The following is a 57479-nucleotide window of genomic DNA, read 5'->3' as shown; positions in this document are numbered from 1 at the left end:
TTCCTTAACTTGCTTGACCATGGCTTCAAACTGGTCTTCTTCAGCTGTTTTCTTGAAGTAGTAAACATGGCCAATTGGGAACATTTGACTGGCTAATTGAGCCAATTCAGCAATGTCTTCACCATAGAAAATAACAGTATCAAGAACATCTGGTGAAATGCTCAAAATCATCTGATTATGAAGTTGAACAGACTGATCTCCAAGTTCTTTCATATCTGCCAGAACTGCGATTTTCTTACCACCTTCATTTGCTGGAATAGCTGAAAATGTTTCGAGGATGAGCTTCATAGCAGTCGGATTGGCATTGTATACATCTGACAAGATATCCGCTCCGTTGGCAGCCTTTTTCCACTCGGTACGATTGCGGGTCAATTCTAGGTTTTGGAAGGCTTGATGGATTTGCTTCTCAGTCACTCCTTCTTGAAGAGCTACATAAGATGCAATCATGGCATTGGTCGCATTGTACTTACCAGTTACTGGCAAGTCGAGAGCCTGCTCCAAGAAATTGGCCTTGAAAGTCAAGCTATCCTTACGCTCAATCAAATCTGTAATTTTTAGTTCTGCACCTGGACCAAAACGAACTACTTTTTGGTCAGCTGGTAGATAATCCTCAACAATGGGATCAGCTGGTACCAAGAGCAAGGCACCCTTTCCCATCCCATCAGCGATTTGCAATTTCCCTTTGGCAATCTCTGAACGGTCCTTGAAGAAGGCCAAATGAGCTTCTCCTACCAAGGTCACAATAGCTGTCTTTGGATGAGCTAGTTCAGATAAGAGATGGATATCTCCTAGGTGATCCTGCCCCATTTCTAAGACCAGCTTTTCAGTATTATCTGGCATATGGAGAACCGTATAAGGGAGGCCAATCTCGTTATTATAGTTCCCTTGCGTTTTGTAGGTTTTGTAGTTTGTAGAAAGCAAATGGGCCAACATATCCTTGGTCGTTGTCTTCCCATTTGAACCTGTAACAGCAAAGACATCGACACCAGTCTTTTGAAGGTAATAGGCCGCAAGAGCTTGAAAGGCTGTCAAAACATCCTCTACTAAAATGTAAGGATGACCTGCTACTGCCTTCTCTGACAGGGTTACAGCAGCACCGTTTTCAAAAGCCGTCTCTATAAAGTCATGACCATCACGCGCCCCCTTTAGTGGCACAAATAAATCTCCAGGCCCAATCAAACGACTATCAAACTCAGCCTTGACTAGCGGGCTATCCGCATATCCTGTCACATCATTTTTTGCATCGACGGCACGCGCAACTTCGTGAATCGTAAGTTTCATGTTTACTCCTTTAAAAAGGGGCAAGTAGTCCTTCCCCGCCCTTATGTCTGTCTTTACAATAGGTGCGCTTCACGCTTGTCAAAACTTTCCTTAGCAAGATCAACTAAACGTTCAATTAATTCTGGATAAGAAATTCCCATATTGTCCCAAAGTAAGGGATACATAGACCATTGAGTAAATCCTGGCATGGTGTTAAGCTCGTTTAGGAAAACTTCTCCCTTATCTGTATAGAAAAAGTCACAACGTGAGAGACCAAGTCCACCAATAGCACGGAAGGCAGTTTCGGCATTCTTGCGCATTACCGATACCACATCATCGCTAATCTTAGCTGGAATATCCATCGTAATCTTATTATCGATGTATTTTGCTTCATAGTCATAGAAGGCTACATCTTTGACAACTTCACCTGGAAGCGTGCTCTTGACATCGTAGTTTCCTAAGAGACCAACTTCGATTTCACGTGCATTGACTCCTTGCTCTACCAAGACACGGCTATCATACTTGAAGGCAAGTTCTAGAGCTTGATGGAGTTCCTCTTTAGTTTCAGACTTAGAAATACCAACACTAGAACCCATATTGGATGGTTTGGTAAAAACTGGGTAGGTTAATTTTTCTTCGACTTCTGCAATCTTAGAGGCCAAGTCATCCCCTTCAACAATCGCTACGTAAGGAACTTGAGCAATCCCAGCAGACTCCAAAACACGTTTGGTAGTAATCTTATCCATGGCAAGGCTTGAAGATAAGATATTGCAACCGACATAGGGCATTTTCAAGACTTCTAAGAAACCTTGAACGGAACCATCTTCTCCCATAGGTCCATGAAGAACTGGAAAGACAACGGCTCCTTCTTCGTAGATAGCACTTGGAGCAATTTTCTTGTCCCAATCAATAGTCGCATTGGTCATGAGACGTTCATCTTGTCCAGGAGTTTGGGTAAATTCTTGGGTTTTGATGAAATCACCGGACTGACTGATAAAGAAGGTTTTGACTGCGAAACGATCATAGTTAACCGCACGCATCACACTCTCAGCCGACAATACAGACACTTCACGTTCTGCACTGCGTCCACCATATAATAAAATTATTGTTTGTTTCATATGATTGTCCTATTTCTACTAGAATACTCGCTTTTTAGTATATCACATTTGTTTATTTTTTTAAACTTGAATAGCACAAAAGAGACTGGATTAAAAATAAATCCAGTCTCTTGATTTCTTAAAGTCTTATCTGCTAACTAATTGCCTGTTCTATATTCTTACAGACTAAAGTTCTGTACGATTTTCAATAGCTCTTAGGAGCGTTACTTCATCTGCATATTCGATATCAGCTCCGACTGCTAGACCTCGTGCTAGACGAGTAACCTTAATCCCTGCAGGTTTAAGAAGTCGAGAGATATACATGGAGGTCGCCTCACCATCTGCTGTTGCATTGGTGGCCACGATAACCTCTGAAACTTCGCTATCCATGAGGCGAGTCATGAGACTTTTGAGGTTGATGTCATCTGGGCTAATTCCATTCATAGGGGAAATGAGGCCATGTAAAACATGGTAAAGTCCGTGGTATTCCTGGATATTTTCCATAGCAGCAACATCGCGACTATCCTCAAGGACCAGAATCGTTGACTGATCTCGGCTAGGATCAGTACAGATAGAGCAAGGATCCTCGTCTGTCAAACGTCCACAAATAGAGCAATAAGTCAATTCTCGCTTGGCTGCAAGGAGATTTTTTGCAAATTCATTGACATCGTCATCCGGCATCCCAATGGTATAAAAGGCCAGTCGGGTCGCTGTCTTAATCCCGATACCTGGAAGTTTAGAATAACTGTCAATCAGCTTAGCTATAGGTGTTGGGTAAAGCATGGCTTCCTTTCTAGTTCATTGGATGGTGTTGGTTGTATAGATTGATAATATCGCGAGCAATTGCTGGCCCAACATTTTTGGTTAAATTGGTATTATGAGGAAAGACTACTGCAACTGCAATTTGAGGATTTTCTGTTGGAGCATAGGCCACAGCATTGGTATTATTAGCTTCTTGACCACCAGCTACATAGCTTTCAGCTGTACCGGTCTTACCACTGATAGAAACAGTGGCGCCATCTAAAAACGCCCGTCCTGTCGTAAGGGGACTAGTTCCATGCGATACTTGGTAAAATCCTTGGTGCAAGATTGCCATATCTGATTCAGAAATATTGACCTTGTTGATTTCCTTGGTATCTATTGCTTGGATCAATTCCCCAAGGCCACCCTTATCATTGTTGTCGTATATTCCCTCGACAATATGCGGAGCTAGACGAACACCATTGTTAGCAATAGTTGCAACGTACTGGGCTAATTGCATCGGTGTGTAGTTATCAAACTGGCCAAAAGCATTAGTTAAATAATTAGCCAAGTCAAATTTTTGGGGGATAAATCCTGTCGATTCATCTGGCAAGTCAATCTCAGTAGAAACTCCTAGTCCATACTCTCCAAAGGTAGCACGAAGTTTACCCATAGCAGACTCAAGTTGATTGGTTTTGACTGTCATATCTGGTTGATAGGTCTGCCCCATCATTCCTAACGCAGTTTGCACCATGTAGGCGTTAGATGAATATTCTAGAGCCTCAACGGCTGTAACTGGAAAAGAACCGTAATAAGGGGTATACCACGAATTGATAGCTGCGGATCCTTGAAAAACGATTGGTTGGTCTGTCAAGGTCTGGTTCCCTTTTAAAACTCCATTTTCCCAACCAGAACTGATGGTTGCTGCCTTAACGACAGACCCTGGTACAAAAACATTGGTCACTGTCCCTAGTGAGTCTGGTGTCAATTCACCAGTCTCCAGATTATGCTTCATCCCTGACATTGCCAATACAGCACCTGTCTTAGGATTAAGGGCTACTGCATAAACGCCTTCTGAGTATTTAGCACCACCATTTGCAAGTTCAGAATTGAAATAACTCTTCAAGAGGCTATCAACACTATCTTGGAAGGTCAAATCAATGGTTAATTTGATGTTTTTACCCTTGCTACCTTCTTCGATATTCTCTACGCTCTCCATGTCTCCGTGCTTGTCCAAATGGATTTCCTTGATCGTCCGTTTACCTTGCAAGACTTCTTCGTATTGTTTTTCAAGGTAAGAAGTCCCGACACGGTCATTGAGCGAGTAACCTTTTTTCAAATACGCATCCACTTCTTCTGCTGGAAGTCCGGATTTTTCACTAGAAACAGTTCCAACAATAGATGAAAGTGAGGTTTCTAAAACCTTTCGATCCCATGAAGTAGAGATAGAAATACCTGGCAATTTCTTAGAAGCAGATGCAATCAGAGCTACCTGCGTATCCGTCAAAGGATCGGTTTGGATATTCCCTGTCGCAAAATTTTCTACTGAATTGAGTTGGCTAAAGAGGTAGATTGCCTTCTTTTCATCATCAGAATAATTCAGCTGATTCGCTGCAATACTCTCAGCAGCATTATTATAGAGTTCAGACTCAGAAAGTTGATTGCCATCTGAATCATACCGTTTATCTTTTGGAAGAGCTTCGACTGTCTTCTTATAAACTTCAGTATCAGCCAAATAGTAGTCAGCCATTTGACGGTCAGTCAACTCTGGAGAAGTAACTGTTACGTAGTCCAACAATTTTTTAGAAATGTCTTTTAGATCAGCTGCAGTCATCTTGTTGCTTCGTGTGAAGGAAACAACTTGCTTAACGGTATTTTGAACCAAAGGCTTTCCTGCCGCGTCATAGATTTCTCCACGAGCAGAACCCATAGTTACACGAGTTTGACTAGCAGAAGCTAGTTTGTTTTCGTAAAAATCCTTATGAAGAACTTGCATATAAAGCAAACGACCAATAATTGCTAAAAAGAGCAAAATGACGATTGCAAACAACAAATTAAGCCGTATCGGTATCGAGTGGCTATTGAATTTTCTCATACAAATCAATCTCATTTCTAATCATAATAAACAATCAAAATCTTTATATTTCTTTTACCTTTTCTTATCCCTATTTTAACGGGGTTTTAAGAAAATAACCTAACCATACACTACTTTATACGCTCCTACAAAGTACGCAAAAAGGGGAGCAAAATTTAAAAGTTTTTAATGAGTTCAGCAGGCAAGAAACTAGCACGGTAAAACGTGCTTTTTTAAATTGTCTGGTGCTATTATACCATATTCTAACCTTGTTTTTCCAATTCGTACATATCTACTGAATGAAGCACTAAATCCCGATACTTCCAGGTTGATACTAAGTAATCTAGTAACTCTTTATCTTCTACTTTAAAATCTAATAGGAGCAATAACTTAACTTTGTATTCATTCCTTAGTATCGGTACACTATAAGCCACTTCTACCCAATGTTCAAAACCTAGTTTAGTTTCTTCAATGCTCATAAGTTCAATATTTAAAATCTTCATATTTCTTCCTCCTACTTTATTATTCGTAAAAGAAAAATAAAAAGCACTTAGAATTTCTAAAAACTTTCTTCTTTTGTCATATCAATGATTTCTTTTAAGGTTGGTTTGTTTTTCCTAATTCTATCCCATGCTCTCATTTTTAAGAAAGTAGGTAGATATATACCGTTTATTTTTGGCATTTCTTTAGATAGATTGTATTCTTTTCTGATTTTATCTTTGTTGCTTTCAATAATTTTATTACGAGGCAAACAGTAGAAAATACCCTCTCCAAAATAACTTAAGTCTTCGTCTGAGATTTCAATTAATTCTTCAAGTCCGACAAAAATACTTCTGTTATATTCGTCTTCTTTTTTAGAGAATGCTCTTTTAATAAAATCTCTACTAAATCCCATTTTCTAGCACCGCCAATCCATAAACAAGTAAGCCCATTATACCATTTTTGATAAGACTTTTGTTCTTTAGTCTTTTAACTATATCATTAGTAGTCATTCATCTTTTCCTTTTCTGATTTTCTTCTAGATAGCTTTCTATATTTTCATCAAGTAGCATTATCTCATTAAATTCAAAAAATTCTGCTGGTATTGACAAATCTAAGTCATCAATATCAAATAAAATACTTTCAATATCAAGTGTTAGGTCAAGCTCTAAAATGTCTAATTGAATTGTTTCTAACTCTTGTAAATTATCCTCAATCATTTTAATTTCTCCTTACTCAAATACTAATAAAGCACCCTCTCGATAACTTCTAGCAAAATCTATTATAATTTCATTTTTAATATCTCTATACTTATCTTTATCAATGTTAAGCAATTTATATAGTTCGCTTAGCTTTATGACCTCTTTTTGTGGTCTAGTGAATAGATTAGAGAAAACTTCTCTTTTTTCTTCTTTCAGACTGTCCTTATATCTATCAACAATGTTTACTATTTCTATTGCTTTTTCCTTAAATGCTCCATTAGTCTTTTCCATGTTAGCTAATTTTAAAAGAGTTTGATAGCTTTTTAGAAAGTAATATGTTCTTTTAATTGTTTCAAATTCATTTATTTTCATTTTCATTATTAGCGACTTATCTTTAATGAAATTATTTGAATTTCTCGGGGTTCGCTCTAGGTTCAATCACGCGCACCCCAAAAAATTAACTCGTAAATAATCAACAAAAAGAGGCGTTTGCCTCTCTTGTTTATTCTGGGTTCTTTGTTTAATAATAATCAGCAAGCCCTCTATACTTCTTATTATTATCAAGTGACTTCAATAAATTAACGCTATCAGCTCCTACTAAATCCAAAGTACCGTGAGCAGTCATAGAGTCCATAGTAATTGGAGTGTCAGAAAGTAAGCGATCTGCATAGTCTAATAGCTCTAATTCATATTCTGCTACCTTATTAGCTAGACTTTCAAAATCCTCTGACTCTTTCAGTTGTCTAATGCGATCACGTTTATAACGTTCTTCAAAAGTTTCAGTTTGTTTATTAGTGTTTTTTTGTGTCATGTTTTTTCTCCTTTTAATTGCCTATTTGATCATCTAAGTTAGGTTTTCTTAGTAATCTGGATAAATACAATTTGCTAAAATGGAAACTCGGTATCTTCATGTTCTTCTACTTTTACTTGTTCAAGTAAGGTAAGCCCCTCTTTTTTCCAATTCTCCAAAATTGCTTTTAAGTATTTAAAGCTTGGTCGGTCGGCTTTTGAAGTAATTTCAATAGCATAGTTAAGCATATCGATACTCATTCCGTCAAGACTTACATAGTCAAGTAACTGCTCAAGTTGTCTATCAGTAATATGGATACCAATATTTTTTAGAGTTTCGTATAAACTAGAACCAATAACTGTCTTATTATAATTATTATTATTATTATTATCTATCTCTTTCTCTATCTCTTTCTCTATCTCTATCTCTATCTCTGTTGGACATGAGTTGGAAATTGTCAAAGATGATTGGACTTCTTCCAATATAGAGGTATCTTTATTTTGTTCCCGTTCGTAACGCTTATATTTAGCCCAATTCGTTTCGCTTTTAACCATTGCTTTAGCTTGGGGGAACTCTGCGTTTTGTTCCTCGTCAATCTGAATAAGTCCACATTGAGTAAAGTAAGTTAAAGTCATGTCTATATCTTCTTCAGATACATCTAATTTTAAAGCTAGTTCTTCCTTTAAAGTTTCAAAATATCCCTCATAGTATAAGATACAGTCACTATCTAGACTTTCAAGCATTAGTCTAATATATAAAACCGTCATAGTATAACCACTTGGTTGGGTTTTTAGCCTTTTGATGAAAATATTATCAAAAAATTTTTTATCAATTTTTAGCCAAAAATAAACTTTTGTTTTAGCCATTATCAACCCCCAAGAATTTTAATAGATCAGTAACTTTATAGTATACTTTCCTAGTATCTTCAAGTGGTGGTTGATATCGTCTTAACCCTGCATTCTCCCACCTTTGCAAAGTCTTATATTTTATGTCTAATTCGTCCATGGCTTCCTGTGCTGACATTAAACCAGTCAAGCGTGGTTTGAGTAAATCACGCGCTCCTAGATAGCTTTCTACAATGTTTAATACGCCATGAGCTAGCTCGTATTCGCTCTCTTTACTAAGACTAAACATATTCGCCCACCCCTTTCAGTAATTGCTTATAGCTCTCTAAATCAGCATTTAAAAGGACAGTTAGGCGCTTCTGCTCCTCTTGTACTTGGTTATAGAATGCCTTTGCTCCGTCCAGTAATTCCTCTTTGTTAGCAGGGATAAAATATCCTCTGAAAGCCCCATGACGTACACCAACGATAGGGACGCCGTAGCGCGTGACTAGACGGCTAACAATGTCCTGTACGGTTCTTTCTGCTAACTTAGTGATTAAGCTGATTTCTGCCCTTGTTATGGAGTTCTCAGAACCTACTTTGATTAGTCTTAGAACTCGCTTGTCATTCCGTGTTAAATTCATTCAATACCTCCCCATACGTCAACCCCTGCAAGCTGAATATAACGCCCGTAACAAGGGTTTAAATCTTTGCTAGGTGTTTCTATTACCTGTTCCAAAATGTCACGTTTATGGCTCTCTATTCGCTTTAAACAAAGGAATAATAAGCCGATAGCTAAAAGTAGAATGATTGCCTGTGTATTGGTTATATCTAATTCATTCATGCAATTACCTCTAACTTATGCTCTAGCTTGGTATGAATTGATATAGAGTAACTGAGACTCTAAATCCATTGAAAAGAAGCCGTCAACTTCTTCTGAAGATAACTTTTTATCTAAAAAATCTTGAATAAACTGATAAAGACTAGGAGCTTTTTCTTTGATCTCATTGATTAAGTTATCTAGTTCTTCTTGTGTCATTTCTTTAATATTAATAGTCATGTTATTCCCTCTTTGTTCTTTATACTTACATAGTCAAAAAATTTTTAATATGGTATAATTAAGTAACTAAAACCCCTTTAATAATAGCTTGCCTGCGTTGTTAAATTTGTTTTAGTGTATGTTTCAAGGCGTGGTAGTTTGGTCGCTTCCTATGCCTTTTTAATTGCATTCACGCGCTTTCTTGGCGTGTTTTTTTATTTCTAAATGTCCATTCTTTGATATCGTGATAGTTCATGTTTAATTCAATCATAGCTATAACCATATCTTCCAAAGCTTGGTACTGCTCTAACTCTTCACTCGTTAAGCTATCGATACCGTTAAAACCTTTACGATTTTTAACTAACTGTTTAGCGTTCATGTCTGTTACTGCTTTTAGTAGCAAGTTATTCATGGTGCTATACGCGTGCTTGGGTTTTGCTTTCCATGTCTCTATACTGTCATGTAAGGTTTTTCTTTTGGTCTTTTCTAGCGCTCTCTGAATACGAAACTTAGAAAGTTCCTCGCGCATTTCAAAGAATGCTCTTACTAGGTTTTCTTTAAAGTTAGCCACTTGCTCAGTATTCTTTAAAAATGTAACTAACAAGGTCGCCTGTTGTTCATTCAAAATAAAATCTTTAGCACTCTGACCACTCTTTAAAGCTTGGATTTTAAATCCAACCTTTCCGAAACGTTCAAACCTTGCTTGATGTTTACGGATAGTTCTTGTAATTGTATGATGTTGTAGGTTGGTACATTCTGCAACAATACTACTTAGTGTATACGGTTCTTTCTTACCGTCCATATAGACTAGTTCCATTGGTTTGCTCCTTTCTAATGTTCAGGTCTTAATAGTTCATCTAGGGTAACTCCTAGATAATCAGCAATCTTTAGCAAAGTTTCTGCTTCAGGATTTTTTGTACGTTCATAGTACAAACTAGTAAGTGTAGTTTTTGAAATCCCAGTAGCTTTATACACGTCTAAAACTTTCTTACGTTGCTTTGCTAAAAGAACTCTGAAGTTATTTTTCATTCTCGTAACTCCTTTCTTTTTGTAATTTATGCATTACAATTTTTTTTGATAATTGTAATATGTACCTACAGTTTACAAAAAACAAAAAATATTGTCAAGTATTTTTTACAATTAGTTGAAAAAAAAAAAGTTATACTGTAAAATAGAAACGAAAACAAGGAGTAAACAATGATACAAACAAACCTAAAAGAACTTTTAAATAAAAATAATATCAGTATAAATAGACTATCAATAGAGACAGGGCTATCACGCCCAACCTTAACTTCATTGATGAATAATGAAAGCAAAGGTATACAGTTTGATACTTTAGAAAAATTACTAGATTATTTTGATATCTCTATTTCTGATTTTTTTAGTGTCTACAGTGAAAAAGTTATCTTCAATTTTTTATCTGAAATTCCATTATCCAAGGTGAAAACTATGGAAGGAAGCCCGTTTTCTGTTAAAAAAAAGGATAATCATGTAGAATTTAACCCTTCAGAACTAATGACTTATAAGTGTTGTATTGAAACTGACGGAATACTTGGAAAGCCATTTAGTGGAACGCTAACCCCTGTTATGGATAATGAGAAAATAGTTGCTATGGGACTAATTTTCTATCGCTCTGATAAAGAAGGAAATCCATTGCCAATTCAAGATATCAAATCTTTTATAAAAAAATTGGATAGTAACGCTTTAGGGATACTAGTAGAGAAACTTCTTAATAACTGGTATAAAAGGTATAAAATTATTAAAAAGAGCGATTTTTCAAATATAATCATTACCAACCTTACTTTATTAGATGAGCAACCTGTCTCTTATCCAGTTTTTATAGATATCGATAAATTAGGAAAGGAAATAAGATTTGATTTATATGGATACAAAAATAGTGGTTATAAAGAAGGGGATGAAGATTTTAGTAATTCAGTAATTTTTAATGATTTAGAAGATTAGTAGACACTTTACATCATCTATTACTAACCTATACTTAAAAAACTTTCGCATATTTCAAATTCAAGTCTTATATACCAAACCATAGCAAACCTTAGCACTAATATTTTTCTTTTAGGGAGTCCGAAAAGTCCAATTATAACAACAAAGGCGCGTGATTTCTCTATATGGTTAAATATGTTAGCATTAGTTAACATTTTTCCAACAAAAACCAACATTTAATAAAAAGGAGTAACCGTCATGGGGCTATTTAATTTTTTTAAATCAAAAACAAGAAAAGAAAAAATTTTAGATAAATACTATTCAAATTATCCTGAAAAACCCTTTATTAGTGACAATCGTGCTTTTGATGAATGGGAAAGACTGGTTAAGTTTGACCCCACAAAAATTGTAAGCAGAGATAAGATGAAAAGAAACTCTGATGGCTTATTACCTGGACATATCTATCAAATTTATTGGATTGACAAGTATAAACCTGAAAGACGTATTCCTGTTTATTTTGAATATGAATTTGGTATAGATTTTAAAACTGAGCAAAAGTTTTTAGAAAAAGAAGGTTATATCAATGATTTTCAAGCAACCCAAAAAGGGAACAATATCTTAAAGAAATATCAAAAAATTATTGATGAAAAAAACAACCAAAATAAGCACCCTAAACTAAATCTAAAAAAAGAACTTGCAAAATTTGATAAACAACAAAAGGAATTAGCTAAATATGGAATTGAGTCTCATGACGATAAAAACGAAACAATAGGGTTTGTACATCAATCAAACGCTATCTCAGATTATAAAGACGGGAATTACGAAGAAGCAAAAAAAGGCTTTATCAAAGCTATGGAAGAATATAACTTTTACACTCCTGGTGGCGTTGAATATTTAGCTAAAATATACCGAAAAGAAAAAAATTACCAGTCAGAAATTGAAGTTGTAGAAAAAGGATTAGAGTATTTTAAAAGACATAAAAATCAAAGTTGGAGTGTTTCTACAATTACAAATTTAAACAAACGATTAGACAAAGCTAAACAGTTAGCTGAAAAACAAAAATAGAACCTCAATAAACCCTATACACGTCTTGTTTCCTATTATGGGTAGAGATTTTGCCGTCTAACTCCTTAAAATTGAATACAGGGCAATCTGTGAAGTTCTAGCATGATTTAAACCACACTCTAAAACCTTTTTAATAATAGCTTGCCTGCTGATGTTTTTTAGAAAGGTATAAATCATGAAAATAACTGAAGTTATAAAAAAAGACGGTAGTAAAGTCTACCGAGCAAGTGTTTACTTAGGAGTTGACCAAGTAACAGGAAAGAAAGTTAAAACTAAGGTAACAGGGCGAACACATAAAGAGGTAAAGCAAAAAGCTAACCAAGAAAAAATAGATTTCCAAAAATCTGGATTTACTAGACAAAAAGCTAGTACCGTAACAAGCTATCAAGAATTAGTTAATCTCTGGTGGGAAAGTTATAAGAATACTGTTAAGCCAAACACTCAAGGCAATGTTAGAAAGTTGCTTGATAATCATGTATTGCCTATTTTCGGGGCTTATAAGCTCGATAAGCTCACTACTCCACTTGTCCAGTCAATTATCAATAAACTTGCTGACAAGGCAAATAGAGGCGAAAAAGGAGCTTTCTTGCACTATGACATGATACACGCGCTTAATAAACGTATCTTACAGTATGGTGTTACTATGCAAGCGATACCGTCCAATCCTGCGCGTGATGTTGTTTTACCTCGTAACACTCAAAAAGCAAAGCGACAAAAGGTAAAACACTTTGAAAATGAAGAATTAAAAAAGTTTCTTGGTTATCTCGATAATTTAGACTTAAATATTTATCGTTATTACTACGAGAATACGCTTTATAAGTTTCTACTTGCTACTGGTTGTCGTATCAATGAAGCTTTAGCCCTTTCTTGGTCTGATATAGATTTAGATAATGCCGTAGTGCATATTACCAAAACACTAAATCGGAATTTAGAACTGAATAGCCCAAAATCTAAGACTAGTTATCGGGATATAGATATAGATTTAGCTACTATCGATATGCTAAAACAATACAAACTACGCCAAACTAAAGAGGCGTGGAAGATAGGACAACGTGAAAGCGTGGTATTCTCCGATTTTATTCATGAGTACCCTAGCAGTTCAAATCTTAAAAGAAGACTGCTGACACATTTTAAGCGTGCTGATGTTCCTAACATAGGTTTCCATGGTTTTCGTCATACTCATGCAAGTTTACTACTTAACTCTGGTATTCCTTACAAAGAGCTTCAGCACCGTTTAGGACATTCCACTTTATCCATGACTATGGATATTTATAGCCACCTCTCAAAAGAAAGCGCAAAAAAAGCAGTCTCATTCTACGAAACTGCACTAAAAGCACTATAAGGGGAGCAAAAAGGGGAGCAAAACTAAAAGCCAAAGTTTTAAGACAAGGCAAAAAGCCAATAACAACGGCATTCTCACTATATTTTGCTTGAAAAAGTCCGATTTCTAATCAAAATCTTACTTTTCATTGTACCATAATTTAGGGAGAAAATTATGGAAAAAGAAAAGACTTTTCCTTTTTGGCCCAAAAATTATTTTCTATGATATAATAGTGGTAAGCGCTATTTTTATTTGTTAGATTCATCAAAGGAATTCTAGCAAATATCTATAAAAGGAGTCACATGAACAAGCAAGACATCTCTACGATTATTAATCTTCATTTTGAGGAAATGACGGAATTAGAGCAAGTGATTGCCCGTTATTTCTTACAAGTTGAAACAATTCATGACGACTTGTCTTCGCAAGAGGTCACCCAAAAACTACATATCTCACAAGCTGCTCTCACACGTTTTGCAAAAAAATGCGGATTCAAAGGTTATCGTGAGTTTATCTTTAAATATCAACAACAAAAAGATGCCCTAACTCTCCTACAACCAGATATGAATCCCTTGACACAAAGAGTCTTAAGAAGCTATACTAATCTCCGAGAAATGTCTCGAGAACTGATTGATGAAGAACAACTAGAACGCGTAGCCCAAATGATTGAACAGGCTGAGCGTGTCTACTTCTTTGGAACTGGAAGTTCTGGCTTAGTCGCTCGGGAAATGAAATTTCGCTTCATGAGACTGGGTGTAGTCTGTGAAGCCATAACAGATCCAGATGGTTTCGCCTGGACTACAAGCATTTTGGATAAGAACTGTCTCGTATTTGGTTTTTCTCTTTCAGGTACAACAACTTCCGTCATCGATAGTCTACTAGATGCTCAGGATATGGGAGCAAAAACTGTTCTATTTACCAGTATGCTTAGCAAGGAGACTCAGGACTTTACTGAGACTGTACTTGTAGCAAATCAAGGTCAATCCCCTTATATTCAACGGCTTTCTGCCCAGCTTCCTATGCTCTTTGTCATTGACTTGCTTTATGCTTATTTCTTAGAAATTGATCGTGAAAGTAAAGAAAAGATTTTTAATAGCTATTGGGAAAATAAAAAACTCAATGGTTATCGTAGAAATCGTAAAAATGGAAAATCCTAAATTGATGTAACAATTTAGGATTTTTTTATCACTCAAATGTGGTTATAACAAATTTATCAAAACTCAATTCTCTTTTGAAAGCAAACCTACTTTCATCACTCGAATCGTTGCTTCTGAAGCGAATCCAAGAAGAGCATTATCAGAAACGCTAGTCATTTTCACTTTGAAGTCAAAGATTGAATCAGCTTGCTCTGTAAAGTCAATCGTTGGAATCGTGATTGTTTTCTCAGTTTCACCATCTTGGAAAGTCAAGTCAGCTGTTGTATCCTTGTAAACCTTACCGTGAACCCCAGTTCCTGGCTCTGTTACAACATGGACTGTTGCTACACCCTTACTTCCACCAACACGTTTGATGGTTACAGTAACCGGTTGACCTTTTTGAACTTCATAGGTTGTTTCTTTCATCTCAAACATACCCTTGCCGGCATTGTTGAGGGTGTAAATACCTTCAGTTGCAATGGCTTCGCCAGTTTTATTGACAAGTTTGATAGTATGTTCACCAGGAGCCAAGTCATCTGTTTCATAGACCATTTGGCTACGTTTACGAGTTGCATTCTTGGTTTGGACATCTACAACCTTTTGACCATCTACGTAAACTGACATTTCACCGTGGTTTGGATCAACTGTAGACACTACATATGCTTTTGTTCCAGTGAAACGGTAGGTAACGCTAGCATCTTTTTGGTTGGTCCACATAGATGTTCCACGGATACCTTCAGATTCATCATACCAAGTTGTATTTTCTTTATCGGCTGTTGTGTTTGAATGGTAATCCAATCCAAGTGGGTATCCATCTGTTTTCTCGATACTGCTTGGTGTCTTATAGACAGAGAAGTTTGTCAAGATAGGAGTTGCTTGCGCACCAGTAATGGTCACGCGAATTTTTTGTGCTTCTACTGGTTGACCTTGGATCAGGCGACGATAACCAACAGTTGAGCCTTCACCGTATGGTACCCAACGTCCGTTAAGTTCAACTTCAACCTTGAAGCCAGAGATACGTTGACCTTTAGCGATATCTTCTTTGAGTTCGACTACGTCAAAGCGTCTCTTTTGACCAAGATCGACAGTAAATTCACTCGTTTTAGCATCATTTGCTGGCGCCCAGCTGGTATCATCCTTACCATCTGTTAGGTGGCTTGCTTGATACAAGTGATTCTTACGAGTAGAGCTTGCAGTAACTGTTGCACCCTTAGCGAAGTCAGTCGCATACATTTGATCCAATGTTGCTCGGAATTCTTGCAAGCGAGCAACGTCTGCTTCTGCGAATTTACCTTCTTTATTAGGTGGAATATTGAGTAGAAGTGGCGTTCCACGACCAACAGACTTGAAGTAAATATCCATCAAATCTTTGATTGATTTTGGTTGTTGATTGTCATGGTAGAACCAACCTGAACGGATAGAAACGTCTGCTTCACCGACTGAGTACATATCTCCTTCTGGATCCCCATGATTGAGATAATCATTCTTCACATCGTCGGTGATTTTAGCTTTCTTGACCTTATGCCAAACTGGATCTCCAGCAATACCACGTTCATTACCAATCCAACGTACACTTGTTGGTTGAGCAGAGAAAATAGCGATATCTCCTTCAGCTTTCTTGATGTACTCGAACCACTTATCAAAGGTGTAGGTTACTTTTTGAGCCCCGCTACCACGCGCACCATCCATCCATACTTCAATGAACTTACCGTTATTTCCGTATTTAGGATTACCAAGGATTTCCTTGAGTTGGTTGAGGTAGTATTCGTTGTACTCTTTTTCAGTATTCACGTGATAGTTTGGATTGTTTGCATCCCAAGGTGATAGGTACACACCCATATTCATGTCATACTTAGTTGCTGATTTTGAGATTTCTTCGAGAAGGTCACCTTTACCATTTTTCCATGGACTAGCAGCTACGGTATGTTTTGTATATTGAGAAGGATAGATGACAAATCCGTCATGGTGTTTAACAACCATAATTGTTCGTTTGAATCCAGCGTCCTTCAATGTCTTAATCCACTGGTCTGTATCAAGGTTCGTCGGGTTAAAGTTTTGAGGATTTTCTCTACCGTTCCCCCACTCAGAGTTAGTATAGGTATTCATACCATAGTGGATGAAGGCAGCCAATTCTTCTTTATGGTAGTCCAATTGGGCCTTACTTGGCAGTGGACCGTAAGCTGCGATCTCTGTTTCTTGATCCTCAGGGGAGCTTACTTTATTTTTATATTTTTCTTGTTGATTATAGGTCAATGATTGCTTTCCTTTAGTTCATATCTGTTAGTGTTACTAGCATATATTTGAATTAACTTAAATATACTATATCGAAGTCAAAAATGCAAGATTCCTTGACATTAGTAAACAAGTTACTCTTTGCTTTTATGTAAAAAACCTAAATTGGCAAAGCCAATTTAGGAATGTTTTGTTCTAAAATGATAATAAGCACCGAGCATACCGGCAGTATTCTGATGGTGGGCAAATTCAAGTTGTGTCTTGTCTGCCAAGCTTGGAACGAGGGCATCTTTCAAAGCCTTACGGATTTTAGGTTTCAAAATTGCTTCTTGCCCCATGATGCCACCGCCAAGGATGACAACTTCTGGATTAACCACATAACAAATATTCGCTAAACCTTTGCCCAGATAATCTACCATACGGTCAATCCCCTCCATACAGAGTTTATTGCCTTCGGTAGCTTCTTTGAAAATTCTACGACCGTTCCACTGTTCCACTTCATCTCCATGTGCGTCTGCTACATACTTAACAAGAGCTGTCGTAGATGCTAAATCCTGGAAGGCTCCATCCTGCATGTGCAGATAACCAACTTCACAGGCAGAATTACTAAAGCCATGAAAAACTTGGCCATCAATGATTAAGCAACCACCGATACCTGTTCCAATTGTCAAACAAAGGGTAATACTTGCACCCTTTCCTGAACCAGAGACAGCTTCAGCAAGACCTGCACAGTTAACATCATTTTCAATTTCACAAGGAATATTAAAGCTAGCTTCAATTTCCTTTTTAAATTGAGTCCCAGCATAGTTCGGAATCTGTGGACCAGCGTAGAAAATCTCACCCTTATCAGGATCAACCATTCCCGCTGAGGAAATGGCTACACCTGACACTGGTCCTTTTTCTAGATAGCTAGCTACGATATCTTTTGTTTTCTGTAAGATATGTGGACCGCCCTTATGAGCCTCAGTTGCTACTTCGTGAGACTCTATCAGTTGTCCATCTTGGTCAATCAAACCATATTTGATATTAGTTCCGCCAATATCAATTGCAACGTAATTAGTCATAAAACCTCCTATTGATTAGAGGAAACGCTCCTTAGTTTCACGAATCAATTGAGCAGCTGCTTCTACAACTGGACGATCTTCTTCGGTCACTGGTGTAAGTGGAGAACGAACTGATCCGATATTAAGTCCTTCATTGATTTTCAAGACTTCTTTGATAACACCGTACATGTTTCCATGTGCAGCAGTCAATTTTCCAATGATAGCGTTGATTGCATATTGCAATTCACGCGCTGTTTCTAGGTCTTTTTCCGCAATCAATTGGTTGAGTTTCAAGAAGAGTTCTGGCATAGCACCATAAGTACCACCGATACCAGCTTTAGCACCCATGAGACGTCCACCAAGGAATTGTTCGTCTGGACCATTAAAGACGATATGATTATCACCACCAAGACTTACAAAAGTTTGGATATCTTGAACTGGCATTGAAGAGTTTTTAACACCGATGACACGTGGGTTTTTCAACATTTCTGTGTAAAGGCTTGGAGTCAAAGCAACTCCTGCCAATTGAGGAATGTTATAGATCACATAGTCTGTATTTGGTGCTGCTGCACTGATGTCGTTCCAGTATTTTGCTACTGAGTACTCAGGCAAACGGAAGTAAATTGGTGGGATTGTTGCGATAGCATCTACTCCCAAACTTTCAGCATGGCGAGCAAGCTCGATACTGTCTTTGGTATTGTTGCAAGCCACGTGAGCAATGATGGTCAATTTACCTTTAGCAACAGCCATGACTTCTTCCAAGATCAACTTGCGGTCTGCTACACTTTGGTAGATACATTCACCTGAAGAACCGTTGACATAAAGTCCTTGAACACCTTTATCAATAAAGTATTGCACCAAAGCACGAGTTCGTTCTGGGCTTACTTCTCCCTCATCATCATAACATGCGTAGAAGGCAGGAATAACACCTTCATATTTTTTTAAATCTGACATAGATTTCTCCTAAGATTTCTTATTTTCTGCTCTGAGCAGATGATTTTTTACTATTTTAGTATACACCTTGTAAAAAGTGCTTTCAATACATCCAAGCCACTTAGATTTTAATTTCTATTCATCTCCCGTAGCTTTTCTTGTTTGAAAGTAGTTTCATATCATTTTCAATCTGCTTGATATTTAGCAAACAATTTTTCCATTAATCCAGCCTGGCAAAAGGCAAGAAGACCAAAGCCAAAGAGTAGAAATGCTGATCCACCGAGCACTAGAGTAAAGCCTGATAGATAGAGAAGCATAATGATTAATAAAATAATCGCAAGCATCAAGAAGAACCACACGAAGTTAAAACTAACTAGGAGCAAGCCCTTTTGGAGTGCTTCTTTCCAAGTCAAGTCATAACGCGCTGCAATAGGATAGCTAGCCAACATAACTAGGGTTAAAAATATCAGAATTCCCAAACAAATAGCTTTAATGAGTTGAAAGGCAACACCAGTTTGAGTCCAAAATAGTGATAAGTCAACCACACTGATCAAAAAGATTCCTAATTCCAGCAAACCTAACTGAAAACCTAATTTCAAATTTTGCTTGAAGGCTCTAATATAGATTTTGAAAACAGGAATGCGACGGTTGCGCTTCACTTCAAAGATTGTCTGATAGAGACTGATTTTAGCTACTCCAATAGTCACAATAGGCAAACAAGACACAACAAAGAGTAGGTTCACCGTCACAATATCTAAAACCTTCTCGCAAAAACGCATAAGAAAGTTATCCGTATCGAATGCCGCTTTTATCAATCCAGATCCTTTATGTGCCATTGTTTGCTCCTCCTAACTGACTAATCGATTAAAATTTTAAATAAATATTTGCGAACTGTATCTTCCATACCTGCATAACCGTTAGGCTGATGAGGTTCTCCTGGGAAGAAAACTGCAAAATTGTGATATCCCAACAAAAGTGGGTATTGTTCGTGACAATGAACAAAGCCAATATCACTGGCTTCATCAAAGGCTACAGCCTCATCTTTGATGCGAGAACCGTAGCTAGAATACTCATGTCCTTCAACTAACAAATGCAAATCTGCATAGTTTTTATGATGCTCAAAGCGATCATTTTCTTCTTTATTGAGAACATTTTCTTGTACAACTAGGAAAACTTTATCCCCATCAATCTCGTATTTCCCTAATTCAAAGTTATCTTTACGATGCTCATAGAGATAATCAATAGCCTTGTCCAGATTTGGGTGAATTCCCTTGTAAAAGCTAATGTTTTTTAAATCATCAAAAATCATAGTAATTTCCTTTACCTGATTGTTACCTTCAGGCCTAAGATGTCTATCCAGTAAGTTTATAAGTGTCTAACAAAACTTCATGAAGTAAGCAGCTCCTCTCCATTTTGTAGACACTTATATATCCAGTATTCTCTTAGTCTATCAACTATACTTCTGCATATTGATAAACAAATTGTACGATATTCAATATTCGCAGAGTACTATCCTTTGACAGCTCCCATAGTAATCCCTTGAGTGAAGGATTTTTGGAAGACAAGGAAGACTGTTACGATTGGCACAGCTGCAAGAGCAGCCCCTGCCATAATTAAACCATAGTTGGTTGCCATCTCAGCCTGCATAGTCGCAACCCCGAGTGAGATGGTCAAGTTGTTACGAGATGTCAACATAACCAACTGCATAAAGTAGTCATTCCATGTATTGATGAAGGTAAAGATTGCAAGAGCTGCAAATCCCGGTTTCACAATAGGGAAGGCTACACTCCAGAAAGTACGAATCTCACCACATCCATCGATTTTAGCAGATTCGAGCAATTCTGTAGGAATGTTTTCACTGAACTGTTTCATGAGGAAGACCCCAAATGGCCATCCGATCAAAGGCAAGATAACTGCCCAAAGAGTATCATGGATTCCCATGAAGTTGACGATACGTACCAATGGTACAAGGACAACTTGTTTTGGAAGAGCCATGGCAGCGATAAAGATTGCAAAGAGAATGCGTTGTCCATAGAAACGTTTCTTAGCCAATACATAACCTGCTAGTGAAGAGGTTGCACAAACCAAGAACATTGTTACCAATGAAATGAAGACTGAGTTCCACATCCATTGCAAGGCTGGGTTTTGCACCATCAATTGTTGGAAGTTCTCCATTGTTGGAGCTTTAGGGAACCATTGTGGTGGAATCATAATGGTATCTGGTTGTGATTTGAATGCACCTGTCAAAATCCAGTAGAATGGAAAGATAAACAGTACAGTCAATAAAAGCAAGAAGATGGTTGAAATAACAGTGAAGGCTGTTAAAGGTTTCTTTTGTGTAGATTGCATAGCTGTCTCCTTTCTATTAATATTCTACGTCGTTTCCAAGTACTTTAAATTGAACAAAGCTGACGATAGCGATCATAACTGCCAAGAATACACCAATAGTATTGGCATAACCATACTCAGTCAATTGGAAGGCTTTCTCGTATAGGTAGTACATAAGTGTACTTGTTGAATAGTTTGGACCACCTGAAGTCAAAAGTTGAATCAAAGCGAAACACTGGAATGAGTTGATTGTTGTAATGATTGCGATATAAAGAGTTGTTGGAAGGAGGCTTGGCCATTTAATCTTCCAGAATACTTGAAATTCAGTCGCACCGTCGACACGCGCCGCCTCTACAAGTGAGTTATCAATATTACCCATTGCAGCGATGTAAAGGATGATTGGCTGACCAACTGAAGTTGTCAAAAGAATAATCATAATCGCCATCAAAGCCCAGTTTTTATCACCCAACCAAGAAATGTTTTGGCTAATGATATGACTTGACTTAAGCACAAAATTCAAAATACCTGATAGAGGATCATAAATCCATTTCCATACAACCGTTACGGCAACACTACCTGTTACAACAGGAAGGAAGAATACAAAACGATAGAAGGATCTAGCAACTGCATTTTGTTGGTAAGTTTGTGATGCCACAAATAGTGAGAAGAGTACAACGACTGGTACAGATCCGATAACTAAGATTACGGTATTAATCAAAGATTTTGTAAAGACAGGGTCTTTAAACATGCGGATGTAGTTGTCCAATCCCACAAACTCAAAGCTAGTCATCGAGTAGTTAAAGAAACTAGTGATGAATCCCATGATCATTGGAGCTAGGACAAAGACGGTAAAGAAGATTAATACTGGTGCTAAGAATGCATAAGAAACAATTGTTTCTCTCATGCGAATTTTATTGACTTTCACAGTCGGCACCTCACTTTCAAATAGTTTTTGTTTTTTTGATTGTTGTCTGACATTGATGTAAAATCAAAATGAAATTTTTTCCAAGAAAAGCCTATGTAAGAACTTCATTTTAATTTTGACCTGTCAGTTCCTTACATTTTTTAAACAAAACTCCCCCTTTTCGTACACAGATGTGCACAGGGAAAAGGGGGGATTTTACTTTTTATTTAGGGCTTATTATTTAGCTGCTTTTTTGATTGTTTCATTCGCTTTTTCAGTGAATGTTTTCAAAGCTGCAGCAGGTTCTTCGTCACCATTAGATACTGATTGAAGCATTGGGAACCATAGAGTTCTCATTTCAGCAAATCCATCGATTGTGTTGTAGTATGGAGAGTAGTATTTAGTCCAACCACTGATTGTTTCCATACGTTTGTCATCGTAAAGTTTACCAAATGAAGTACGAACTGGGAATGCTCCTGTACGAACTACGTCTTTAGGACCCCATTCTTTGTCATCTGCGATGAATTGGATGAATTTCTTAGCTGCAGCAACTTTCTTTTCATCCTTGTTGTTGAATACTGCAAATCCGTTTACAAGGTATTCAAGAGCTGGTTTACCAGAATCAGATGGGAATGGAACTTCTACCACTTCAACTTTACTTGCTTCCAATAATTTAGCTTGGATACCGTTTTGAGCTGGTGCCCAAAGGATTGTGTATGATGTTTGACCATTTGCAAAGTTTTGGATGTCTGCACCACCGTCAAATTGTGAACCGTTGTTCAACAAACCATCTTTAATCCAGCTAGTTGCTTTTTCAAGACCTTTGACGAACTTAGGATCGTCAGTTGTGTATTTAGTAACTTCTTTATCTGTTACAGAACCGCCGTAAAGGTTAGCAATGAAGGCACGTGTTCCTTGGTCTCCCCCTTGACCAGAACTGAACAATGAACCTGGAGTGTATCCTTTATCTTTAAGTGCTTTCAAGACTTTTTCAAAATCATCTGTTGTCCAACCTTCTTTAACAAGGTCAGCAACTCCTGCGTCTTCCAACATTTTCTTGTTCATAGCCATGTAGAATGGTGCAGAACTGATTGGATACATATATGCTTTGTCACCAGCTTTACTTGCTTGAATGATGTTTTCATTGTTAACATCTTTAACAAATTCATCTGTAAAGAGGTCATTCAACTCAGCTAATTTACCATTTTTACCGTAATTAATGATACGACCTGGTGCATCGAAAAGTACATCTGGAGCAGTTCCAGCTTCAATAGCTGTCGTAATTTTTTCTGGACCAGATTTGAAGTCGATTGTTTCTAGTTTAACTTTGATATCTGGATTTGCTTTTTCGAAAGCTTCGATGATAGATTTTTCATAAGTTCCTACACCGTCACCAGTTTTTTCTTGAGTAAAGACTGGGAATGCCCACCAAGTGATTTCTGTTTTTCCTGAATCACTTGCAGCATCTTTTTTAGCGTCTGATTTGCCGCAAGCAGCAAGAGATAGAACAGCAGCACCCGCAAGTACTGTACAAGCTAGTTTTCTAAATTTCATTAGTATTCTCCTAAATGATGATATGCGTATCCGAAACGGATAATGAGTATTGACAACTTTGTATACGTTTACATTTTTTTCTACGAATCAACCACTCTCCTCGTATTTTAATTATCTTATTTGAGACCTGCAACAAATCGTTCTGTTATCTCTTTTGGTCTAGTAATAGCTCCACCAACTACGATTCCTCGCACTCCGTAACCTAAGATTTGCTTGGCTTGTTCTGGTGTATGAATCTTACCTTCTGCGATAACGTCTACTCCTGCATCGCAAAGTTTCTTAATCAATTCAAAGTCTGGGCCATCCACTTTTGGACTGTAAGATGTGTAACCTGACAAGGTTGTTCCGACAAAGTCAATTCCAGCTTCAACTGCTGTAAGACCTTCTTCAAAAGTACTTGTATCAGCCATCAACAATTGATTTGGATATTTTTCTTTGACTTGACGGATAAATTCTTGAATGTCTAAACCATCATAGCGTTCTCTCTTGGTACAATCAAGAGCGATAACCTCAATGTCTAGAGCTGCTAATTCATCAACCTCTTTCATAGTAGCTGTGATGAATGGTTCCTGTGGTGGATAATCACGTTTGATAATCCCGATAATCGGAAGGTTTGTGACCTCTTTTATTTCCTTGATATCTCGAACACTATTTGCTCGGATACCGACTGCTCCACCTTGCTCAGCTGCTTTGGCTAGCAAGGGCATAACACCTCCCGCTTCTGTATAAAGCGGTTCGTGAGGAAGTGCCTGACAAGAAACGATGATTCCATCTTTAATCTGCTCAATCAAAGCTTCTTTAGTGATTTGTGGCATCTACTTTCCTCCTTTTCTTTTTCTTATGAGCCTATTATATATCATTTTTAAAGCGCTTTCAATAACTTGTGCTAGAATAGATTGAAGTTTCAAAACAATTTTATGAAACAGATTCTGCTGAAAGTAGTTTCAGAGGGGAGGCTTCCGCTTGAATCATCTTCGTTCTAACTATTCCAGCACTTTCTATGCTTTCTATAAACGAAAGAGCCTGTAACAAATCACCGTCACAGAATCTTTCAATTTCACTATTTTTTCTTAGATATCTTTAAGATTTAATAGTAGATTAATCTTCTTTTTTCTTAGCCATACCAAATAATCCTAAGAACATTCCAACAAGTCCGAGAGATACTAGAGAAGTTGAAACTTCACTTCCTGTCTCTGGTAGAGTAGGTTGTTGTGGTTGAGCTGCTGGAGCTTGATATGTCTTATCTTGCTGTGCCACTAGAGTTACAAACAGTTTTTCTTCAACCTTATATTCCGGAAGTTCATGCTTGGCTGCTTCGACTGCATTGACTCCGCCTGTGAATTCTGGAAATTCATGCTTAAGGGCTTGAACTGCATTTGCTCCACCTGCAAATTCTGGAACTTCATTGACTGCTGCTTCGACCTCATTAATTCCTCCTACGTATTCTGGAAGTTCATGCTTGAGAGCTAGAACAGAGTTGACTCCGCCTACGAACTCAGGCAATTCATTCTTAAGAGCCTCAACTGCATTCACACCACCTACGAATTCTGGAACTTCATTGACTGCTGCCTCGACTGCATTCACTCCGCCTGTGAATTCTGGAACTTCTACTGTTGGCGCTACTTCGTCACCTACTGTTCCACTAGGTTCAGTATATTCAGGGAGCTCAGCTACAGCTGCTTCGTCGCCATTGACACCTCCTTCGAATTCTGGGATTTCTACTGTTGGTGCGGCTTCATCACCTGCAGTTCCAATAGCTTCAGTGTACTCAGGAAGTTCTGTTACAGCTGCTTCGTCGCCATTGACACCACCTGTAAATTCTGGGACTTCTACTGTTGGCGCTACTTCGTCACCTACTGTTCCACTAGGTTCAGTATATTCAGGGAGCTCAGCTACAGCTGCTTCGTCGCCATTGACACCTCCTTCGAATTCTGGGATTTCTACTGTTGGTGCGGCTTCATCACCTGCAGTTCCAATAGCTTCAGTGTACTCAGGAAGTTCTGTTACAGCTGCTTCGTCGCCATTGACACCACCTGTAAATTCTGGGACTTCATGGATTGCCGGTTCGTCACCATTAAAACCATTCGTAAGTTTAGTACCTACCACAGATACTGGCAAGTTATGCATACTTTCAATTGCACCCGCTTCAATAGCTTTAACTTTTTGACCGATATCTTCAGGAGCTATTGTAAATAGGAGAGTCTTCGTATCATACTGAGTCATGAAGGTTGCAGTCTTACCATTAGCTAATTTGAGAGTTGGAGCTTGATTTACCAAGACTTCTGAATCAAATTCCATAGCAATAATGCCTGGCCATTTTTCCATAGCCGCTGTAACTTTCACTTCTTTAGAAGCAAGCCTCTCTTTAGTTAGATAATCCCAGTTGAATTTCTTGAAGGATAGAGTATAAGGATTGCCACCCGCTTCATGATGTTCATACAAGAGACCAAATTCTTTTGGTCCGATCTGTTGAAGTGAGTTATAAGCATACTCACCTTCTTGAATCAAATGATGATGCAACCAAGTCAACTCGCCATCTTCTTCTACGCGAGCCACACGAATGTAGCCATTCTTACGACCTGGTCCATTAGCATTTGCTAGAAGGATATACTCCTTGCCATCTTGAACCGTATGAGTCGCCGCCATTTGAACATAAACATCAGGTACATCATAGCGTGCTACATTGTTGTCCCATGTAATACCACCATCATTACTTGTCGCAACTTGCAAATCACCAGTCAAACCACGCATAAAGAGTTTCAACTGACCATTGTTCAATTGAACAACAGAAGATTCTGTATTTTGAGCGTAGTAATTGTTCATGTTGCTTGAATCAACTACTGTTCCATCATGAAGTGTACGGTTGTCATTGACACCGCCACCCATATGCCAAGTCTTACCATGATCATCTGAATAGATGATGCGAGATGATTGAGATCCGTTGAGGTGGTTAGTTCTGTTAGTCGTATAGACAGGGACGACAATCCGTCCTTTATGAGGTCCATTCTGGAGGGTAATTCCCACTCCAGGTCCCACACCTAAGAATTTCATCCAATCAGCTTTGACCATTGGAGTAATATCTTGTGGTGCAGACCAAGTCTTACCATCATCATCACTATAAGACATCCATAGGTAGCTGTCTTTAGCAATTCTAAATGGAGAAGTTTTATTGCTTGTAAAGTAGATATTTCCTAGTAGTTGCTCACCTTGATAAAGATCGCCTTTATCACTATAAGCAGGTTTGACAGGATTTACAACAACACGGTAATCCGTTGCCTGACCATCTGGTGTGTAGACAACACCATTTTCACGAATAGTATAGGCTCCATTTTCTCCTTCACGGTATAGAATTTGATAAGTTTTTCCATCAATTTCCTTATAGGCAACTTCTCTTTCAGAAGACATTCCGAAGATTCCTTTACCTTCTGGGAACATATCGTAAACTGAGAAGATTCGTTTAGTTTCCGTATCTTGGACTAGAACCATATCGATGTTTACTGGTGAACCAATGTTTTGATCCTTGGCTTTTGGATTGTCACGTAGATTCGTAAGAGTGATGCGATCCCCCCATGTTTGGCCCTTGTCTTCACTTCGTTTAACGACCATACCGATATCACCCCAGTCATAGTGGTGTAAGCGGCGTTCGTCAGCACCAGCAATCAAAGTTCCCTTGTCAGTCTTAAGGAGGGCTGGAATACGATAGCTATTAATACCATCTGGATTTGACTGCCCATTTTTGCCAGCTGTAAAGACATCTGTTTTTTTAGAAATTTCAGCCCCTTCTGGAAGTTCTTGTCTCAAGTCTCCTCTTTCAAATAATTGACTTCGTGTTCGAACTTCATCTTGTGTTAAGGCGCGGTCGTAGACTGTTAGATTACGGACTTGTAGGTTAGAGCCCCAAACTGTCTTGCTTCCTCGTTTAGTTGCTCCGATTTGAACGTGGTTAACATCTGGCATATCTTTGATGAATTTCCCAGATTTTAAACTTGTTCTGGACAAGACACCATTTACATATAGACGAACTCTTCCAGTAGGGACTTCAGTTGTTGGTTTTTCAACAGTAAAGGTAACTGAATTCCACTGACCTGGGCGAACCTTTAATGGTGCATCGGTGTATTTATCATAGAATTGCGCACCATTTGCATCACGACCTTCGATAAGGGCTGTATTATCAAAGACTGACATGGTGTAGTACTCATTTTCCTTGGTATCACTTGATACAGAGAAAAGATTGTAAAAACGTGGTGCCGATGCATCTGGTTTGAACTCCATATGCACTGTTGCATCTTGAAGTTTCTTCAGTTTCTCTAAGTCACTTGTCAAATCATCTCGTTGATTATTAGCTGCATTAATGACAAGGTCATTTTTTTCTACAACAGTATTAACATTTTCCAATTCTCTTGAGTAATAATCACGTGCGATAGCTTCTTGTTTCTCAGTTTCTTCTGTCTTATCCGTTTCAGCTGCTGGAGTCTCTGCTGGAGTTTCTGTAGTCGTCGCAACTTCCGTAGTCGCTGTCGTTTCTGTTGGTTTTTCAGAACCTGGGTTTGCTCGTAACTCTTCACGGTTGACTTCAGTCCCTTTATCTGTAGATGTTGCCAACTTGTCTGCAAGTTCCTTATCAAGGTTAGCAAGATTTCCTGTTTCTACTTCTTTAGGCAATTCTGGCAAAGCTTGGCCAGCTGTTTCACCATTAGTTGTTGGAGCTTCCTGAGCTAAAACTGGTGATACTCCAAAAACAACTGCTCCAATGACTACGGATGCAGCTCCCACTGTAAATTTTCGAATTCCATAGCGTTCTTTTCGATCAAATTCTCTCTGTTTCATATTTTTCCTTTCGTTTTCACAAAAATAAAGCGCTTTCTTTTTTGCTTAAAATTTTTAACTCTCCTACATCGAAAGTTAAAAGTATCAATCCCATGCTTGACCATTCCTTTTGATTTTATATGCATCTATCATTTTTCCTGCATACAAAACGATAACAGTTTATCTCCTTTCAAATTTCGTCTTATCTTTATTATATAATAAAGATGTTACTTTTTTGAGCATTGCTATATAATAGATTTCACTTTCAAATATGTTTCTAGACTTCGTAGCAATTGAAACTACTTTCTGAACTTTGTCACAAAAAGAGCCATGCTTTGACAAGGCTCATCTCACAAACTTTTACTGGCCAACATAGGTAAAGGGAATTTCACTACCACACAACCAATTATAAACTTGGTCGTTGACATGAACATTCATAGCCTCATGAGCGTATTCAGGCATAAGGCGATAACTCTTCTCACAAGTTAGACGATTGTATATAGCAAATTGAGTGATTGGGTAGCAGACGTCATCATCTAGCCCCGTAATCATGCGAACCTCACCCTTAATACGATGGGCAAAGTTTTTCACATCGATATAACCTAATGTTTCCATAATCCTCTCTTCCGTTTCATGGAAAGGATCATGAAATTTGAAATATCTAAAGAGCTCATCATAAGCTTCACTAGTATTCCCAATCTCTAACACTCGTCTAAAGTCAGACAAGAATGGATAGATGGAAACTGTACGCTTGATTTTAGGGTTCAGAGCTGCTGCAACTATGGCTAAAGCCCCACCTTGAGATGCTCCATAGCTAGATAATTGTTCTTCATCAACTCGAGGAAGACTTGCAATAATTTCCACCAACTGATAAATATCTAGATAAACATCTTTGAAGAACAATTGGTCCTTGCCCGCTACAGCTCCTCGAATAATTTGCCCTTTAACTGTATTTCCTAAAGGAGAACACATGCCATCTTGAGAATAACCAGACTGTCCTCTGACATCCATGGATACCACACCATAACCTGCTACGGTATAGGTAAGCATATCTGTCCAATCCCAACCACGGCCCATATATCCATGGAAATGGAAAATAACAGGAACCTTCTTATCTAGCTTAGGCAAAACAACTCGTGCATAAACGATTCCATTACCAGTCCCTTTAAAGGTTAGTTCGTAACACTCAACATTTGGAATATGAAAATCACGCTCCTCTAATTGATAATCTGGTAAGGCCGATAACTTTTTAATCTCTCCATCCCAAAAAGTGTCAAAATCGAGTGGTACTTCATCTCGCCCTCTATAAGTTTTCATTTCTTCTATTAATGCTGGTTTTCTCATAAAACTCTCCTTGTTTTTGTAAACGTTATCATAACTGTATCATATCTAGAAAAGCAATGCAAGAATGACCCTAAATCAGAAAGTTTTTTTAGGTTATTCTTTCATTTCAAGTTAGACTAAAAGTAGTTTCAAGCAGATTCTTTCTTAAAAATTCGTGATAGTTGTTTGAGTTTATATTACACAACTAAAAATGAGAGCAATTCCTTGCTCTCAGTTCCTTATCTATATGTTTACATGTTGTCTTTAACTGCAACGGCAACCATTTTAGCTTTTGCACGCACTTTACCTGCCACTGACATTTCCATAGAAACAATGGCTTTTCTTTCCCCTAGTTCCTCCAATGTTGAAGTAACGACAATCTCATCGTCAATTGGGGTTGGGCTAAGATAATCAACTTCTAAATGAGCTGTGATGAAGCGTCCGATAACTGTTTCGGCTGTCAATTCCAAACCCTTTTGATGATGAGCGAACCACGCAGCAGACGCTGTTCCATGACAGTCAAAAATCACAGCAATCATGCCACCAAATAGATTTGCAGGGACACCTCCTGTATACTGCTGGTCTACCTTGATACGGCTAATGCAGCTCGTGCCCTCTACACTTGGATAAGTTTTCAAATGCAATCCTAAATCATTCTTAGGTCCACAACCCCAACAGTGTTGAAATCTTTCCCCATATGTATCCTGAATTGCAACATTTCTTGTTTCTAATGTCATGTGAACTCCTTTCAGAAGTATATTGATTAGTTTTCTTCATTATAGCAACCTTTGCCACAATAGTAAATAGACTAGTCCGATAATTATTTTAATTCCTAGTCTAAGCTCACTTTATAGAGAAAAAAGAGCGATTTCGCTCTTTTCTTAGTATTTAGGAGAAGATTGAGTTTCCTTTTGAAATGTCTTTGGGCAGTTTACTTTAATGGTCATGAGAGAGTCCTCGTTTCTTTTTGATGACTCAAGTATAGATAACAATCCTAAAAGCAAACTTATATTTTTCTTAGAAAAAGCTTAATCTAAATGTTCTTTCTTTTGTAGATTTAGAGCTATCATATGCCACTCTGGATCCTCTTGCCAGTTAGGGAGGGAACTGATATAGCTAGCAACCTTACGAGCTTCCTCAAGGATTGGGAAGTCTTCGATGATATCAGCTACATGAAACTCTGGTAGACCCGACTGTTTGGTCCCAAAGATTTCTCCAGAGCCTCGCATTTTCAAATCTTCCTCCGCAAGGACAAAACCATTGGTCGTTTCTGTCATGATACGCATGCGGTCTTTCCCAGAATCAGTTTTTGGATTGGCCACTAGAACTGCGTAGGACTGCTTTTCTCCACGACCGACACGACCTCTAAGTTGATGAAGTTGACTAAGTCCAAAGCGATCGGCATCCATGATAATCATGACTGTTGCATTTGGAACATTGACCCCAACCTCGATAACCGTTGTAGAGACCAAGATATCTGTCTTTCTCTCTTTGAATTCCTGCATAATCTGGTCTTTTTCATCACTCTTCATCTTTCCATGTAAGAGGGCAACTTTTGCTTTCCCTGCAAAATGAGTCGTCAACTCTTCTGAGAGTGCAATGGCATTTTTCAAATCCAAGGCTTCAGATTCTTCAATTAAAGGAGAGATAACATAGGCTTGAGAACCTTTTTGAATCTCACCCTCCAACCAAGTCAAAACCTGTGGCAGTTGTTCATGCTTAATCCAACGTGTCACAATTGGTTTACGTCCAGCTGGCATCTGGTCAATAATGGAAACATCCATATCTCCAAAGGCTGTGATGGCTAAGGTTCGTGGAATGGGAGTTGCCGTCATCATGAGGACATCTGGATTTTCTCCTTTTTCACGTAAAATACGCCTTTGTCCGACTCCAAAACGGTGTTGCTCGTCGATGATAATCAAACCAAGTTTAGCATAGTCCACCCCATCCTGTATAAGGGCATGGGTACCGATGATTACATCAACATCACCCTTGGCAATAGTTTCCAAAACCGTACGTTTTTCTGCAGCTTTTAATGAACCTGTTAGGAGAGCTAGTTTCAAATCAGGAAAGAGACTTTCTAGACTTTCAAAATGTTGCTCTGCAAGGATCTCTGTCGGAACCATGAGGGCAGCCTGATACCCTGCCGTTACAGCAGCATACATGGCAAGACCTGCAACCACTGTCTTCCCACTACCAACATCCCCTTGTAAGAGTCGATTCATGTGATGGTCCGACTTCATATCTGATAGGATTTCTTGCAGGCTTTTTTCTTGAGCTTGAGTCAAAGCAAAAGGTAACTTTTCTTTTACTGCCCTTAGTTTTTCCTGGGACCAATTCAGAACCAATCCACTTCCATGAACCTTATTTTCAGACTTGAGGGTCTGTAATTGCATTTGGAAATAAAAGAGTTCCTCAAACTTGATTCGACGGAGGGCCTGTTTGTATTCTGCCAAATCCTTAGGGAAGTGCATGGCACGAACAGCTTGACTACGAGCCATGAGTTTGTATTTGTCTAGCAAGGACTGAGGGAGATTTTCCTCTATCAAGAGATCTAGCCCCTGATCAAAGGCGGTTTTAATGACTTTAACAAGACCTGCTTGACTAACTCCTTGCGCCAGACGATAAACAGGTTGAAGGTCGTCCTCGACTTGGGCTAAAACCTTCATACCAGTGAGACTTGCCTTGGCACGATCCCACTTGCCAAAGACTGCTAAAGTCGCTCCTAGCTCGATCTTATCTGCTAAGTAAGGTTGGTTAAAGAAGTTCACCGCAAACACAACCTCACCCTGCTTGAGGCTAAAACGCAGTCGATTGCGCTTAAAACCATAATACTGAACACTAGCTGGCGTCACTACCTGACCAGGCAGAACTGCTTTCTCACCATCTTCTAACTCTAGCACCTGCTTGGTCTTAAAATCTTCATAACGGAAAGGAAAGTAGAGCAAGAGATCTTGCAGGTTTTCAATTCCTAGTTTGGCATATTTCTCTGCTGATTTTGGTCCCACTCCAGGCAAGACATGCAAGGGTTGATGTAAATTCATGCTTCTCTCCTTTCCTTTTGTTTCTTAATAATATTCTCTCGGAACTCGATCACTGAGGAGACAAACTACCTCATAATTAATAGTTCCTCGGTAGACTGCTACATCTGTTGCAGTAATTTCTTTGTCCCCGTTTGAGCCAATCAAAGTTACCTTGGTACCTAATGGATAAAGCTTAGGCAAACGAACCGTGATTTGGTCCATGGATACGCGCCCTACGATAGGGCACAATTGTCCATCCACCAGAACTGAGAAATTCTGCATATCGCGTGTCCAACCATCCGCATAACCTATTGGCAAAGTAGCAATAACTTGCTCACTGTCTGCCTGATAGGTCGCTCCATATCCCATGCAAGCCCCAGCCTCTACTGTTTTGATATGTACAATAGCTGTTTCTAAGGTCAAGGCCGGCTTCAGTTCATAAGGCAACTCTAAAACTTGTCCGCTTGGATTGAGACCATACATAGAATCTCCCATACGAACTGCATTAAAAATCGTTTCTGCATGCCATAGAGTAGTCGCAGAGTTACTCGCATGGACTAGTTCAGGGACTTCTTGCAAGCCAGCGAGTATTTCCTTGAAACATTCTAACTGTTGCTTAAAGTAGCTGTCCGACTCTTCATCAGCAGTTGCAAAGTGGGTAAAGATTCCCTCAACATTGGCTCCATGTTCCTTGAGTAAAGCTTGAGCTTTTGCTGCCTCGCTTGCACTTCTAAAACCAATTCGCCCCATACCTGAATCAATCTTAAGGTGAACGGTTAAACCTGATAAGTCTGGCTCTGTAGTTATGAGTTTCTGGATCCATTCCAATCCTGCCACTGTTAAGGTAATGGCATACTCCTTAGCCAATGAAAGAGATTCAACCTCAGATACTCCTAAAATAAGAATCTTCTTAGAAATTCCTGCCTGACGAAGTTCAATGGCTTCATCGATATTAGAAACGCAAAAGCCGTCAACATCATCCTGAATAGCTGTTGCAACAGCTACCGCTCCGTGTCCGTAGGCATTGGCTTTTACAACTGCCCATTTGAGGGTATCTTTGGGAATGTGCGCTCCCATTTGTTGGATATTGTAGCGGATAGCTCCCAGATCGATGAGGGCTTTGGTTGGTCTATGTGGACTAGTTTTCATGATTCTCCTCCAAAATAACACTAGCTGTCACAAACTGATCTGTATGGCTAATTGATAGCCAAACTTTTCCTGAAAACGGGGATTTGCTGAAGTAGGGAGCTCCCTTCTCATCGTTCAAGACTTCCAAATCCTGAAAGCCTAGCTTCCCAATTCCCGTTCCCATAGCCTTTGAGAAAGCCTCTTTAGCTGACCAACGACCAGCCAAATACTCGACCTGTCTGCGACCTTTGAGACTGGCAAAGCGCTCCATTTCCTTGTCTGTCAAGACACGCTGAGCAAAACCTTCCCTTTTTTCAACTGCATTTTGTATTGATGCTAATTCTTCGATATCGATTCCGTGTCCAACTATCATTTTCATCAAAAGGAGTTGAGGTTCCCCCAACTCCATCCTTTTCACTTATTTTGTTAAGGTAGAATAGATTTCTTCTACTAGAGCTACTGTGTTTTCCCAGCCCAAACATGGGTCTGTAATGGAACGTCCAAAGATTTCTGGCTGGTTTTGACGACCATCTGCTAAGTAGGATTCAATCATGAAGCCTCGAGCTACCTTTTTAATCTTCTCATTCCAGTCACGGTTGAGAAGAGTTTGGCGAACAATTCGAACTTGCTCCATATACTGTTTCCCTGAATTATCATGGTTGGTATCAATCATGATAAAGGGATTTTCGAGCCCCATTGACTCGTAACGTCCAATAGCATCTAGAAGAGTTTCATAGTAGAAGTTAGGTTCATTTTTCCCGTATTCATTCAAAGCACCTCGAAGGATGACGTGGGCCAAGGGATTTCCTGAAGTTTCAACTTCTTGGCCGTGAAAGAGAAAGGTTTGTTTGTTTTGTGCAGCATAGATGGCATTAAACATCACAGATAGGTTTCCAGAGGTTGGGTTTTTCATCCCTACTGGTGCGTCAATTCCCGAAGCTACAAAACGGTGTTCTTGGTCTTCTACTGAACGCGCACCCACTGCATGATAGCTCACCAAATCATCAACTAAGACCAGATTGGCCGGATACAGCATTTCATCCGCTGTGGTCAATCCAGTTTCTGTAATCACTCGATAATGAAGTTGACGAACAGCCTGCAAACCATTAATCAAGCTTGGAGCCTTCGAAGTATCTGGCTGATGAACCAAGCCCTTGTAGCCATCTCCATTGGTTCGTGGCTTTGCAGTATATACACGCATAACCATGAAAATCTTATCGGCCACTTTTTTCTGCAAGTCTGCCAAACGACGAGCATACTCAAGCACTGCTTCTTCATTATCAGACGAACAAGGCCCAATGACCAACAAGATGCGGTCATCCTTTCCTGAAAGGATGTCTGCTAGTTCCTGGTCACGACTTTCCTTATGTTGCAATGCTTCTGCAGATAGCTGTGTTTCCGCCTTAATCGCTTTAATATCGATTTCTTGCCCCTTCTCGATAAATGCCATATTATTCTCCTAGTCTTTGGTAGATTTCACGAACAAGAGCTTCAGTATTTTCCCATCCAAGACATGGATCAGTGATAGATTTTCCAAAGACCTCTGGTTCATTTTGACGACCGTCTTCTAGATAAGACTCAATCATGAAGCCACGAACATGTTTTTTAATCTTTTCATTCCAGTCGCGGTTAATCAAAGTTTGACGTACGATACGAATCTGATCCATATACTGCTTGCCTGAGTTGTCATGGTTAGTATCAATGATGATAAATGGATTTTCAAGTCCCATCTTTTCATACTGGGCAATAGTATCCATTAAATTATCGTAGTAATAGTTCGGAATGTTTTTCCCGTATTCATTGAGGGCACCACGGAGAATGGCATGAGATAGAGGGTTCCCTGTAGTTTCAACTTCTTTCCCTAGGAAAAGGAAACTTTGTTTATTTTGCGCTGCATAAATACCGTTGAACATCACATTGAGATTTCCTGATGTTGGATTTTTAAATCCTGTTGGGAAATCTGCTCCACTGGCTACAAAACGGTGTTGTTGATCTTCAACCGAACGAGCTCCAACTGCCATGTAAGAAATCAAGTCATCGACCAAAGGAAGATTCTCTGGATATAACATCTCATCTGCTGTTGTCATACCTGTTTCAGAAATAACACGGTAGTGCAGGTGGCGAACTGCCTTGATCCCATTGATGAGGCTAGGTGCTTCTTTGGCATTTGGCTGGTGAATCAATCCCTTATAGCCATCACCATTAGTACGTGGTTTAGCAGTGTAGACACGCATGACCATAAAGACCCGGTCTTTGACTTCTTCTTGCAGCTTTGCCAAACGCTTAGCATACTCGAGAACTGCTTCTTCATTGTCAGATGAACAAGGACCAATCACCAACAAAATACGCTGATCTTCACCACGAATAATCGCTTCAAGCTCTTGATCGCGTTGCTGTTTATTGGCCAGCGCTTGTCCTTCTAATTTAGACAAACTACGAACTTCTTCAATATTAATTTTAGGGCTTTTCGCTGTAAATACCATTATTCATCTCCTTATAAAGCAAACGGACGCCAAGCGAAAATTCACTTTTCACTAGGCATCCGCCTGAAAATTAGTCGTTCTTAACGTTGTTTACCGTGACAGTTTTTAAATTTCTTACCAGATCCACATGGGCACAAGTCATTACGTTTTACTTGGCTGAGGTCCAAATCAGCTGGAAGACTTGTTTGTTGCGCAGCGATATTGCGAGTTGCTGTCGTACTGATATGGTGTTCTGTTTGTGGGCGTTCTTGTTCATGAATCTGTGCTTTCATCATCAAGCGAGTCACATCAAACTCAATCGAACCAATCATATCGTTAAACATACGGAAGCCTTCTGCTTGATACTCTACAACAGGGTTGTTCTGAGCATAGCCACGAAGACCAACAGCGTTTCTCAACTGATCAAGAGCATCGATATGGTCTGTCCATTTGTTGTCAACTACACGTAGAATCAAGACTTTTTGGAATTCTTTCACAGCTTCTTCGTCACGAAGCTTCGCAACTTGGCTATCGTAGACTTTCAATGCACGTTGGTAAAGTTCATCCTTGATAGCTTGATCTGATAACCCCTCTAGGTCTGAAAGTGAAATTGAATCTTCTGGAAGCAAATTGTACTTCGCAAAGTTCAAGATTGCTTCGAGTTTTTCATCTTGTTTAGAACGAGCATGGCCATCGACAATTCGTCCAATCGTACGGCGAATCATAGCGTGAATTTCAGGAGCCAAGTCACGATCTGCAGTGATGACATCATAACGTTGTGCGTAGATAATCTCACGTTGTTCACGCATGACATCGTCATATTGAAGGACTTGTTTACGAGTATCGTAGTTATTTCCTTCAACACGTTTTTGCGCTGCTTCAACCTGACGTGTCAACATACGAGATTCAATGGCTTCGTCAGACATATTGAGACGTTCAAAGACACCCTTCAAGCGTTCTGAACCGAAACGTTTCATCAAATCGTCTTCGAGTGACAAATAGAATTGTGATTCACCTGGGTCACCTTGACGACCTGAACGTCCACGAAGCTGGTTATCGATACGACGGCTCTCGTGACGTTCTGTACCAATGACACAAAGTCCTCCAAGTTCACGAACACCTTCGCCAAGTTTAATATCGGTACCACGACCGGCCATGTTGGTTGCGATAGTCACCGCACCACGTTGACCAGCATTCATGATGATTTGCGCTTCTCTATAGTGGTTCTTGGCATTCAATACTTCGTGTGGTACGCCTGCTTCAACCAATTTCTTAGAAAGAAAATCACTGGTTTCAACGGCAACAGTACCTACCAATACTGGTTGACCTTTTTGGTAACGCGCCTTAACATCTTCAACGACAGCCTTAAATTTTGCATCGAGGCTAGCGTAGAGAAGGTCTGAATGGTCGATACGTTGGATTGGACGGTTAGTAGGAATTGGAATAACACGGATGTTGTAGATTTCGCGGAATTCCTCTTCTTCTGTTTTACCAGTACCAGTCATACCTGCCAATTTTTTATACATACGGAAAAGGTTTTGGTAGGTAATCGATGCAGATGTCTTGGTTTCATCTTGAATTGGGACACCTTCTTTAGCTTCAATCGCTTGGTGCAACCCATCAGAGTATCGACGGCCTTCCATGGTACGACCTGTAAATTGATCGACAATCAAGATTTCTTGCTCTTCGCTCACCACATAGTCGATATCAAGAATCATGATGTAGTTGGCACGAAGGGCATTATCGATAAAGTGAGTCAAAGCTACATTTTCGATATCATAGAGGTTTTCTAGCTTGAAGTATTCTTCAGCCTTATCAATACCTGAATCAGACAAACCGATTGTCTTAGACTGAATATCGATAATGTAGTCATCCTTATCCAAAGACTTCACAAAATGGTCCGCCATATGGTAGAGTTGACTCGTTTCAACGGCATTTGCTCCTGAAACGATCAATGGTGTACGAGCTTCGTCGATCAAGATAGAGTCAACCTCATCGACCAAGGCATAGTTAAGTGGACGTTGAACCATGTTCTCTGCACGTACAACCATGTTGTCACGAAGGTAGTCAAAACCAATCTCTGAGTTAGTTGAGTAAGTAATATCACAGAGATAGGCTTCTTTTTTCTCCATTGGAGATTTTGCAGCTAGGTTAATCCCAACTGACAAACCAAGCCATGAGTACAACTCACCCATCTCAGTCGCGTCACGTTCTGTAAGGTATTCGTTGACGGTAACTACGTGTACACCTTTACCTGAAAGAGCATTTAGGTAAACAGGCATTGTCGCTGTCAAGGTTTTCCCTTCCCCTGTACGCATTTCTGGAACGTCACCGTGGTGAAGAACGATACCACCCATAACCTGAACCTTGTATGGGAAGAGTCCAAGAACACGCTTAGCTCCCTCACGTACAACCGCAAAGGCTTCGTACAAGAGTTGATCAAGCGTTTCACCATTTTGATAACGTTGCTTAAATTCTTCTGTCTTAGCTTGCAACTGCTCATCTGTCAAAGCAGCCATTTCATCTTCGTATTTGAGGACTTTATCAGCCATCTTTTCTAAGCGGCGGAGTTCCCCTTTATCATTTTCGATGATTGTTTTTAATAAATTTGCCATTTTTTTCCTTACTTTAAATTCTGAATATTTTAGAATGTTCTTTTTATTGTAGCATATTTGCCCAGCTTTTTCAAGAAAGAATCCGTGTTTATACAAGCTAAAAAAGGCTCATTTAGAGCCTTTTTTTGTAAATGTTCAAACTATTGCTAATCATTGATTTTCTTTTAGAAATTTCAAGCCTATTCTTTAGTTGTAGAAGTGCTAAAATCAACCTTTGGAGCTGTCTTGGCTTCTTCGCTTTCTTTAAAGGTTTCTGCCTCTTTAAAGTTCATCATGTTAGCGAAAAGAACTGTTGGGAAGCTTCTTAATTTTTGATTGTATTCTGTTGCAGCTTGGTTGTAATCCTTGCGAGCTACAAAGATACGATTTTCACTTCCGGCCAACTCCGTCATGAGTTGTTCAACGTTTTGATTGCTCTTCAATTCTGGATAGTTTTCTGTTAGCGAAATCAAACGTGAGATAGCCGAGCTCAACTCTCCTTGAGCTTCTTGGTTCTCTTTTGAAGTCACTGATCCGGTTCCAATTTTTGCTCGTGCTTCTGCGATTTGGGTAAAGACTTCTGTCTCATGATTCATCTGTCCCTTTACAGATTCTACCAAATTCCCTATCAAGTCTGAACGACGTTGAAGGGCTGTCGCTACATCTGCCTGTGCTTGCTCGACTTTGGTTTGTTCGGAGACAAGTCCGTTATAAGTGCCTACTACTGAGCATCCACCTAGCAAGAGAATAGCCAGTAAAATACTTAATACATAAATAATTCCTTTATTTTTCATTTCTTAAACCTACTTATTTCTTTAAATTACATACGAACATTACCAATCATCGGATGAGCCTCCGCCATCGAAGCCTCCGCCGTCCCAGCTACTAGAGGAGTCTGATCCTGAGTCGGACCAAGATGACCCTGAGTCGGAAGAGTCACTAAACCACCAGCCGCCGTCAGAGGAGTCTCCCCCTCCGCCACCTCTACCTCTGATAATGGCAATAATGACTCCAACGAAATATATTACCGTCAGGAACATAAAGAAATCTTTTATGGGGTCATTTTTTTGACGGCGGTTTGATGAACTAGTTCTATCTCGATTAGATTTTTTCCCACTGATACTTTCGGAATAACGTTTGATATCAGAGGAGTCATCATCAGACGAGAAGGTCCCAGTTCCTCTATAAAACTGATTGTCCAAACCTTTGGCAATCGCTAGAATTCCTTTACTATAGTCACCAGTTTTAAAATCTGTACGGCTGGCTGCCAAGATCTGCTTGGTTTGATAGTCTGTTATTCTAATGGCGGTGTTATTACTGGTTTCAATTCTTGATTTACGGTCTTGAACGGCTACTACAATGAGACTTCCAAAATTATCGCCTGAATAGCCAATCTTCCAAGCCCTAGCGGTTTCATTTGCTACCGTTTCAATGCTTTCACCTTCCAAACTGTCTACGATATAGACACCTATTTGGAGCTTTTCTGCCTTTTGACTATTGGCTTCATTCAAATCACGAATCTGAGTAACTACTTCCTCTGTCAAATAATGATTTGGGTCATAGATACCGTAGTCTGGTTTCTCAGGTGCAGTGAAGGCTGATAGGAAGAAAAACGCCATCAGCAATCCAAGTAGACGCACCAAGAATGGATTCTTTAACAATCTATCTTTTTTCATAATAACCTCCTTATGCAAGGAAAATTGTTTAGAGCATTATAGCATTTTGAATCTTACAAAGAAAGTACGTTTCCATTACAAAACCGTGACAAGGACCAGGAAAACATGTTAATTTGATGACAAATTTAGATTTACGCTCTTGGTATCATCTACAAAAAAGAAGGTCTGAAAACCTTCTTCTTTTTATCATTTTATTTTCGTTTTCTTGCGATCAGATGAATCGGTGTTCCTTCAAAGACGAAGGCCTTGCGGATTTGATTTTCCAAGAAACGCAAGTAAGAGAAGTGCATGAGCTCTTCTTCGTTGACAAAAATCACAAAGGTCGGCGGTTTAGTCGCCACTTGAGTCGCATAGAAGATCTTGAGGCGTTTCCCTTTATCAGTCGGTGTTGGGTTGATGGCGATAGCATCCATGATGACATCATTCAAGACTGCTGATGGGATACGAGTGTTTTGACTCTCACTAATTTGCTTAATCATCTGAGGTAGTTTGTGGAGACGTTGCTTGGTCAAAGCCGAAACAAAGATAATCGGAGCGTAAGGCAGGTATTGGAACTGCTCGCGAATATCCTCTTCCCAGTTTTTCATGGTGTGGTTATCTTTTTCAAGAGTATCCCACTTATTGACTACGATAATCATCCCTTTACCAGCTTCGTGGGCAAATCCAGCGATACGCTTATCATACTCACGGATGCCTTCTTCGGCATTGAGCACCATCAAGACTACATCTGAACGGTCAATGGCACGCATAGCACGCATAACTGAGTATTTCTCAGTATTTTCATAGACTTTACCAGACTTACGCATACCAGCCGTATCAATCATGATAAATTCTTGGCCATCTGCATCTGTAAAATGGGTATCAATGGCGTCACGAGTTGTACCAGCTACGGGACTAGCAATCACACGATCTTCTCCTAAAATGGCATTGATCAAGCTAGATTTTCCGACATTTGGACGTCCAATTAAGCTGAATTTAATGACATCCGGATTTTCTTCTTCGACTTCATGTGGGAGATTTTCCACGATAGCATCCAGTACATCCCCTGTCCCAATACCGTGTACAGACGAGATTGGTAGAGGTTCGCCCAAGCCAAGAGCGTAGAAATCATAGATATCATTTCGCATCTCAGGATTGTCAACCTTGTTGACTGCGAGGATAACAGGTTTATGTGTCTTATAGAGTTTACGAGCTACGTATTCGTCTGCATCTGTGATTCCTTCTTTTCCAGAAACGACAAAGACGATGACGTCTGCCTCTTCCATGGCAATCTCTGCCTGGTGCTTGATTTGTTCCATAAATGGAGCATCAACATCGTCAATCCCTCCAGTATCAATCATACTAAAAGAACGATTGAGCCATTCACCAGTCGCATAGATACGGTCTCGTGTTACTCCTTCAATATCTTCGACGATTGAGATGCGTTCCCCTGCAATACGGTTAAACAGGGTTGATTTCCCAACATTGGGACGTCCTACAATGGCAACAGTTGGTAAGGCCATGTTTTCTCACTTTCTACAATAAGTTCTTTTGTTCAAGATTTTCTCTAGTTGAGCTTGGTTCAGGCTGACCGAATTGCTCCGCAAGACGCTGACTCCAAGTGGTAGTCGCACGCGCTCCTGCGTATTCAGTCTGCACACGGTCATAGGCTTCAATAGCCTCAGTTGTTTGTTCTTGGTATTCTTCCTCAAAAACAACATTATCGAGTGGCAATCTTGGTTTTACATCATGCTTTTGATTTGGCACACCTAGTGCAATCCCAAAAACTGGATAGGTGTAGTCAGGTAGCTTGAACAATTCTGCTAATTCAACAGATTTGTAACGCACTAAACCGATAATCACTCCACCATAGCCAAGGCTTTCTGCCGCAAGCAAGGTGTTTTGCCCAGCTAATGCAGCATCTACTGAAGTGATGAGGAGCCCTTCAACTCCTTGAGGTTGGAAAGTATCTGTATGGAGACGAGCTCCTTTTTCTGCACGGTTTAAATCACCCACAAAGAGGAGAAAGGCAGCAGACTGACGAATCGCTTCTTGAGGAACAAGCTCATACAAAGCTTCTTTCTTTTCTTGACTTCTGACTACAATCACAGAATACGATTGGAAATTTTTCCAAGAAGAAGCCATTTGGGCAGCTGATAAAATCTCATTCAAGTCCTCTTGAGGAATCACTTCTTCTTTAAATCTGCGAACCGAGGTATGAGATTTCATTAAGGTGATTGTTTCACTCATCGGCGATTTTCTCCTTCTAGTCGTGTTTCCTCTGCTAAGTAACGGATACGCTCCATCACACGTCTAGCTTCCCAGGTTTCATCATTTCCGTTCTTTCCTTTAGCAAAATGTTTTTCCAAATCTTCAAAATTGAAATTTGAAGTAAAGAAGGTCGGTAAATCTTCTTGCATACGATATTGAAGAATCACTTGTAAGACTTCATCTCGTACCCAAGGTGTTGATTGCTCAGCACCAATATCATCAAAAATCAAAACTTCAGCTTGCTTGATTTCATCCACCAAACTCTTTACATTACCATCACCGATAGCATTTTTAACGTCAATGACAAAGCTTGGATAGTGAAGAAGGGTAGATGAGACGCCACGTTTTTCTGACAAATCATGGGCTAGGGCAGCCACCATAAAACTCTTCCCAACTCCAAAGTCTCCATAGAGATAGAGACCTTTACGGTTGTCTGGATAATCATTAACAAATTTAATCATTCTATTTAGAACAGTTAAACGAGCAACATCATCACGATAAACATCTAAAAAACTGACATTTTTCAGGCTAGATGGCAAATTAATTAAGTTAAGACGCTTCTTAATCGCCGCTTCCTTCTCAGCCGCAATTAGTTCTGGAGTTTCCTCATAGGATACATCCGCGTAACCATGATTCATGACTAAAATTGGCTTATAACCTCGAGCAATATAGTCGGTATCTCCGCGAAGAAACTTATCACGTTCGGTGATGTATTGGTTAAATTTAGAGATACTACGATTCAATTCCTCTTGACTGAGAGATTCCTTCTGGATAAAAGCCGCAACATCTGGATCTTTTACAATCTGCTGGACCAAGTCCTGGTATTGAAAACGACTAGGATGACCTTTAAGTACATCTCCTACACTTTCCATCTATTCCCCTCCATTATCTAATTTTGCTAACAATTCTAGAGTTTGGCGTTCCATTTCTTCCAACTCCTCAGCTGATGACGTATTTTTATATTCTGGATTACTCCATTTTGGGACATTACTTTTGGCTTGGCTTGTTTTCGCTGATTTTTGTTCTTGCCCCTTTTGATTCTTCTCTCTGATGCGAAGGACAGCTTCTTCAGCAGTTCTGATCTTGTTATAAGAGTAATCATTGGCCACTTTCATGGCATATTTTTCATTGAGGTTAGCAGAATCAACCTTATTGAAGGTCAAGAGTATAACAATGTTGATAACCTCATCAAGCAAGCCCAAATCTGCCATCTGTTTTAACAAATCACGTTCAGATTGGATAATCCCTGCATTTCGGGTTTGTTTGATTCCCGCCAAAAATTGTAAAGCTGTTTTACTTTTAGCTTCTCTGATAATGGCTGCTTCTTGGGGACTAAAGTCCGATGAAACAGACTTTTGAGCTAATTTTTCACGCATACGCTTGACAGAAATAACTTGCGAAACAGCTGTTGCTTTGGCTAGCTGATAGGTTTCAAACCAGGTCCATTTTTTCTCGTCAGCTATTTTAAACAGTTCTAAGACATCTGTCTGTTCATCTTGGAAACGGAGGCCGTCTCTCGCCATAAGTTGACGGAAATGTTCCAAATCAAAATCATTTGGAAAATTAGCTTTTCCGAGTGTTTCCTCAGTGTCAGCCATATCATCTATCTCTGGAAAGACCTGACTCAAAGGAACGGTCAAAGCTTCTCCCTCCGCAGACTCTTGGCGCAAATCAGAAACTGCTGGCTCACCGATTTTTTTCTCCAATAAGGTACGATAAACCGTATGACGCAAGAAATCCGAGCTAGAAAGCGTTGGATGAATAGCAAGTTTATAGGCATCTCCATTTTGGTAAAGAGTGACCAAGTTGAAGGCTGATAAGATTTTAAAAGCTTTTAAGAGCCTATCCATCCCGAAATTGAGATGATTGAGAATAGCAGCAAAAAGATGTTCCTTTTGCCCATTATCCCAAAAGGCTAGGGTGTAAAGGTAAAGACTCAGCGCATCCTGACCGATAATCGGGAGGTAGCACTGCACCAGAGATGTGGGATCTTGCGACACCCGATTATTCTTTAGAAAAGAAAAACGATCATTAGGCTTCATTTATTTTTCCTTTTTCTTCTTTGAAGATTGCGTAATTTGTTTGAGAAGGTTCTCGAGCTCACTCACGTCTTTAAAACTACGATAGACACTAGCGAAACGAACATATGTGATTTCGTCAAGTTCTGCTAGCTCTTCCATGACGAGAGAACCAATATCTTCACTTTGAATTTCATTATCATTGCGACTGAGGAGTTTTTGTTCAATACGATTGACGACCATGCCAATCTCATCACTGGACACCGGACGTTTTTGAGCTGAACGGATAATCCCGTTAAAGATTTTATCTCTTGAGAACTGCTCTCGTGTGCCATCCTTTTTGACTACAACTAGCGTTCTTTCTTCTACACGTTCATAGGTCGTAAAACGATGTTGGCATTCTTCGCACTCACGTCTTCTTCTAATCGTATTTCCTTCTTCAGCCTGACGGCTATCGATAACACTTGATTTAGTAGCGCCACATTTTGGACAACGCATGCCTTCCCCTCCTTGTCGTTTTCTTTTCATTATACCATTTTTTGAGCAATTCCCAAAATAATTCTCCTTTTGGCTTGACAAGTTTTTTGTTTAGTTGTACTATTTAATTAACACAAGAAAAATAGAAGGGAGACCGTGATGTCCTGGACATTTGATAACAACAAACCCATTTATTTGCAGATTATGGACAAAATCAAACTGCAAATTATTTCCCACAAACTTGAGCCTAGTCAACAACTACCAACTGTTAGAGAATTAGCAAGTGAAGCTGGTGTCAATCCAAACACCATCCAACGCGCCCTATCAGACCTGGAAAGAGAAGGCTTTGTATACAGCAAGCGGACTGCTGGCCGCTTTGTCACAGAGGACTTGGACTTGATTTTCCAATCCCGCAAACAACTATCCGAAGAACAACTGCAACAGTTTGTCACAGCCATGGTAGAATTTGGCTATGAAAAAGAAGAACTACCTACTGTTTTGAGAGATTATATTGAAGGAGTTTAGACTATGACCTTATTAGAATTTGAAAATGTTTCAAAATCCTATGGACAAAATCCTGCCCTAAAAAATGTTTCCTTTGAAATCCCAGCTGGTAAGATTGTTGGTCTCCTTGGCCCAAATGGTTCTGGAAAGACAACCTTGATTAAGTTGATTAATGGCTTGCTCCAACCTGATGAAGGACGTATTCTTATCAACAATACAGAGCCTAGTCCCGAAACAAAAGCCATTGTGTCTTATCTACCTGACACGACCTACCTTAACGAGCAAATGAAAGTCAAAGAAGCTCTTACCTTCTTCAAAACCTTCTACAAGGATTTCAATCTTGATCGTGCTCAACACTTACTTCGTGACCTGGGTATCGACGAAAACAGTCGCCTTAAAAAGCTCTCCAAAGGGAACAAAGAGAAGGTCCAATTGATTCTTGTCATGAGTCGTGATGCTCGCTTATATGTCCTTGACGAGCCCATCGGAGGAGTCGACCCTGCAGCCCGTGACTATATCTTGAACACCATCATCAACAGCTACTCCCCAACTTCGACTGTCTTGATTTCAACTCATTTGATTTCAGACATCGAGCCAATCTTGGATGAGATTATTTTCCTCAAGGATGGAAAAATCGTCCGTCAAGGAAATGTAGATGATATTCGCCACGAATCTGGAGAGTCTATCGATCAACTCTTCCGTCACGAATTCAAAGCTTAGGTAAAGGAGATTCTTATGTTTTGGAATTTAGTTCGTTATGAATTTAAAAATGTCAACAAATGGTTTTTTGCCCTCTATGCAGCTGTACTATCCCTATCTGTCATCATAGGAATTCACGGTAGTGCCTTATCAAGTACCTATTATCAAGACAAAGGTGCTCTCATGTTATTCTTTCTAGCTCTGGTTTTTGGGGGCCTCGTTATTACTCTGAGTATTTCAACCTTAATTTTGATCATTCAACGATTTAAGGGAAGTGTCTATGACCGTCGTGGTTATCTAACCCTAACCCTTCCAGTATCTGAACACCAGATTCTCTCTGCTAAAATCCTTGGAGCCTTTGTCTGGTCTTTGACAAGTACAGTGGTCTTTCTTTTGAGTCTTTACATCATCATTGCCATGATTAGCCCTGATGTCTTCATATCAACCTTATTCAAGGATCTTTTCGACTACTATCTAGGCAATTTATGGTTAAGCCTGACAACTTATGTCTTAAATACCCTTGCCAGCATCCTTTGTATCTACTTGTCTATTTCTATCGGTCAACTATTTGATGAATACCGTACAGCTCTAGCTGTTGTGGCCTATATTGTGATTCACACTCTCATTGGATTTAGCGATCTTTTCTTAAATATTAGTATAAATTACAGCTCTTTTCTCACTTATGAAATCATTAAAGATATCATTTTGATTGTTGTCTACTATATCGGCACCTACTACATCTTGAAGAATAAAGTTAACCTTCAATAATAAAAAACCCCTAGCAAATGAATTTTTGCTGGGGATTTTTATTGTTAAACAGATAAAAGGCCAAGAGATACTTGACCTTTAACTCAATATTATACCAGCTACAATTGGACTGATAAAGACATAAAGCAGACCTGTGACACCGATTGCCAAACCAGCCATGGCACCTGCAACTGATCCGTAGCGAAAAGCGGTCCCTGTTCCAACGGCGTGACCTGTTCCTCCTAGAGCCAAACCGGCAGCTACTGGATCGTCAATTTTTAGCCATTTTAAGAGTGTCGGTCCGATAACGCTAGTCAAAATACCAGTCGCTACTACTACGACCAAGGTGATTGTTGTGATTCCTTGTAGCTTTTCTGTGATTCCAACCGCCATCGCAGTCGTTACCGACTTTGGAAAAAGTGAAATCGCCAAGAAGAAATCCATGCCGAAAAATTTGGCGACTAGTGCTGTAAAAGTAGTATTCACGATGACTGCTAAAAAACTGCCTAACAAAATACTTCTAACATGGTGTTTCATGAGGTGAAAACTCTTATAGAGAGGAATTCCTAAAGCTACTGTTGAGGGAACAATCAAGTTATTCAGATAAACCCCACCTTGATAATAGGCAGCGTAAGAAATACCCGTAAATTTCAGAAATGCTATGATAAACAAGGTTGCTAGCAGTAAAGGAGTTGTCAGAGGATGAGGGTAGCGTCTAAAGATAATCATCCCTCCTAGATAAGCTAGGATTGACAAGGCTATCCCAAAAAGTGGATTGGATACAAATTCGCTCATTTGGCACCTCTTTCTTCGTAATCACCTTCATAACGCTTTTTGATAAATTGAACGACCAGCGCAATCAAGATAATATTGATGACTGCTGCAAAAAAAACAATCAAGACAATGGGCAATAAATAGGGAGCAATCACATCAAATTTCTCCATAATCCCAACTGCAGGAGGCAGAAAGAGAATGGTCATGTTGGCCAGAAGAAAATTCCCAACCATGTTGACATGACGTACCCGCAACCACTTGAACTGCAAAGCCAAAAATAAAATAATCAAACCGATAATGCTTCCAGGAATAGGCAAATGGAAAAAGCTAGAGATTCCCTCACCAATCAGTGAAATGACAAAGAGAATCATTAACTGAACATATAACTTCATCGTATACTCCACAAATAGACTTTCTGCATACCAGTTTACTCTTTTTTCAGAAAATTTCAAGGAAATACACAAGAAACATCCTTCTTGCTATCTCATGGAAAAAGTTGTATACTAATTGCGTGCGCAAGCATCTTAGATGTATAAAGCTATTTACAACTATTATATAGGAAAGGAGATTGACGTGACTTACTTAGATAAATGGTTTGACTTCAACCGCCGACAAGTAGAATTAGAAGCTATTTTAGAGCAAACGATCGCTGAGCAAAGCGAACAAAGTCTAACGCTCAAAGAATTCTACCTCTTGCACTTTTTAAATCAGGCTCAAGAAAAATCTTTGAGACAGATTGACTTGCCAGATAAACTTCATCTGAGCCCTAGCGCTGTATCACGGATGGTGGCACGCCTAGAAGCAAAAAACTGCGGTTTACTTAGTCGGAGATGTTGTGACCAAGACAAGCGAGCTAGTTTTATCTGCCTCACTAAGGAGGGCCAGACGGCTCTTGCTTATCTACAAAAAGCAGTCGAAGAAAGTCTTGAAACAAAAGCAAGTTGGTTATCTTAAAGTTTTTTAAAAAACTTGCGTGCGCAATCAATTTTCTTGACATTCCTTTTTCTGAGGAGTAAAATGAAGACATGATTTAACAAAGGAGAATCCTATGATTGAAATCACTTATTTAGATGCCAGCAAGCAAGAGAGAACAATGACCTTCGAGTCATACGAAGAATTTGAACGTTCTCAACATGCCTGCCTGATTGGTGTCGCCGACTATTACCCTGTCCAAAAACTAACCTACAATGGTCATGTTCTGGACTACCATGGGACTTATGGGGATGTTTTCTTCTATCTCATGAAACAAGATTTAAGCCAATATAACTAAAAAGGAGAAATACTATGGCAAAAGCAATTACAGATGCAACATTTGAACAAGAAACAAAAGACGGATTGGTCTTGGTAGACTTCTGGGCAACTTGGTGTGGTCCATGTCGTATGCAAGGTCCAATCTTGGACAAATTGTCTGAAGAACTTTCAGAAGATGTCTTGAAAATCGTTAAAATGGACGTTGACGAAAATCCAAACACAGCTCGTGCATTTGGAATCATGTCTATCCCTACTCTTCTCTTCAAGAAAGATGGACAAGTCGTTAAACAAGTTGCAGGTGTTCACACAGCTGAACAAATCAAAGCTATCGTTGCTGAATTGAGTTAATTATAAAATCCCTCACCTCTTATCGTGGGGGATTTTAATATACAAAAAAGCCTACTCTCCAATGTGAAGAGTAGGCTTTTTGCGTTTCAATTATTCTTCAGTTCCAAGGAAGTTTTTAGCAACAAGAGCTGCAAGAACTCCACCAACGATTGGTGCAAGGATGAAAATCCAAACTTGTTGAAGGGCTGCGCCACCTACCAATACAGCAGGAGCCAAGCTACGAGCTGGGTTTACTGAAAGACCAGTAATATTCAATCCAACAAGGATCAAAGCAGTCAATGACAAACCAATCACCAAACCAGCAATTGCCCCATTACCTTTACTTGCTGAAGTTACAGTCATGATCACCAAAACAAACAAGAAAGTTGCAATTGTTTCAAACAAGAAACCACCAAAGACAGTTACACCATTTGCCAAGGCATTTTCACCAAGACTTGCAGTTGACATACCTGAATTTGCCAAGAGGAAGAATACAGCTCCAGATGCAAGGAAAGCACCAACTACTTGACCAAGAATGTAGTTTACAAGCTCTGAAGATGACAAACGTTTGTTTACAAACATAGCGATAGAAACAGCTGGGTTCAAGTGAGCACCTGAAACAGTTCCAATTGAGAAGGCTGCGACTACGATTGCTAAACCAAAAGCAAGAGCAATCCCAAGGTGTCCAAGTCCTTCAACACCATTTCCAAAAACAACAGCTCCTGTTCCGATGAACACAAGCATAAATGTACCGATTAATTCAGCAACAAATTTTTTCATAATTAGTCTCCTTTTTTTCAACTACCTATTAGTCTATCAAAAGAAGGGGAGGGATTCAAGAAAAGTGCTTGGAAAATTGCAGGTCTTTGCACTTTTGGTTACCCGAGGCTAGTCAGGACAAACAGCACCAAGGACGGCTAAGGAGTGTCTTTGGTGCTGTTTATTTGGTTGAGTTTATTCTGTATATTCAACATAACCTTTTTCTTGTAATTTAGCTGCAGCTTCACTAATTTTCACTGGTTTTGGTTTGGTCGCAGGAAATTGATTTGGATCGCGTCGATGTAACTCTTTCCAGTCCATAGTTTGGTAATCATATATTACGGTTTGAATGTATTCTCCATCTTCCTTCTCAACTTTAGAGGTTATTCCAGTTACATCCTTATAAAGCTCTTGACTTTTGTTCAGAAGTTGAACAACCTCTTCTTCAGATTTGCCTAATCCTTTAGGGTTATAAAAGTAAATACCAATCTGTTTATAGACGATGTCATCCTTGAAGTAGTAGATAAGAAATGTTGATCCACCTTTATCTATACGCTTGAATCTTTGTACACCGTCTTTTGGCAGAGCTTCTGTTGTATTTTGTTTATTGGACGCTACTTGTGTTGTTGGAGCAGTCGTGGTTTCTTGAGCTGTTTGTGAAGTTTGCGCTGCGCTTCCTGCTGAATTGTTTTGTCCGCAAGCCGCAAGGGCGAAAACCGTTAATAGTAATACGAGTGATGTTTTTAAAGTTTTATTCATAGTGATTTACGTCTCCCTTGATCACTTTTATTTTACTATTGAACATAACCATTTTCAAGTAATTTTGGAACACCGTCACTATATTTTAAGATTGACGGATTATCATCTGGATGTGTTTCAGGAGATCGCTTATGTAATTCTTTCCAAATTTCTTCCCGACTATAGCTTGGTTTTTCTTCTGTCACTTTACTTTGTAATTCTTGATACATCCCTAGCACCTCTGCTTTTCTAGTCACTGATCAAAAAGCCATTCATAGATGACTTTTTATTTCTTAAACATCGAATTTTTAATGAAAGAGAATATGGTACAAAAATGAAGTAAAGCACAAGCAATACCAGCTCTACTTTCAGTTCAGTTTTGAAATCACGGCCTCCAACGGCTTTTTTGAAAATAGCTACAAATAATCCAAAGACAATGACTGTCAACCATCCAAAGATCATCAGCAAAGCAATCACCCACCTCTCTATTACTTTACACTTACTCTCCCAACTCTGCACTGTAGGCGATAATCTGATCAACCGTGTCAGACAAGAACTGGATGGTATCACGGAGTGGTTTGTCTGTTGAAATATCCGCACCTATAATCATGGCTGACTCAAGTGGTGTCTTGCTACCACCTGATTTGAGGAGGTTGAGCCAGTCTTCAGCTCCAGTTTCCGAATGTTTCAGATGGAGGTAACCCGCAGTCGAGATGACAAGTCCGGCTGAGTAGGTGTAGCTATACAAACCCATGTAGTAGTGAGCTTGGCGCATCCAAGTCAGTGCCGCATCGTCGTCAATTTCAATAGCATCACCCCAGAACTCTGTCAAGACTTCTTTCATAATGCTGTTGAGTTTGCTTGCTCCAAAGGTTTCCCCTTCTTCAATCAGTGTATACACCTTACGCTGAAAGGCTGCTTCCAAGAGGTGGGTGATGAAATTATGGAAGTAGGTATCTGTCAAGCGGTGGGCAAGAGCAAAGCGTTTTTGACGCGGATCGTCAGATTGATGTTCTAAATAATCACTGAGAAGCAATTCATTGAAGGTTGACGGTGCTTCGACATAGTAGGTCGACATGTGGGCGTTGAAGTAACTCTGGTGATTATCTGAAAAGATAAATTGACCAGAATGCCCGATTTCATGAATCAAGGTATAAACATCACTCAGACGACCTGTCCAGCTCATGAGAACATAAGGATGCACACGATACGGATCCGCCGCATAGCCACCAGAATCCTTACCGCTATTAGCAGCAAAGTCCACCCAGCGTTCTTCTTGATAGCGAGCAACTTCCTGACAATATTCTTGTCCCAAAGGTTCTACCGACTTCATGACCAAATCGTAGGCATCATCAATGGTCACTTCAGGATTAAGGGCGCTGTCCAAGTCCAATTTCCAGTCTGCAAAGGTCATCTTTTCAAGACCATTAACCTTAGCAACATGCTTGAGATATCGCTGAGCAACTGGCGCAAAGTCCTTCATGATGAGGTCAATCTGGCGGTCAAACATGGCACGGTCCACTTCTTGTTCAGCCAGAAGATAATCAAAGACTGAGTCATAGCCCTTCATATCTGCCAACAGTTTTTCAGATTTAACCTGAGCAAGATAGGCTGCCGCAGCTGTATTTTGGTGCTTACGAAGTCCTTCTGAGAAAGAACGGAAGGATTTCTCACGAACCTCAGCATCCTCGTGGTTTTGATAGAAGTTTTCATAGGTCACAAAACTGTTTTTGTAGGTTTTTCCATGGGCTTCAAAATCAGCCATTTCAAAGTCCCCAGCTCGCATTTTAGTATAGATATCCTGTGGACTGTAGAAAACTTCGCCCAGATTGGTCAAGGCCTTCTCCACATCAGCCCCAAGATAGTGGGCTTTTTTGATTTTGGCCTGACGAATAGCTGCAGTCAAATGTGGCAAGTCACCCAAACGGTCCAAGACTTCTTCGTCTGCTTCTACCAAGGCATCATCAAAGAAGGTCAAGGCTACGCTGGCATCTGTTTCAAAGTCCATTCCAGCTTGGGCGATATTGGCAAAATCTTCATTGCTATAGTCTGTCGTCTGAGGCATAAAAGCGTAATTCCCGATATGGCTCATCTGAATATAGATTTGCTCCAATTCTTCAAAGGCCTTCTCGAAATCTTCAAAAGTGTGAAGATTGCCCTTATAGTCACGACTAAACTGGTTAATATCTTCACGCGCCTTCTCTATCGCACGCAAGAAATCCTCACGGTCTTGATATAGGGCTGTTAAGTCCCAAAGTTCATTTTCAGGAAATACTGAACGGTGTTTTTGTTCCATCTTTTTCCTCTTATTTCTCTAATTCTAACAAAACACTGATGGCTGATAAGGCATAAAGTGGTGCTGTTTCTGCTCGCAAAATACGAGGACCAAGTCCTGCCAGGACTGCTCCCTTTTCTTCAAAACTTTCAATTTCTGCAGGAGATAGACCACCTTCTGGTCCAAAGATAAAGAGCAGTTTAGATCCTTTTTCTAACTCCGCAACAGCTTGGATAAGCGCTGCTGATTCACCTTCTTTGGCTGACTCTTCATAGGCTACCACGATAGAGTCAAACTGGTCCAGCTGAGATAGAAAATCTGCTTTTTTTTCAAAAAGGGTGATGTTTGGGACCAAATTCCGCTTGCTTTGCTCGGCTGCTCCAAGCGCAATTTTTTCTAGTTTTTCAACCTTTTTACCCAATTTCTTGCCATCCCACTTGGCAACAGACCAGTCAGCAGGAAATGCCCAGATTTGACTAGCACCCAGTTCGGTTACTTTCTGTGTGATAAACTCGAGCTTGTCTCCCTTGGGGAAACCTGATGCGATGGTCACTTGAACTGGTAGTTCTACATTGTCTGCTAATTCCTCAATCAGCTCTAACTGATGACTTTCTACATTGACCACGCGCGCTAAGCGCTTGATCCCATCATCAAAAACTAAAGTCACCTCATCCTCTTCTTTTAAGCGCATAACCTGAAACATGTGCTTGCTGGTTTCCTTGTCCTCGATAGTGACAGGTGAGCTAGCCAAACCTTTTACAAAATACTGCTGCATGCTAGCCTCCAATCACACCGGAGACATCCTTGGTCTTCTTGAAGACGCAGGCATTCCATTCCCCTTGGATCATGTGGGTTTCAAGGAAAAATCCAGCTGACTCAGCCGACTCACGCACCATGTCCCACTTGTCCTTGATAATGCCACTCATGATGAGATAGCCTTCGTCCTTGACCAAACGATAAGCATCATCTGTCAGATGGATAAGGATATCTGCTAGGATGTTGGCCACGATGACGTCCGCCTCAATTTCTACGCCCTTAAGCAAATCACCTGGGGCTACATGGATGTTCTCCATACCAGGATTGAGCTCAATATTTTCCTGAGCCACCCGAACCGCCACATCATCCAAGTCATAGGCAAAGATTTCCTTGACACCTAGGAGAGAGCTAGCAATAGAAAGAACGCCTGAACCAGTCCCTACATCTAGCACTGTTTCACCACCACGAAGGACTTGCTCCAAGGCAAAGAGACTCATCTTAGTTGTTGGGTGCGTTCCCGTTCCAAAGGCCATGCCAGGGTCCAGCTTGATAATTTTTTCTCCCGCTGTTGCCTCATAGTCTGTCCATGACGGTACGATGGTCAGGTCATGGGTGATGCGAGCTGGTTCATAGTATTTCTTCCAATTATCTGCCCAATCTTCCTCAGCCAAGGCAGTGGTGCCAATCTTGACTTCACCCAGATCCATAAAATCTGTCAAGTCTGCTAAGCGATCCTGCAAATCTGCCTCAACAACGGCTACATCAATCGTTTCAGGATAGTAGGCTGTCACCACGATTTCTTCTTGCTGCTCGACATCAGGGAAAATCTCACCAAAGCGATCCACATTTCCCACATAGTCCATACTGTCCTCAATCGCAACACCCTGGGCGCCTAACTCGATCAAGAGATTAGAGACCAACTCCTCTCCCTCACGCTTGACTGTAACCTTTAATTCTTGCCATGTTTCCATTTTGTATTTTCCTTATTCTTCTTAAATTCTTCAATCACATCTGTATAGTGTTCTTTCATTGCGCTATGAATCTGCTGTTTAAAAATACCAAACATAAGATAATAAACAAATAGAACAATTCCTGCAAGCAGTAGCAGTAATAAAAAATGTACTGAAAGGGGCAGTACGAGACCTTCACCACTCAGTAAGGGTAAAACAAGCATTAATCCCCAAATAACAGCCATAGAGATCCCAGCTACTTTCGTACCACTTTCTCTCTGCTTCTTTAACTTTAAATATTCCATGTAAATGAATGTAGCTTCTTCCCTAGAGTATTGTCCAGTTTTTAGTTTGCGTTTAACTTCCTTGTTTAACGTGGTTGTTGCAATCGCAAAAATCATTTCACTTCCTCCAAATAATCCCTCAATCTACCCTGCAACTGCGGAACTACTTGACTGGATGTCAAAAATTCCTCAATGTTCATCAATTTATAGCCCTGCCCTTCATCTCCAAAGGTGATACTGTCAAACTGTTCTTGACTTAGTTGCCCGACCATAAATACTGACTGTCTGCCTTCATAGAGCATGCTGGGATAGACCTTACTCCAGAGCAGGCAATCTTCGGTCAAGTGAATGCCTAGTTCCTCATAAACTTCACGCGCCGCGCATTCAAATGGGCTTTCGTCCCCTTCACGACCACCACCCGGCAACTCCCACATATTGGGCCAAGGGATATTTTCCTTGTCATCACGCAAGATGGTCAGTAGCTTATCTCCGCAAAATAGAGCAATCTTGCAACCTTGGAAATCAGTAAGTTCTATTTCCATGCTAGACTCCTAATATCTCGGATAAGGATAAAATTCTCCCTCTTCCAAGCCTGCTTTCCCTTCTTCAAAGACTTCTTGGTTCCATTCCATGACGAATTCTTCTGCTTCTGGGTCTTCCAAAAAGTCCATGAGGGCATCTAGTCCAACCTCTGCAGTATCTTTGAGGAATAGTGCAAAATAAGCTAAAAATTCACGAGAAAAACCTTTCTTCGGCAGATAAGGGATGACTGTGAGATAGTCTTCTGCATTAACTGTTGACTTGGCAGGGTTATAAAAAAGCATCGCTTCTTCAAAAAGGATATCATCTGACGAAACCTCTCCGTCTTCATCTAGCATCTCCACTCCTGCAGGATTTTGCGCCTCTAGCAGAAAACTCACTTCAACTGCATGATTGCGTTTGTCCCAGCTAATCTCATAGTCAAAAGGAAAGTTCTTGTCCAACTCTTCTTGTAAAACATCTAAAAATCCGTATGTTGCCATGTTGTCCTCTTTCTATACGACTCTTCAATCGCCCCGAATACTCGGAAATATGCTAAAATAGATACTACCATCTTACCACATTCGTATCAGAAAATCCATGTTAGAAAGGACTGCTATGCCAGACAATCTCGCGCTTCGCATGCGCCCCAAAACCATCGACCAGGTCATCGGTCAGGAGCATCTGGTTGGACCAGGCAAGATTATCCGCCGTATGGTGGAAGCCAATCGCCTATCCTCTATGATACTCTACGGACCTCCAGGCATCGGAAAAACCAGTATCGCTTCAGCCATCGCTGGAACGACCAAGTATGCTTTTCGGACCTTCAATGCAACTGTTGATAGTAAAAAACGCCTCCAAGAAATCGCTGAGGAAGCTAAATTCTCAGGTGGCCTTGTACTGCTACTAGACGAGATTCATCGTCTTGACAAGACGAAACAAGACTTCCTCTTGCCTCTCTTGGAAAGTGGACTGGTCATTATGATTGGAGCGACGACTGAAAATCCTTTCTTTTCTGTCACGCCAGCCATTCGTAGCCGTGTTCAGATTTTTGAGTTGGAACCCTTGTCTAACCAAGATGTTAAAGAGGCCGTTCAAATAGCCCTGATTGACCCTGAAAGAGGTTTTGATTTCCCAGTTGAGTTAGATGATGATGCCCTTGATTTTATCGCAACATCTACCAATGGAGATCTCCGTTCTGCCTTCAATTCGCTTGATTTGGCAGTTCTCTCCACCCCAGAAAATGATGACGGTGTCCGTCACATCACGCTCGACATCATGGAAAATAGTCTTCAGAGAAGCTACATCACTATGGACAAGGATGGAGACGGACACTATGATGTTCTATCTGCCCTACAAAAATCCATCCGTGGATCCGATGTCGATGCTAGTCTCCACTATGCTGCTCGCTTGATAGAGGCTGGTGACCTTCCTAGCCTAGCTCGTCGTTTGACTGTGATTGCTTATGAAGATATTGGCTTAGCCAATCCCGAAGCTCAGATTCATACCGTAACTGCTTTGGATGCTGCCCAAAGGATCGGTTTCCCAGAAGCCCGCATCCTCATCGCCAATGTCGTCATTGATCTGGCACTTTCACCTAAGTCTAACTCAGCCTATGTGGCTATAGATAAGGCCTTGGCTGACCTTAAAACATCGGGGCATCTGCCGATTCCACGTCA

61 protein-coding genes and 2 pseudogenes (2 of these 63 running past the window's edge) are annotated in these 57479 nt (G+C 39.8%); 11 read left to right on the top strand and 52 right to left on the bottom strand.

The window, feature by feature from the left end; all coding sequences use genetic code 11:
- The 16 genes and pseudogenes from ACTO1Y_RS07800 to ACTO1Y_RS07725 form a co-directional block, all read right to left on the bottom strand.
- Positions 1-1281 carry the 5' portion of a UDP-N-acetylmuramoyl-tripeptide--D-alanyl-D-alanine ligase gene (locus tag ACTO1Y_RS07800; RefSeq protein ID WP_441348849.1) on the bottom strand. Its footprint begins 93 nt before the window's first position, so only the first 1281 of its 1374 coding nucleotides appear in the window; it begins with the start codon at positions 1279-1281; its stop codon lies off the left edge, out of view.
- A 53-nt stretch (positions 1282-1334) separates the two neighbouring features.
- On the bottom strand, positions 1335-2378 hold the full coding sequence (locus ACTO1Y_RS07795; protein WP_441348848.1) for a D-alanine--D-alanine ligase: 1044 nt from the start codon (positions 2376-2378) through the stop codon (positions 1335-1337).
- 165 nt (positions 2379-2543) lie between these two features.
- Positions 2544-3140, bottom strand: a complete 597-nt coding sequence (recR, locus tag ACTO1Y_RS07790) for a recombination mediator RecR (protein ID WP_000966738.1) — start codon at positions 3138-3140, stop codon at positions 2544-2546.
- Between the two features lie 10 nt (positions 3141-3150).
- A complete protein-coding gene (gene pbp2b / locus ACTO1Y_RS07785) occupies positions 3151-5193 on the bottom strand; it encodes a penicillin-binding protein PBP2B (protein ID WP_441348847.1) in 2043 nt (680 codons plus the stop codon).
- A 242-nt stretch (positions 5194-5435) separates the two neighbouring features.
- Complete coding sequence (locus ACTO1Y_RS07780) at positions 5436-5675, bottom strand: DUF7720 family protein (RefSeq protein ID WP_441348846.1); 240 nt, start codon at positions 5673-5675, stop codon at positions 5436-5438.
- A gap of 56 nt (positions 5676-5731) precedes the next feature.
- Positions 5732-6067, bottom strand: coding sequence for a hypothetical protein (locus ACTO1Y_RS07775; RefSeq protein WP_441348845.1), 336 nt, complete (start codon positions 6065-6067; stop codon positions 5732-5734).
- Between the two features lie 97 nt (positions 6068-6164).
- Positions 6165-6371: a hypothetical protein gene (locus ACTO1Y_RS07770; protein WP_441348844.1), complete on the bottom strand. Its 207-nt coding sequence runs from the start codon at positions 6369-6371 to the stop codon at positions 6165-6167.
- 12 nt (positions 6372-6383) lie between these two features.
- Positions 6384-6731 (bottom strand): hypothetical protein, encoded by a 348-nt coding sequence (locus ACTO1Y_RS07765; RefSeq protein ID WP_441348843.1) that lies wholly within the window; start codon positions 6729-6731, stop codon positions 6384-6386.
- Between the two features lie 142 nt (positions 6732-6873).
- Positions 6874-7134, bottom strand: a pseudogene (locus ACTO1Y_RS07760) (hypothetical protein); the annotation flags it as partial.
- A 104-nt stretch (positions 7135-7238) separates the two neighbouring features.
- Complete coding sequence (locus tag ACTO1Y_RS07755) at positions 7239-8009, bottom strand: phage replisome organizer N-terminal domain-containing protein (protein ID WP_441348842.1); 771 nt, start codon at positions 8007-8009, stop codon at positions 7239-7241.
- On the bottom strand, positions 8002-8277 hold the full coding sequence (locus tag ACTO1Y_RS07750) for an XRE family transcriptional regulator (RefSeq protein ID WP_441348841.1): 276 nt from the start codon (positions 8275-8277) through the stop codon (positions 8002-8004). Before ACTO1Y_RS07750 ends, ACTO1Y_RS07755 begins: the two co-directional genes overlap by 8 nt.
- A complete protein-coding gene (locus ACTO1Y_RS07745) occupies positions 8270-8611 on the bottom strand; it encodes a DNA-binding protein (protein ID WP_441348840.1) in 342 nt (113 codons plus the stop codon). Before ACTO1Y_RS07745 ends, ACTO1Y_RS07750 begins: the two co-directional genes overlap by 8 nt.
- The gene (locus ACTO1Y_RS07740; protein ID WP_441348839.1) at positions 8608-8811 is read right to left on the bottom strand and encodes a hypothetical protein; all 204 of its coding nucleotides are present in this window, start codon (positions 8809-8811) and stop codon (positions 8608-8610) included. The genes ACTO1Y_RS07745 and ACTO1Y_RS07740 overlap by 4 nt, the downstream gene beginning before the upstream one ends.
- Before the next feature lie 15 nt (positions 8812-8826).
- On the bottom strand, positions 8827-9027 hold the full coding sequence (locus ACTO1Y_RS07735; protein WP_441348838.1) for a hypothetical protein: 201 nt from the start codon (positions 9025-9027) through the stop codon (positions 8827-8829).
- A 169-nt stretch (positions 9028-9196) separates the two neighbouring features.
- Positions 9197-9823, bottom strand: coding sequence for a Rha family transcriptional regulator (locus ACTO1Y_RS07730; protein ID WP_441348837.1), 627 nt, complete (start codon positions 9821-9823; stop codon positions 9197-9199).
- Between the two features lie 14 nt (positions 9824-9837).
- A complete protein-coding gene (locus ACTO1Y_RS07725) occupies positions 9838-10035 on the bottom strand; it encodes a helix-turn-helix domain-containing protein (RefSeq protein WP_441348836.1) in 198 nt (65 codons plus the stop codon).
- Positions 10036-10203: 168 nt separating this feature from the next.
- Here ACTO1Y_RS07725 and ACTO1Y_RS07720 point away from each other — a divergent pair, with 168 nt between their 5' ends.
- From ACTO1Y_RS07720 to ACTO1Y_RS07705, 4 genes are all read left to right on the top strand, one after another.
- A complete protein-coding gene (locus ACTO1Y_RS07720) occupies positions 10204-10968 on the top strand; it encodes a helix-turn-helix domain-containing protein (protein WP_441348835.1) in 765 nt (254 codons plus the stop codon).
- Positions 10969-11205: 237 nt separating this feature from the next.
- Positions 11206-12012 carry a hypothetical protein gene (locus ACTO1Y_RS07715; RefSeq protein WP_441348834.1) on the top strand — a complete coding sequence of 269 codons (807 nt, stop codon included), beginning with the start codon at positions 11206-11208 and terminating at the stop codon, positions 12010-12012.
- Between the two features lie 175 nt (positions 12013-12187).
- Positions 12188-13354 (top strand): tyrosine-type recombinase/integrase, encoded by a 1167-nt coding sequence (locus tag ACTO1Y_RS07710; protein WP_441348833.1) that lies wholly within the window; start codon positions 12188-12190, stop codon positions 13352-13354.
- A 281-nt stretch (positions 13355-13635) separates the two neighbouring features.
- Positions 13636-14487, top strand: coding sequence for a MurR/RpiR family transcriptional regulator (locus tag ACTO1Y_RS07705; protein ID WP_254726696.1), 852 nt, complete (start codon positions 13636-13638; stop codon positions 14485-14487).
- Between the two features lie 63 nt (positions 14488-14550).
- On the opposite strand, the pseudogene ACTO1Y_RS07700 reads toward ACTO1Y_RS07705, so the two are convergent.
- The 25 genes and pseudogenes from ACTO1Y_RS07700 to nrdR form a co-directional block, all read right to left on the bottom strand.
- A pseudogene (locus ACTO1Y_RS07700) lies at positions 14551-16683 on the bottom strand (alpha-L-fucosidase); the annotation flags it as partial.
- Positions 16684-16877: 194 nt separating this feature from the next.
- Positions 16878-17762 (bottom strand): ROK family protein, encoded by an 885-nt coding sequence (locus tag ACTO1Y_RS07695; RefSeq protein ID WP_254726697.1) that lies wholly within the window; start codon positions 17760-17762, stop codon positions 16878-16880.
- Positions 17763-17777: 15 nt separating this feature from the next.
- Positions 17778-18695, bottom strand: coding sequence for a dihydrodipicolinate synthase family protein (locus tag ACTO1Y_RS07690; RefSeq protein ID WP_254726698.1), 918 nt, complete (start codon positions 18693-18695; stop codon positions 17778-17780).
- A gap of 164 nt (positions 18696-18859) precedes the next feature.
- A complete protein-coding gene (locus ACTO1Y_RS07685) occupies positions 18860-19510 on the bottom strand; it encodes a YesL family protein (RefSeq protein WP_441348832.1) in 651 nt (216 codons plus the stop codon).
- Between the two features lie 20 nt (positions 19511-19530).
- Positions 19531-19983, bottom strand: coding sequence for a YhcH/YjgK/YiaL family protein (locus ACTO1Y_RS07680; RefSeq protein ID WP_441348831.1), 453 nt, complete (start codon positions 19981-19983; stop codon positions 19531-19533).
- Positions 19984-20183: 200 nt separating this feature from the next.
- Positions 20184-21023, bottom strand: a complete 840-nt coding sequence (locus ACTO1Y_RS07675; RefSeq protein ID WP_004250812.1) for a carbohydrate ABC transporter permease — start codon at positions 21021-21023, stop codon at positions 20184-20186.
- 16 nt (positions 21024-21039) lie between these two features.
- Positions 21040-21906 carry a carbohydrate ABC transporter permease gene (locus tag ACTO1Y_RS07670; RefSeq protein ID WP_441348880.1) on the bottom strand — a complete coding sequence of 289 codons (867 nt, stop codon included), beginning with the start codon at positions 21904-21906 and terminating at the stop codon, positions 21040-21042.
- A 237-nt stretch (positions 21907-22143) separates the two neighbouring features.
- On the bottom strand, positions 22144-23460 hold the full coding sequence (locus ACTO1Y_RS07665; RefSeq protein WP_441348830.1) for an ABC transporter substrate-binding protein: 1317 nt from the start codon (positions 23458-23460) through the stop codon (positions 22144-22146).
- A gap of 116 nt (positions 23461-23576) precedes the next feature.
- Positions 23577-24275, bottom strand: a complete 699-nt coding sequence (locus ACTO1Y_RS07660) for an N-acetylmannosamine-6-phosphate 2-epimerase (RefSeq protein WP_006150888.1) — start codon at positions 24273-24275, stop codon at positions 23577-23579.
- A 283-nt stretch (positions 24276-24558) separates the two neighbouring features.
- Positions 24559-28287: an SIALI-17 repeat-containing surface protein gene (locus ACTO1Y_RS07655; RefSeq protein WP_441348829.1), complete on the bottom strand. Its 3729-nt coding sequence runs from the start codon at positions 28285-28287 to the stop codon at positions 24559-24561.
- 339 nt (positions 28288-28626) lie between these two features.
- Positions 28627-29610 (bottom strand): acetylxylan esterase, encoded by a 984-nt coding sequence (locus ACTO1Y_RS07650; protein WP_441348828.1) that lies wholly within the window; start codon positions 29608-29610, stop codon positions 28627-28629.
- Between the two features lie 230 nt (positions 29611-29840).
- Positions 29841-30326, bottom strand: a complete 486-nt coding sequence (locus ACTO1Y_RS07645) for an acyl-CoA thioesterase (RefSeq protein WP_006154562.1) — start codon at positions 30324-30326, stop codon at positions 29841-29843.
- A gap of 291 nt (positions 30327-30617) precedes the next feature.
- A complete protein-coding gene (recG, locus tag ACTO1Y_RS07640) occupies positions 30618-32633 on the bottom strand; it encodes an ATP-dependent DNA helicase RecG (protein WP_441348827.1) in 2016 nt (671 codons plus the stop codon).
- A 24-nt stretch (positions 32634-32657) separates the two neighbouring features.
- Positions 32658-33761, bottom strand: a complete 1104-nt coding sequence (gene alr, locus ACTO1Y_RS07635; RefSeq protein ID WP_441348826.1) for an alanine racemase — start codon at positions 33759-33761, stop codon at positions 32658-32660.
- Positions 33751-34113: a holo-ACP synthase gene (gene acpS / locus ACTO1Y_RS07630; RefSeq protein WP_441348879.1), complete on the bottom strand. Its 363-nt coding sequence runs from the start codon at positions 34111-34113 to the stop codon at positions 33751-33753. The genes alr and acpS overlap by 11 nt, the downstream gene beginning before the upstream one ends.
- 45 nt (positions 34114-34158) lie before the next feature.
- Positions 34159-35190 (bottom strand): 3-deoxy-7-phosphoheptulonate synthase, encoded by a 1032-nt coding sequence (locus ACTO1Y_RS07625; protein WP_441348825.1) that lies wholly within the window; start codon positions 35188-35190, stop codon positions 34159-34161.
- A 1-nt stretch (position 35191) separates the two neighbouring features.
- Positions 35192-36223 (bottom strand): 3-deoxy-7-phosphoheptulonate synthase, encoded by a 1032-nt coding sequence (locus ACTO1Y_RS07620; RefSeq protein ID WP_235083440.1) that lies wholly within the window; start codon positions 36221-36223, stop codon positions 35192-35194.
- Positions 36224-36303: 80 nt separating this feature from the next.
- Positions 36304-38817, bottom strand: a complete 2514-nt coding sequence (secA, locus tag ACTO1Y_RS07615) for a preprotein translocase subunit SecA (protein WP_303943135.1) — start codon at positions 38815-38817, stop codon at positions 36304-36306.
- Between the two features lie 179 nt (positions 38818-38996).
- Positions 38997-39590: a LemA family protein gene (locus ACTO1Y_RS07610; RefSeq protein WP_441348824.1), complete on the bottom strand. Its 594-nt coding sequence runs from the start codon at positions 39588-39590 to the stop codon at positions 38997-38999.
- Between the two features lie 39 nt (positions 39591-39629).
- Positions 39630-40472 carry a TPM domain-containing protein gene (locus tag ACTO1Y_RS07605; protein WP_441348823.1) on the bottom strand — a complete coding sequence of 281 codons (843 nt, stop codon included), beginning with the start codon at positions 40470-40472 and terminating at the stop codon, positions 39630-39632.
- Between the two features lie 191 nt (positions 40473-40663).
- Positions 40664-41974, bottom strand: a complete 1311-nt coding sequence (gene der, locus ACTO1Y_RS07600) for a ribosome biogenesis GTPase Der (protein ID WP_441348822.1) — start codon at positions 41972-41974, stop codon at positions 40664-40666.
- Positions 41975-41987: 13 nt separating this feature from the next.
- The gene (locus ACTO1Y_RS07595; RefSeq protein ID WP_441348821.1) at positions 41988-42701 is read right to left on the bottom strand and encodes an NADPH-dependent oxidoreductase; all 714 of its coding nucleotides are present in this window, start codon (positions 42699-42701) and stop codon (positions 41988-41990) included.
- Positions 42698-43594, bottom strand: coding sequence for a primosomal protein DnaI (gene dnaI, locus ACTO1Y_RS07590; protein ID WP_441348820.1), 897 nt, complete (start codon positions 43592-43594; stop codon positions 42698-42700). Before dnaI ends, ACTO1Y_RS07595 begins: the two co-directional genes overlap by 4 nt.
- Positions 43595-44764 carry a DNA helicase gene (locus ACTO1Y_RS07585; RefSeq protein WP_441348819.1) on the bottom strand — a complete coding sequence of 390 codons (1170 nt, stop codon included), beginning with the start codon at positions 44762-44764 and terminating at the stop codon, positions 43595-43597.
- Complete coding sequence (gene nrdR / locus ACTO1Y_RS07580; protein WP_004250782.1) at positions 44765-45238, bottom strand: transcriptional regulator NrdR; 474 nt, start codon at positions 45236-45238, stop codon at positions 44765-44767.
- 138 nt (positions 45239-45376) lie between these two features.
- On the opposite strand from nrdR, the gene ACTO1Y_RS07575 reads away from it, so the two are divergent.
- Genes ACTO1Y_RS07575 through ACTO1Y_RS07565 form a run of 3 tightly spaced genes read left to right on the top strand, consistent with a single transcriptional unit; the run spans position 45377 to position 47188 of the window.
- Complete coding sequence (locus tag ACTO1Y_RS07575; RefSeq protein ID WP_006150869.1) at positions 45377-45742, top strand: GntR family transcriptional regulator; 366 nt, start codon at positions 45377-45379, stop codon at positions 45740-45742.
- 3 nt (positions 45743-45745) lie between these two features.
- Positions 45746-46441: an ABC transporter ATP-binding protein gene (locus tag ACTO1Y_RS07570; RefSeq protein WP_441348818.1), complete on the top strand. Its 696-nt coding sequence runs from the start codon at positions 45746-45748 to the stop codon at positions 46439-46441.
- Positions 46442-46456: 15 nt separating this feature from the next.
- Entirely contained in the window at positions 46457-47188 is a 732-nt protein-coding gene (locus tag ACTO1Y_RS07565) for a hypothetical protein (RefSeq protein WP_235083448.1), read from the top strand.
- A 78-nt stretch (positions 47189-47266) separates the two neighbouring features.
- Here the strand turns inward: ACTO1Y_RS07565 and ACTO1Y_RS07560 are convergent, their stop codons facing one another.
- Positions 47267-47962: an LrgB family protein gene (locus ACTO1Y_RS07560; protein ID WP_006150855.1), complete on the bottom strand. Its 696-nt coding sequence runs from the start codon at positions 47960-47962 to the stop codon at positions 47267-47269.
- Complete coding sequence (locus ACTO1Y_RS07555; RefSeq protein WP_004250774.1) at positions 47959-48333, bottom strand: CidA/LrgA family protein; 375 nt, start codon at positions 48331-48333, stop codon at positions 47959-47961. Before ACTO1Y_RS07555 ends, ACTO1Y_RS07560 begins: the two co-directional genes overlap by 4 nt.
- 181 nt (positions 48334-48514) lie before the next feature.
- Between ACTO1Y_RS07555 and ACTO1Y_RS07550 the strand changes: the two genes are divergently transcribed.
- The 3 genes from ACTO1Y_RS07550 to trxA all read left to right on the top strand — a co-directional run bounded on the left by ACTO1Y_RS07550 (position 48515) and on the right by trxA (position 49540).
- Positions 48515-48895: a MarR family winged helix-turn-helix transcriptional regulator gene (locus tag ACTO1Y_RS07550; protein WP_006150836.1), complete on the top strand. Its 381-nt coding sequence runs from the start codon at positions 48515-48517 to the stop codon at positions 48893-48895.
- 94 nt (positions 48896-48989) lie between these two features.
- Complete coding sequence (locus ACTO1Y_RS07545; RefSeq protein WP_006150880.1) at positions 48990-49211, top strand: DUF4649 family protein; 222 nt, start codon at positions 48990-48992, stop codon at positions 49209-49211.
- A 14-nt stretch (positions 49212-49225) separates the two neighbouring features.
- The gene (trxA, locus tag ACTO1Y_RS07540; RefSeq protein ID WP_001029581.1) at positions 49226-49540 is read left to right on the top strand and encodes a thioredoxin; all 315 of its coding nucleotides are present in this window, start codon (positions 49226-49228) and stop codon (positions 49538-49540) included.
- Positions 49541-49630: 90 nt separating this feature from the next.
- Here trxA and ACTO1Y_RS07535 read toward each other — a convergent pair whose 3' ends face one another.
- The 9 genes from ACTO1Y_RS07535 to ACTO1Y_RS07495 all read right to left on the bottom strand — a co-directional run bounded on the left by ACTO1Y_RS07535 (position 49631) and on the right by ACTO1Y_RS07495 (position 56303).
- Positions 49631-50299 (bottom strand): MIP/aquaporin family protein, encoded by a 669-nt coding sequence (locus ACTO1Y_RS07535; RefSeq protein WP_006150854.1) that lies wholly within the window; start codon positions 50297-50299, stop codon positions 49631-49633.
- A 174-nt stretch (positions 50300-50473) separates the two neighbouring features.
- Positions 50474-51037, bottom strand: a complete 564-nt coding sequence (locus ACTO1Y_RS07530) for a DUF1307 domain-containing protein (RefSeq protein ID WP_006150859.1) — start codon at positions 51035-51037, stop codon at positions 50474-50476.
- 35 nt (positions 51038-51072) lie between these two features.
- Positions 51073-51246 carry a hypothetical protein gene (locus ACTO1Y_RS07525; protein ID WP_006150856.1) on the bottom strand — a complete coding sequence of 58 codons (174 nt, stop codon included), beginning with the start codon at positions 51244-51246 and terminating at the stop codon, positions 51073-51075.
- Between the two features lie 269 nt (positions 51247-51515).
- The gene (gene pepF, locus ACTO1Y_RS07520) at positions 51516-53312 is read right to left on the bottom strand and encodes an oligoendopeptidase F (RefSeq protein WP_441348817.1); all 1797 of its coding nucleotides are present in this window, start codon (positions 53310-53312) and stop codon (positions 51516-51518) included.
- A gap of 10 nt (positions 53313-53322) precedes the next feature.
- Positions 53323-54066, bottom strand: coding sequence for a 16S rRNA (uracil(1498)-N(3))-methyltransferase (locus ACTO1Y_RS07515; RefSeq protein ID WP_373113810.1), 744 nt, complete (start codon positions 54064-54066; stop codon positions 53323-53325).
- 1 nt (position 54067) lies between these two features.
- Positions 54068-55018, bottom strand: coding sequence for a 50S ribosomal protein L11 methyltransferase (gene prmA, locus ACTO1Y_RS07510; RefSeq protein WP_414254044.1), 951 nt, complete (start codon positions 55016-55018; stop codon positions 54068-54070).
- Positions 54997-55398 (bottom strand): hypothetical protein, encoded by a 402-nt coding sequence (locus ACTO1Y_RS07505; RefSeq protein ID WP_441348816.1) that lies wholly within the window; start codon positions 55396-55398, stop codon positions 54997-54999. Before ACTO1Y_RS07505 ends, prmA begins: the two co-directional genes overlap by 22 nt.
- The gene (locus ACTO1Y_RS07500) at positions 55395-55823 is read right to left on the bottom strand and encodes an NUDIX hydrolase (RefSeq protein ID WP_235083456.1); all 429 of its coding nucleotides are present in this window, start codon (positions 55821-55823) and stop codon (positions 55395-55397) included. Before ACTO1Y_RS07500 ends, ACTO1Y_RS07505 begins: the two co-directional genes overlap by 4 nt.
- A gap of 9 nt (positions 55824-55832) precedes the next feature.
- Complete coding sequence (locus ACTO1Y_RS07495; protein ID WP_254724845.1) at positions 55833-56303, bottom strand: DUF3013 family protein; 471 nt, start codon at positions 56301-56303, stop codon at positions 55833-55835.
- A gap of 115 nt (positions 56304-56418) precedes the next feature.
- On the opposite strand from ACTO1Y_RS07495, the gene ACTO1Y_RS07490 reads away from it, so the two are divergent.
- Positions 56419-57479: the 5' portion of a replication-associated recombination protein A gene (locus ACTO1Y_RS07490; protein ID WP_036758393.1), read on the top strand. Its footprint extends 211 nt past the window's final position; the window shows 1061 of its 1272 coding nt (coding positions 1-1061); it begins with the start codon at positions 56419-56421; its stop codon lies off the right edge, out of view.

It is taken from the genome of Streptococcus sp. V728 (assembly GCF_052077995.1).
Lineage (GTDB): Bacteria > Bacillota > Bacilli > Lactobacillales > Streptococcaceae > Streptococcus > Streptococcus infantis_B.
Note: the sequence above shows the minus strand (reverse complement) of the source record. Positions and strands in the feature narration are given on the sequence as shown.

Bases quoted from the DNA above. Each gene is read 5' to 3' on its own strand.
- ACTO1Y_RS07570 (WP_441348818.1), top strand. From the start codon at position 45,746: ATGACCTTATTAGAATTTGAAAATGTTTCAAAATCCTATGGACAAAAT.
- ACTO1Y_RS07515 (WP_373113810.1), bottom strand. From the start codon at position 54,066: ATGCAGCAGTATTTTGTAAAAGGTTTGGCTAGCTCACCTGTCACTATC.
- ACTO1Y_RS07715 (WP_441348834.1), top strand. From the start codon at position 11,206: ATGGGGCTATTTAATTTTTTTAAATCAAAAACAAGAAAAGAAAAAATT.
- der (WP_441348822.1), bottom strand. From the start codon at position 41,974: ATGGCCTTACCAACTGTTGCCATTGTAGGACGTCCCAATGTTGGGAAA.
- ACTO1Y_RS07525 (WP_006150856.1), bottom strand. From the start codon at position 51,246: ATGTATCAAGAATTACAAAGTAAAGTGACAGAAGAAAAACCAAGCTAT.
- ACTO1Y_RS07595 (WP_441348821.1), bottom strand. From the start codon at position 42,701: ATGAGTGAAACAATCACCTTAATGAAATCTCATACCTCGGTTCGCAGA.
- ACTO1Y_RS07530 (WP_006150859.1), bottom strand. From the start codon at position 51,037: ATGAATAAAACTTTAAAAACATCACTCGTATTACTATTAACGGTTTTC.
- ACTO1Y_RS07755 (WP_441348842.1), bottom strand. From the start codon at position 8,009: ATGGCTAAAACAAAAGTTTATTTTTGGCTAAAAATTGATAAAAAATTT.
- ACTO1Y_RS07720 (WP_441348835.1), top strand. From the start codon at position 10,204: ATGATACAAACAAACCTAAAAGAACTTTTAAATAAAAATAATATCAGT.
- ACTO1Y_RS07505 (WP_441348816.1), bottom strand. From the start codon at position 55,398: ATGATTTTTGCGATTGCAACAACCACGTTAAACAAGGAAGTTAAACGC.
- recR (WP_000966738.1), bottom strand. From the start codon at position 3,140: ATGCTTTACCCAACACCTATAGCTAAGCTGATTGACAGTTATTCTAAA.
- ACTO1Y_RS07575 (WP_006150869.1), top strand. From the start codon at position 45,377: ATGTCCTGGACATTTGATAACAACAAACCCATTTATTTGCAGATTATG.
- ACTO1Y_RS07655 (WP_441348829.1), bottom strand. From the start codon at position 28,287: ATGAAACAGAGAGAATTTGATCGAAAAGAACGCTATGGAATTCGAAAA.
- ACTO1Y_RS07695 (WP_254726697.1), bottom strand. From the start codon at position 17,762: ATGACTAATTACGTTGCAATTGATATTGGCGGAACTAATATCAAATAT.
- ACTO1Y_RS07670 (WP_441348880.1), bottom strand. From the start codon at position 21,906: ATGAGAGAAACAATTGTTTCTTATGCATTCTTAGCACCAGTATTAATC.
- ACTO1Y_RS07620 (WP_235083440.1), bottom strand. From the start codon at position 36,223: ATGGTATTTACAGCGAAAAGCCCTAAAATTAATATTGAAGAAGTTCGT.
- ACTO1Y_RS07770 (WP_441348844.1), bottom strand. From the start codon at position 6,371: ATGATTGAGGATAATTTACAAGAGTTAGAAACAATTCAATTAGACATT.
- ACTO1Y_RS07560 (WP_006150855.1), bottom strand. From the start codon at position 47,962: ATGAGCGAATTTGTATCCAATCCACTTTTTGGGATAGCCTTGTCAATC.
- trxA (WP_001029581.1), top strand. From the start codon at position 49,226: ATGGCAAAAGCAATTACAGATGCAACATTTGAACAAGAAACAAAAGAC.
- secA (WP_303943135.1), bottom strand. From the start codon at position 38,817: ATGGCAAATTTATTAAAAACAATCATCGAAAATGATAAAGGGGAACTC.
- ACTO1Y_RS07765 (WP_441348843.1), bottom strand. From the start codon at position 6,731: ATGAAAATGAAAATAAATGAATTTGAAACAATTAAAAGAACATATTAC.
- ACTO1Y_RS07660 (WP_006150888.1), bottom strand. From the start codon at position 24,275: ATGCCACAAATCACTAAAGAAGCTTTGATTGAGCAGATTAAAGATGGA.
- ACTO1Y_RS07650 (WP_441348828.1), bottom strand. From the start codon at position 29,610: ATGAGAAAACCAGCATTAATAGAAGAAATGAAAACTTATAGAGGGCGA.
- ACTO1Y_RS07495 (WP_254724845.1), bottom strand. From the start codon at position 56,303: ATGGCAACATACGGATTTTTAGATGTTTTACAAGAAGAGTTGGACAAG.
- ACTO1Y_RS07780 (WP_441348846.1), bottom strand. From the start codon at position 5,675: ATGAAGATTTTAAATATTGAACTTATGAGCATTGAAGAAACTAAACTA.
- ACTO1Y_RS07680 (WP_441348831.1), bottom strand. From the start codon at position 19,983: ATGATTTTTGATGATTTAAAAAACATTAGCTTTTACAAGGGAATTCAC.
- ACTO1Y_RS07740 (WP_441348839.1), bottom strand. From the start codon at position 8,811: ATGAATGAATTAGATATAACCAATACACAGGCAATCATTCTACTTTTA.
- dnaI (WP_441348820.1), bottom strand. From the start codon at position 43,594: ATGGAAAGTGTAGGAGATGTACTTAAAGGTCATCCTAGTCGTTTTCAA.
- ACTO1Y_RS07795 (WP_441348848.1), bottom strand. From the start codon at position 2,378: ATGAAACAAACAATAATTTTATTATATGGTGGACGCAGTGCAGAACGT.
- acpS (WP_441348879.1), bottom strand. From the start codon at position 34,113: ATGATAGTTGGACACGGAATCGATATCGAAGAATTAGCATCAATACAA.
- ACTO1Y_RS07535 (WP_006150854.1), bottom strand. From the start codon at position 50,299: ATGAAAAAATTTGTTGCTGAATTAATCGGTACATTTATGCTTGTGTTC.
- ACTO1Y_RS07665 (WP_441348830.1), bottom strand. From the start codon at position 23,460: ATGAAATTTAGAAAACTAGCTTGTACAGTACTTGCGGGTGCTGCTGTT.
- nrdR (WP_004250782.1), bottom strand. From the start codon at position 45,238: ATGCGTTGTCCAAAATGTGGCGCTACTAAATCAAGTGTTATCGATAGC.
- ACTO1Y_RS07625 (WP_441348825.1), bottom strand. From the start codon at position 35,190: ATGGCATTTATCGAGAAGGGGCAAGAAATCGATATTAAAGCGATTAAG.
- prmA (WP_414254044.1), bottom strand. From the start codon at position 55,018: ATGGAAACATGGCAAGAATTAAAGGTTACAGTCAAGCGTGAGGGAGAG.
- ACTO1Y_RS07705 (WP_254726696.1), top strand. From the start codon at position 13,636: ATGAACAAGCAAGACATCTCTACGATTATTAATCTTCATTTTGAGGAA.
- ACTO1Y_RS07675 (WP_004250812.1), bottom strand. From the start codon at position 21,023: ATGCAATCTACACAAAAGAAACCTTTAACAGCCTTCACTGTTATTTCA.
- ACTO1Y_RS07610 (WP_441348824.1), bottom strand. From the start codon at position 39,590: ATGAAAAATAAAGGAATTATTTATGTATTAAGTATTTTACTGGCTATT.
- ACTO1Y_RS07690 (WP_254726698.1), bottom strand. From the start codon at position 18,695: ATGTCAGATTTAAAAAAATATGAAGGTGTTATTCCTGCCTTCTACGCA.
- ACTO1Y_RS07750 (WP_441348841.1), bottom strand. From the start codon at position 8,277: ATGTTTAGTCTTAGTAAAGAGAGCGAATACGAGCTAGCTCATGGCGTA.
- ACTO1Y_RS07555 (WP_004250774.1), bottom strand. From the start codon at position 48,333: ATGAAGTTATATGTTCAGTTAATGATTCTCTTTGTCATTTCACTGATT.
- ACTO1Y_RS07745 (WP_441348840.1), bottom strand. From the start codon at position 8,611: ATGAATTTAACACGGAATGACAAGCGAGTTCTAAGACTAATCAAAGTA.
- ACTO1Y_RS07685 (WP_441348832.1), bottom strand. From the start codon at position 19,510: ATGGCACATAAAGGATCTGGATTGATAAAAGCGGCATTCGATACGGAT.
- ACTO1Y_RS07645 (WP_006154562.1), bottom strand. From the start codon at position 30,326: ATGACATTAGAAACAAGAAATGTTGCAATTCAGGATACATATGGGGAA.
- pbp2b (WP_441348847.1), bottom strand. From the start codon at position 5,193: ATGAGAAAATTCAATAGCCACTCGATACCGATACGGCTTAATTTGTTG.
- ACTO1Y_RS07605 (WP_441348823.1), bottom strand. From the start codon at position 40,472: ATGAAAAAAGATAGATTGTTAAAGAATCCATTCTTGGTGCGTCTACTT.
- ACTO1Y_RS07735 (WP_441348838.1), bottom strand. From the start codon at position 9,027: ATGACTATTAATATTAAAGAAATGACACAAGAAGAACTAGATAACTTA.
- ACTO1Y_RS07710 (WP_441348833.1), top strand. From the start codon at position 12,188: ATGAAAATAACTGAAGTTATAAAAAAAGACGGTAGTAAAGTCTACCGA.
- ACTO1Y_RS07725 (WP_441348836.1), bottom strand. From the start codon at position 10,035: ATGAAAAATAACTTCAGAGTTCTTTTAGCAAAGCAACGTAAGAAAGTT.
- alr (WP_441348826.1), bottom strand. From the start codon at position 33,761: ATGAAAACTAGTCCACATAGACCAACCAAAGCCCTCATCGATCTGGGA.
- pepF (WP_441348817.1), bottom strand. From the start codon at position 53,312: ATGGAACAAAAACACCGTTCAGTATTTCCTGAAAATGAACTTTGGGAC.
- ACTO1Y_RS07500 (WP_235083456.1), bottom strand. From the start codon at position 55,823: ATGGAAATAGAACTTACTGATTTCCAAGGTTGCAAGATTGCTCTATTT.
- ACTO1Y_RS07545 (WP_006150880.1), top strand. From the start codon at position 48,990: ATGATTGAAATCACTTATTTAGATGCCAGCAAGCAAGAGAGAACAATG.
- ACTO1Y_RS07585 (WP_441348819.1), bottom strand. From the start codon at position 44,764: ATGAAGCCTAATGATCGTTTTTCTTTTCTAAAGAATAATCGGGTGTCG.
- ACTO1Y_RS07775 (WP_441348845.1), bottom strand. From the start codon at position 6,067: ATGGGATTTAGTAGAGATTTTATTAAAAGAGCATTCTCTAAAAAAGAA.
- recG (WP_441348827.1), bottom strand. From the start codon at position 32,633: ATGAATTTACATCAACCCTTGCATGTCTTGCCTGGAGTGGGACCAAAA.
- ACTO1Y_RS07730 (WP_441348837.1), bottom strand. From the start codon at position 9,823: ATGGAACTAGTCTATATGGACGGTAAGAAAGAACCGTATACACTAAGT.
- ACTO1Y_RS07565 (WP_235083448.1), top strand. From the start codon at position 46,457: ATGTTTTGGAATTTAGTTCGTTATGAATTTAAAAATGTCAACAAATGG.